The following is a 57,671-nucleotide window of genomic DNA, read 5'->3' on the forward strand; positions in this document are numbered from 1 at the left end:
TATTCTAAAGTTCTAAGGCTTTCCAAAACTTAGAACTAGGAATAATACTAAAACAATTTAGCTAATGTGATGACACACTTATCATATATCACTGCATAAAAGTTAAAATCCAAACTAGTAAGTTCAAGTGTACGCATCTAATTATATTGTTATAAGGAATTTTTCATATTAAAATTACAATAGTTACTACACAACTTTTTAAATTTTAGACATTAGAGTTCCTTAATAAACGGTTGGCTTTTATACACCATATATTCAATGCGGACTCCACCTAAAAAGTTGTGTCCCAATGTGCTTAGATTATGAAATTAGAATAAATAATGAGTTTAATTTGAAAAATACTTAAGAAGGGTGATTTATATTATGAAGAAAATGACATTAGAAAATGGAATGAAATTAATATATGAACATAGAGAAGGTGATTTATCATCTTTCTGCATTGCGTTTAATGGGGGAGCTTTAGAAGAAACAGGAAGATTTAAATTAGGTACAGCTCATGCAGTGGAACATATGATATCAAAGGGGACTAAATCTAGGAATGAAGAAGAAATAAATAAAATATGTAGTGAAATATTTGGATTTGAAAATGCTATGACTAATTTTTCATATGTAATTTATTATGGAACTTGTCTTTCTGAGGATTTTGAAAAAGGTTTAGAGGTTTATTCTGATATAATTTTAAACCCTACATTTCCTGAAAAAGGGTTTAAAGAGGAAATGAATATTATTTTAGAAGAACTTAAAGAATGGAAAGATGATATGTACCAGTATTGCGAAGATACATTGCTTTATAATTCTTTTTCAAGTAAAAGAATAAGGAATAGAATAATAGGAACGGAAGAAGATATAAAGGATATTACATTGGATGAAATAAAAAAATTTTATAATACTTATTATAATCCGAAAAATTGTGCTGTGGCTGTTTGTTCTTCTCTTGATTTTGAATATGTAATTAATATAGTAAATAATTTTTTTGGAAATTGGGGTAGAAGCTTTCATAAAATTATAGATGCAGGTAAGGAAAAAAATAAGGAAGGGTTATTTGTAGAAAAACTTACAGATATAGAAGGAGCTAAGATACAGTATCTTTTTTCTATAGATGAATTAAATGAAGAAGAATGCAGAGTTTTAAATTTGTTTAATTCAGCCTTTGGAGAAGGTACTAACAGTATAATATTTGATGAAATAAGAACTAAAAATGGATTGGCATATGATGTTAAGAGTTATATAAAAAATGAAAGAGGAGTAAAAAACTTTATTATAAGCATGGGAACTTCTGCAGAAAATGTGGATAAGGCTATAAATTTAATTAATGAAAAGATTAGAGAAATAAAAAATAAAAGAGGTTACTTTAATACAGAGAAAATAAAAGCTTTAAGTAAAAACATAAAATTAAAAAGACAGTTAAAACTAGAAAGAGCTATTCAATTATGTAAAGAATTAAGTACATATGAAATAATGTATGATGATGCAGAAAAACTTTATAAGGAAGTTGAAGGATTAGAGAATATTAATGAAGAAAAAATAATTGAAGTTATAAATAAAGTTCTAAATAACCCTAGTATTCAAGTGATAACTAGTAAATGAGAGATGTTTATAAAGTAATTTTTTAACAACATATGAGTTTTATGTTATAATAATTGTAAATATATTTGAATTTTAAGAAAATTTTCGGAAAGGCAGATGGTTTACTATGAATAAAGAAGTATTAAAAGATTTTTTAAAAGCTAATGTGTTTAAAGAATTAGATAATATTAAAACAGATCAGGAAAAGGAATTGGCTCAACCAGCAGTTCAAAAAAGTTCTTCATCTTCAATTCCTTTAATTGATTTGGTATCTATTCAAGATATAAATTTAGGGGAAACCAGTGTTTTCGAAGCATTGAAACATAGAAAAACAAGGAGAGTTTTTTCAAATCAGCCTCTATCTTTAGAAGAATTATCATTTTTGCTTTGGAGCGTACAAGGAGTTAAAAAAATAGTTAATAAAGGATATGCTACATTAAGAACTGTGCCTTCAGCTGGAGCTAGACATTCATTTGAAACTTACATAGCGGTTTCAAAAGTTGAAGGTTTAGAAAAAGGAATTTATAGATATTTACCTCTTGAACATAAATTATCCTTTTTGTTTTCTGTTGAAGATTTGCAAGGAAAATTAGATGAAGCTGTATTTAATCAAAGATTTGTAGGAAAAAGTGCAGTAACTTTTATTTGGACTACTATTCCATATAGAATGGAATGGAGATATGATATAGCTTCTCCTAAACTAATAGCCTTAGATGCAGGTCATGTTTGTGAAAACTTATATTTATCAGCAGAATGCATAAATTCAGGAGTATGTGCTGTAGCAGCTTATGATCAGGAGAAGATTGATGAGCTTATAAATGTAGATGGTAATGAAGAATTTACAATTTATTTAGCTGCTGTTGGTAAGGCAGAATAAAAATTTCACATTTTATCTTAAGCATATTGCTATACAGTATGCTTAAGGTATCTTCAAAAAAATAATAAGTCCAACTGCTAGTCTATTTTGTGTCATACAGCGTTGGCAGAACCCTTAGATAGGTTGACTATCTGTGGAACCTGCCTCCTTGCCTTACACAAAATATTCGCCGCATCTGGACTTATTATTTTCTTTCAGATGCCTTAAACATAAATTTTTTCTATTTCAGTAACTTTATATCCAACATTTGATATAGCAGATTTAATTATATCATCATCAATAGTTTTATTGCTTTCTAAAAATGCAATTTGAGTTTTTAAATCTATATCTACAGAAGTTACTTCTGAAATATTCATTAGAGCATGGTAAACACGATTTACGCAGTGCATACAACTCATTCCATCAATTGTTAATTTTTTTTTCATCTTAAGTCCTCTCTTTCAATTTTTATCACAATATACATTTTGTACATTTTAATGAATTTTATAACAAAATTAATGTTTAACTTAAAATATTGTGTGCAATTAAATCTAAAGGCATAATATAACAGTTACATATGCTTTTAACTTTCTGTTTTAGAATATATAATAATATAGTAAAGAAAGAGGTGGAACGTTTGAAAAAGAAATGGATGTTAAAAAGATGCAATGGAGATGCAAGAAATATAGCTAAAAATTTAGGGATAAGTGAAATTTTAGCATGCATTTTAATAAATAGAGGAGTAAAAACGGAGGATAAAATAAGGAAGTTTATGAATCCTTCATTGGAGTATTTATATGATCCTCTACTTATGAAGGATATGGATAAGGGAACAAGCATTATAAAGAATGCTATAGTGAAAAAAAATAAAATAGTAGTATATGGTGATTATGATGCAGATGGAATTATAAGTACATACATTTTATATTCTGCTCTTGTAGAATGTGGAGCTGAAGTAAAATATCACATACCAGATAGGATTACAGAAGGTTATGGTATAAATAGTGAAAGTATAAAAGTTCTTAAAGAAGAAGGATATGATACTATAATAACCTGTGACAATGGTATATCAGCCTTGGAACAAATAAAAATTGCTAAAGAACTTGATATGACAGTGGTAATAACAGATCACCATGATATACCATTTACAGAAGCAGCTGATGGAGAGAAAAATTTTGCTATACCTGAAGCAGATGCCATAATAAATCCAAAACAAGAAGACTGTAATTATCCTTTCAAATCATTGTGTGGTGCAGGGGTAGCATTTAAATTTGTACAAGTACTTTATAGCAAAATGGAAATAGACGAAAAAAAATCATATAAATTCATAGAATATGCAGCCATTGGAACTATATGTGATGTAGTAGATTTATTAGATGAAAACAGAATTATTGCTAAAAATGGTTTGGACATGTTAAACAAAACTGAGAATATTGGATTGAAAGCACTTATAAAGGAAACGGCTTTGGATGAAAAGAAAATAAATTCATATCATATAGGTTTTGTCATAGGACCATGCATAAATGCTACAGGAAGACTGGATAGTGCTACGTTGGCTTTGAAACTTCTTTTATGTAATGATGATGAAGAAGCTAAATGTTTTGCAAAAAAACTTCATGAATTAAACGTACAGAGACAAAACATGACTATGGATAGCGTAAATCAAATTATAGAGACTATAGAAAATTCAAATATGAAAAATGATAAAGTTTTAGTCATTTATAAAAAAGATGTTCATGAAAGCATAGCTGGCATTGTTGCAGGAAGATTGAAAGAAAAATATAATGTACCCTCTATTGTAATTACAAAAGGAGAAAAAACGCCTAAAGGTTCAGGGAGATCTATTGAAGAATACAATATGTTTCATGAGCTTACAAGATGCAAAGATATGTTAAAAAAGTTTGGAGGTCATCCTTTAGCAGCAGGATTGTCTATAGAAGAAGAAAATATAGATAAATTTAGGAAAGTTTTAAATGATAACTGTTGTCTCACAAAAGATGATATAACACCTAAAATAAGGATAGATAAACAATTAAGTCTAAATCAAGTTAACTTTGATTTAATAAATGAAATTCAAAAATTAGAACCATTTGGAAAGAGCAATTCTCATCCTTATTTTGCAGAAAAAAATATAAATGTATTTAGAGTATATTTTATTGGCAAGGAAAAAAATGTAGTGAAATTTTTCTGCAGAAATACAAATAACTTTGAAAAATTAGATGCTATTTGTTTTGATGGTGGAGATAAATTTAAACAAATTATAGAAGAAAGTTATGGTGAGAAAAGACTTAAAGAAATTTTGCAAAGTAATATAGCCAATTTGAAATTGGACTTTATATTTTCGCCAGAAATAAATGAATTTAATGGGAATAGGTCATTGCAATTAGTGGTAAAGGATTTTAGGTTATCCATGTAAAAATGTACTGCTATAAATACAATAAGGGGAACTTTGTGGTAGATAAAGAAATTAATTATGTTAAATGTATAATCTAATTTATCATAATTGTGAATTGGGGGAAGTTTATTAATGAATAACTCTATGAGTGATATATTCAGTGGCAGCAATTTAGCGGAAAAATTAGTAGAAACATTTCCGAATTTTTTATGTGCAGCGAATAAAGATGGGGATATAATTTATATTAATGATAAGGCAAAAAGTATCTTGCTTAAATATCAAATAAATGATTTTAAAAACTTTTTTGATGCTTCATGTAAATATGAACTTTCTACGGAAACTAATAAAGAAGTTGAAAAAAAAGATAATCCATTATATAGAGCTATAAATAATCAAGAAGATACAAAAAATAAAGTTTTAAAGTTTAAATGCAATTCTGAAATTAAATATGTTTCATTAACATGTTTTCCTTTAATAAAAAAAAGTAAAGTTGAAGGAGCAGTTTTAATATTTGCAAGTACATTAGATGATTATTTGTATAATGCAAAAATTAAAGATGAGAGAAAAAAGTTTTTGGAATTGTCAACAGAATTAAAGACTAAGTGCGACATTATAGAAATATTAAGAAATAGAGAAAAGCAGCATCTTATGCATTTAAAGGATGTTATAAACAATATTTCAGAAGGAATAATGGTTTTTGATACCAATGAAAAGTTAAGCTTGTGTAATAAGGCAGTTTTTAAAATACTAAATTTAAAAGTTATACAATTAGTAGATGAAAGTGCATTTTCAGAAAAGTATAAAGCAATTTACATTAATGATGAAGGTCAAACTACTGAAAAAACCATTTATGATTATATTAAAGTAAAAAAGACCATGAGAAATATGATATTTAAAATTGAGGATAGAGTTACTTTTGAAATTAAATATCTAGAATTAAATATATCACCTATATTAAATAAAAAGGATGAAATAATCTATACTATAATGACAATAAAAGATGTTACAGAATCAAGACTTCATCAAATAAATGCAGAAGAGCAAGCTGCTTTTATAAAAGATGTAGTAAATACTGTAGATGTTCCTATAGCTGTAGTAGATTATCCAGGTATAAGCTATAGGCTTATGAACAAAAAGTATGAACAAATACTTGGGTATAATAACTATATTATGTTTGATGAAAAGGCTTTAGATTGTGAAAAAGGAAGTTACAAATATGTTAAGGGAAATTTATATAAAATATTAAATAGTGTAGGAGAAAAAAACAAACCATATGCTATTAATCCTTATAAAATAGAAGATGATAAAGGTGAGGAAAGATTTTATAAGATAAAGTTTACCCCTTACAAAAATAAAAATAGCAATACTAGAATACATATTTATGGATCTGATATTACAGAAGAGGTAAATCATAATATTGAGCTTGAGAAAATAACAAAATTAAAGGATGAATTTTTTACGATAATTTCCCATGAATTAAGAACTCCGTTAACTATAATTTGTTCATCATTACAATTAGCTTATGATGTTTATGATAAAGAAATAACTCCCAATATGGACAAAACGCTTTCTAGAATTAATCAAAATTGCAGCAGATTGTTAAAACTTATTAACAACATATTAGATATATCAAAGGCAGAAGCAGGTTTCCTAAGTGTAAATAATACTAATTTTGAAGCAGTCTATGTAAGTGAGGTTATTATAAACTCTTCCAATTCCTATGCTGTAAGTAAAGGTATAGAACTTATCTTTGATACTAATCAAGAAGAAATTAATGTAAGGCTTGATAAGGATAAATATGAAAAGATTTTATTGAATCTTCTTTCAAATGCCATAAAATTTACGCCTGAAGGAAAAAAGATTATAGTAACGCTTAAAAGTGAGGAAGAATATTTTTATTTGAGTGTAAAGGATTTTGGTATAGGCATACCTGGTGACAAAATAAACTCTATATTTGATAGGTTTTCACAGTTAAATAGTTCATTGACTAGGAGGGCTGAAGGAACTGGTATTGGACTCGCTTTAGTAAAAAAAATAATAGAACTTATGGATGGAGAAATTGAAGTCATAAGTGAAGTAGGCAAAGGTACTGAGTTCATAGTGAAATTAAAAAAGGTTAGTGAAAAAGAAAATCATATAGGTAATTATGCTATTTTAACTGAAAATATAAATGATAGAATAAATGTGGAATTTTCAGACATAAACTAAAAGCTATAAGGTTGTGGACTAAACCATGCTAAAGTAGTATTATATAAATTGGAAATATGGATTTTATTATTTGAAATAAGTGTTGGGAGGAAAAAGGTTGAAAAAAATAATAATGACTGGTGGAGGTTCAGCGGGACATGTTACACCAAACCTTGCTTTAGTACCGAAACTAAAAGAACTAGGATATGAAATAAAATATATAGGAACTAAGGATGGTATAGAAAGAAAAATAATTGAACAAGAAAAGATTGATTATTATGCAATATCTAGCGGAAAACTTAGAAGATATTTTGATATAAAAAATTTTACAGATCCTTTTAAAGTACTAAAAGGAATATGTCAAGCAGTAGTAATAATGAAAAAAGAAAAACCTAATATAGTGTTTTCAAAGGGTGGGTTTGTAGCTGTACCAGTGGTTATAGCGGCTCATCTAAATAAAATTCCAGTTATTGCTCATGAGTCTGACATGACTCCAGGACTTGCAAACAGACTTTCAACTCCTTATTGTACTAAAGTATGTGTAACTTTCCCTGAATCCGTAAATAAGGTAAAGGATAACAAAGCGGTACTTACAGGGACACCTATAAGGGAAGAACTATTAAATGGAAGTAGAATATTAGGACGCAAAATTTGTGAATTTGGGCAAGAAAAGCCTGTGCTTTTAATAATAGGGGGAAGTCTTGGATCTAAATTCATTAATGATATTATAAGAAACAATATAGACAAATTTTTAGAAGACTATAATATTGTTCATATATGCGGAAAAGGAAACCTAGATAAAGGATTAGTGGAGAAAAAAGGTTATAAGCAATTTGAATACATAAATGAAGAGCTTCCGCATGTTATGAATGCAGCAGATATAGTTTTATCAAGAGCAGGTGCTAATGTAATATTTGAACTTCTAGCTTTAAAAAAACCTAATATACTAGTTCCACTTTCAAAGAAATCCAGCAGAGGAGATCAAATTTTAAATGCAGCTTCTTTTGAAAAGAGTGGATATAGTATTGTAATACAAGAAGAAGAATTGAATGAAAATGTTTTGATGGAAAATTTAAGAGAATTATGTAATAATAGAAATAAATATATAAATAATATGGAAAATAGCACAGTTAAAAATGGAACTGAAGCTATAATAAATACTATAAAAAAGTACACAAAATGAAAATGTTTAAAAATATTAAACAGTTACTTAAATTCAAAAAAACAGTTTGTCGAAAATTGTGTTAAGCCAATGGTTTCAAATGATAGGGAAATTAGTACAGTAAAATAAGAAGTATTTAACAGCAAAAAAAATTTTAATTAATACTTGAATAAAAGTACCTTTATATAGTAATATAAAATAAGAGATTGATAATGTGTTAAAAAGTTGTTTAAATGGTGTTTTACAACAAAATAAATTTGTTGTATAGTAAAAAAGTAGGCTTAATAAAAAAGTTTAAATACAATTAAAACAATAAATGTAACTTTTACAACTTATTAGGCATATATAAACTAGAAGAAATGACATAATATCATTTATTATGGCTATAATTAATATGCAGAAATTATCTGCATAATATTTTTATAGATTTTTAATATAAGAGAAAGAAGGGAAATTTTTTATGAGAAAAATGAAGACTATGGATGGAAACACAGCTGCAGCTCATATTTCATATGCATTTATTGATGTAGCAGCAATATTCCCTATAACACCATCATCACCAATGGCTGAACATGTTGATGAATGGGTAGCACAAGGAAGAAAAAATATTTTTGGACAATCTGTAAAGGTTATGGAAATGGAATCAGAAGGTGGCGCAGCAGGTGCTGTTCACGGTTCCTTACAAGCAGGTGCATTAACTTCTACATATACTGCATCACAAGGTCTTTTACTTATGATACCTAATATGTATAAAATAGCTGGAGAACTTCTACCAGGAGTATTCCATGTATCAGCAAGAGCACTTGCTACAAATTCACTTAACATATTTGGAGATCATCAAGACGTTATGGCTTGTAGACAAACTGGTTTTGCAATGCTTGCAGAAAGTTCAGTACAACAAGTTATGGATCTTTCAGCTGTTGCTCACTTAGCAGCAATAAAAGGAAGAGTTCCATTCTTAAACTTCTTTGATGGATTTAGAACTTCACATGAAGTACAAAAAATTGAAGTTTTAGAATATGATGAATTAAAAAATTTAGTTGATATGGATGCTGTAAATGCATTTAGAAGAAGAGCATTAAATCCAGATCACCCAGTAACTCGTGGTACTGCTCAAAATGCAGATATATACTTCCAAGAAAGAGAAGTTTCAAATAAATATTATGAAGCAATTCCTGAAATAGTTGAAGGCTACATGGCTGAAATGACTAAATTAACAGGAAGAGAATATCACTTATTCAATTATTATGGAGCTCCAGATGCTGATAGAATAATAATAGCTATGGGTTCAGTCTGTGATACAATTGAAGAAACAATAGATTACTTAACAGCTAAGGGAGAAAAAGTTGGTTTATTAACAGTTCATTTATATAGACCATTCTCATTAGATCACTTCTTTAAATATATACCAAAGACTGCAAAGAAAATAGCAGTTCTTGATAGAACTAAAGAACCAGGTTCAATAGGAGAACCTTTATTCTTAGATGTTAAGAATGCATTCTACGGAAAAGAAGAAGAACCAGTAATAGTTGGAGGAAGATATGGATTAGGTTCAAAAGATCCTGTACCAGCTCACATTCTTCCAATATTTGAAAACTTAAAATTAGAAAATCCAAAGAATGGATTTACAATTGGTATAGTTGATGATGTAACTAATACTTCATTACCAGTTGGAGAAGATATAGATACAACACCAGCATGAACTAAAGCTTGTAAGTTCTGGGGTCTTGGATCAGATGGTACTGTTGGAGCAAACAAGAGTGCTATAAAGATTATCGGAGACAAAACAGACATGTATGCTCAAGGATATTTCTTCTATGACTCAAAGAAATCAGGTGGAATAACAGTTTCACACTTAAGATTTGGTAAGACTCCAATCAAGTCACCATACTTAATAAATAAAGCTGATTTCGTAGCTTGTCATAATCAATCATATGTTTACAAATATAATGTATTAGAAGGATTGAAAAAAGGCGGTAAGTTCTTATTAAATACTATCTGGACACCAGAAGAAGTAGAAGAACATTTACCAGCTTCATATAAGAAATTCATAGCTGAAAATAATATTGAATTCTATACATTAAATGCTGTTAAAATAGCTCAAGAAATTGGTCTTGGCGGAAGAATCAACATGATAATGCAATCAGCATTCTTTAAGCTTTCTAACGTTATTCCAGTTGATGATGCTATTAAATACTTAAAAGATGCAGTTGTAACTTCTTATGGTAAGAAGGGACAAAAAGTTGTTGATATGAACAATGCTGCTATCGATAAGGGTGTTGAATCAATAGTTAAGATAGAAGTTCCAGCTTCATGGGCTAGTATCGTAGAAGAAGCTGCTGCAACTACTGAAATTCCAGAATTCATCAAAAAAATCGTTAATCCAATGAACAGACAAGAAGGAGACAAACTTCCTGTAAGTGCATTCGTAGGAATGGAAGATGGTACATTCCCACAAGGAACTGCTGCTTACGAAAAGAGAGGCGTAGCTATAAATGTTCCAGAATGGCAAATGGACAAGTGTATACAATGTAACCAATGTGCATTTGTATGTCCACATGCTGCAATAAGACCAATTCTTGCTAATGAAGCAGAAGTTGCTGCTGCACCAGCAGGATTTGAAGCTAAAGATGCATCAGGAGCTAAAGGACTTAAATTCCATATGGCAGTATCACCACTTGATTGTTTAGGTTGTGGAAACTGTGCTGACATCTGTCCAGCTAAGGAAAAAGCTCTTGTTATGAAGCCTCTTGATACTCAATTAGAGAAGTCTGCTGCATGGGATTATGCTTTAACAGTATCACATAAAGAAAACCCAGCTAAGAAATTCTCTGTAAAGGGAAGCCAATTTGAAAAACCATTACTTGAGTTCTCAGGTTCATGTGCAGGTTGTATGGAAACTTCATACGCTAAAGTTGTAACTCAATTATTTGGTGACAGAATGATGATAGCTAATGCTACTGGATGTTCATCAATCTGGGGAGCATCAGCACCAGCAACTCCATATACTACTAACCATAGAGGACATGGTCCATCATGGGCTAACTCATTATTTGAAGATAATGCTCAATTTGGTCTTGGAATGTTCCTTGGAGTTGAACAATTAAGAGATAAATTAGCTATGACTGTAAAAGAAGTACTAGGCGGAAATGCAAGTGCAAACTTAAAAGCAGCTCTTCAAGATTGGTTAGACAACATGAATGTTGGAGAAGGTTCAAGAGAAAGAGCTGATAAAGTAATAGCTGCAATCGAAGCTGAAAAGACTGACTGCGGTTTAGTAAAAGAAATATATGACAACAAAGATTTCTTAGTTAAGAGATCACATTGGATATTCGGTGGAGACGGATGGTCTTATGATATCGGATACGGCGGATTAGATCACGTTCTAGCATCAGGAGAAGATGTAAATGTATTTGTATTTGATACAGAAGTTTACTCAAATACAGGTGGACAATCATCAAAAGCTACTCCAACAGCTGCTATAGCTAAATTTGCAGCTAGTGGTAAGAAGACTAAGAAAAAAGATCTTGGTATGATGGCTATGAGCTATGGTTATGTATATGTAGCACAAGTTTCTATGGGTGCTGATAAGAACCAATTAGTAAAAGCTTTAGCTGAAGCAGAAGCATATCCAGGACCATCATTAGTAATTGGTTACTCACCATGTATCAACCATGGCTTAAAAGCTAGCATGGGTAAGAGCCAATTAGAATCTAAGAAAGCTGTTGATTGTGGATATTGGGCATTATACAGATACAATCCAGCATTAAAAGAAGAAGGAAAGAATCCATTTGTATTAGATTCAAAAGAACCAACTGGAGACTTCAGAGAATTCTTAATGGGCGAAGTAAGATATGCTTCACTTTCTAAACAATTCCCAGAAGCTGCAGAAGCATTATTTGAAAAAACTGAAAGAGATGCTAAGGAAAGACTTGCTGGATATAAAGAACTTGCAGCAAAATAATATAAGAAAAAAAAGAAGTGCTTAGGCACTTCTTTTTTTTCAGATTGTTCATAAACCCAGCATTTTTTAAAGTGCTGGGTTTAATTTTGTCTTAAATATTTATGCGGTAGCATATAAAAAAAGAATGTTATCCATAAATTGGTTAGTGCATTCTTTAAAAATTGCAAAAATAGGTGCGATAGCACCCTAGCTATCTTTTTCATATTCTGAACTGCTGCTGTTAACAAACATTGTTCAGAAACTTTTTTAATTCCACGCATGCGACAATAGCGCAGACCATGGAGATTTTTTGAATCTGCAAAGCTACGCTCGATAGTTTCTTTTCTTCTTTTATATAGCCAGTTTCCTTTATCAGTCTTAGTAAATTTGATTACTTCATCCTTGTAATCTTCCCATACATGGCGATAAACAACTTTTCTTTTACTTTTATCTGATAAGCAATTTTCTTTTTTATTGCATTGGCTGCAGTACTCGATTTTACATGCATATTCTCTATAGCCATCACGGTTAGTAGTTCTATATTCTAATGCTCTTAAATCTGGACAATAATATACATCTTGTTCTTTAACATATTGGAATCTAAATTTAGTAAATTTACCTTTTACATGAGGACTACGTCTATAGCCCATAACTGCTTTTAGTTCTCGTTCAAATATTTGTTTACAAATATTATTAGTAGAATAACCAGCATCGGCTCCAACATATTTAGTTTGCAAATTAAACTTTTTAATTTGAACATCTAGTCTTTCTATATAAGGATCTACATCATTTATGTTACCAGGCGTTACATAAACATCTGTTATTATGTTATACTTTCCATCTACAGTTCTATGATCTAAATAAAAAAATCCTTTTGGTTTTCCATCCCTATGCATATAGCCACTATCAGGGTCTGTAGTACTGGTCTTAATTTCTTTAGTTTTTTCTATTTTATCTTTTTTTTTAGAGGTTGTTTTCCATGAGCTACTCTATCCTTATTAATGTCTTCTTCTAACTCATTAAAATAGTCTTTGGTTGATTGTGTAATTTGTTCTTTTGTAAACTTGTTTTTATTAGCGTTAGCTTTCAAATGTGTAGAATCTGTATATAGAATTTTACCATCTACCAATTTTTTATTTATTGCTTGAAATACAATATTATCGAAGATTTCTTGGTATATATTTGTATCCTTAAATCTTGTTATTCTATTTTGGCTTATAGTAGAATGACTTGGGATTTTATCTGTTAATGAAAATCCTAAAAACCAGCGATAAGCTACATTTACTTCAATTTCTTTCACGAGCTGTCGCTCTGATCTTATTGCAAATAAGTAACCTATAAATAACATTTTGAATAAAACTACTGGCTGAATTGCTGGTCGTCCATTATCAGGACAATAGAAGTCCTTAGTTAAATCTCTTATAAATGAAAAATCTATATATTTATCAATTTTCCTTAAGATATGATCTTTGGGAACTAAATTTTCTATATATACTAACTCTAATTGTTGCTGTGCAGAATTATTTTCTTTAATCATAATAGTTAACTCCTTAAAAAATCTGATATTATACTAATTCTACACAAAATCTTAAAATCCTTTTTGAATTTAAAAAAAGCCCTATCGGGCTAAAAATTTAAAAGACTGCTGACAAAATATGTTTATCAACAGCCTGAAAAAAAAGAAGTGCTTAGGCACTTCTTTTTTTTATACACTGTCCTTTGTCAATTGTCCTCTGTCCTCTGAAAAAATATTTGTGTAATAAATGAAAAAAGTGCTTTTAAAATTCGGTAATTAAGGGTACAATTAGAACATAACATATTTAAGGAGGATTTTTATTTATGGATAAAGAAAATTTACATGACTGCGGTTGTGGCTGTAACGATGAAAGTTGTGGATGTGGAGAACATAGTCATGAACATGAACATGATTGTGGCTGCGGCTGCGGAGAACATGAAAGTATAATAGTTGATTTAGAAGATGAAAACGGAAATACAGTTCCATGTGAAGTAGTTGATGGATTTGAATATAAAAATAGTGAATATGCTATAGTACAACATCCAGATAATGGAGCAGTATATTTATTTAAAGTAGTAGGTGAAGGAGAAGAAGGAGAACTTGTAATTCCTGATGATAAGGAGTTTGAAGAAGTATCAGCTTACTATGAAGAAATGGTAAAAAGTGAAGAAAAAGAACAAGAATAGTTGAATTTAACTAGATATTTTAATGCAACTGAAGCTTGAAAATTTTCATGTATTAGTTAAAATTTTAAATTAGGTTAAATAAAAGGAAGCCGGTGCATTATTGCAACGGCTTTCTTTATTAAAGCGATTTTCGTAGTTTAAGCACAATGCGACATAATTTTTTGAGAGGACAATTGACAGAGGACAGAGGACAATGAAGGTGAGTTTTCCTCCTTACGTCAGAAAGCTAATTTATTTTTACGCTTGTTTTGCTAAAGCAAAACGTCGCTTGAGCAGGCAACTAAAATCTATGATTTTTAGATAATTTTGCTTGCATAGAAAACATTTCTTAAAAACAAAAAACGGGAGCTTTTTTAAAATTAAAGATTTTTCGCAGCGCAGCGGAGAAAAACCATCCTTCACTGTCCTCTGTCAATTGTCCTCTGTCCTCTGAAAAAAGTTGTGTCGCAATATTTTTATATTAAGTAGAAATTTTATATATAGAAAAATTAAGTTACTAACTAAGAAGGGTAGTGTTACTTTGGAGAGACTAGCAATTTTTGATGTGGATTATACTTTAACAAAGAGAGAAACTCTTATGGAGTTTTATTTATTTATGCTAAAAAAGGATCCTAAGCTTATAATACATCTTCCCAAAAGTTTTGTATCTGTATTGTCTTATGCATTTAAAGTGTTAGAGGCAGGAAAGGCAAAGGAAAATTTTATATCATTTATAGATGGAATAGAAGAAATTAAGATGAAAAGGTTAGTTGAAGAATTCTATAGAACTAGACTAAGTAAAATCTTCTATAAAGATGCCATAGACACCATTAAAAAGTTAAAAGCTGAAGGTTGTAAAATATATTTAATATCAGCATCAGCAGAGTTTTACTTGGATGAATTATACAATATAAAAGAAGTAGATATGGTAATAGGTACAAGGTTTACCTGTGAAAATGGCAAATATAGAAGAAAAATTGTGGGAGAAAATTGCAAGGGAGAAGAAAAAGTAAAAAGGTTAATGGAAGTTTTAAAGAAAGAAAATGTGGAAGTAGATTTTAAAAACTCATATATGTTTTCGGATTCATTATCAGATATGCCACTTTTCAATTTGGTAGGAAATCCGTTTCTTATTAATTATAAAAAAGGACATGATAAAATTAAAATATTAAACTGGAAGTAAGTGTGATATAATAATTGTTATAAAATAAAAATTATTTAATGGAGTGATTTTAATGAGTGAATGCTTTAGCAAATATTTTATATGTAATTCGGAAGTTAAAGAATCCGAAGAATTTGATGAGAATATATTGCATAAAGGCAAATCCTTATATGAAGTTATAAGAATAATAGATGGGAAACCTTTATTCTTAGATAAGCACTTGGAAAGAATGGATAATTCCTCTAGAGTATCTAAGTTAAATTTATGGTTTAGTAAAGGTGAAGTAAAAGAAAAAATACTTCAGTTAATAAAAGTAAATAAAGCTAGTTTAGGTAATATAAAATTCCTATTTAATTTTCAAGAAGAAAATAAAAAGATTTTCTTGTGTTATTTTGTGAAGTATCATTATCCTAATTTACAAGATTATGAAAATGGAGTACATACAATACTTTATCATGGTGAAAGAGAAAATCCTAATGCAAAGATTATAAATGCAGATTTTAGAGCTATAGTGGATAAGAAAATATCAGGTAGCAATGCATTTGAAGCAATACTAGTGGATAGAAATGGACATATAACAGAGGGAAGTAAATCTAATATATTTATGATTAAGGGAAAAAATGTTTTAACAGCACCTCTTGAAAATGTTTTACCAGGAGTTACTAGAAGCGTTATAATGAGCTTATGTGAAAAAAATGATATAGATGTGAAAGAAGAGAAGGTTAATTATAATGATTTAGAAAACTTAGATGCATTATTTATATCAGGAACTTCCCCTAAGGTTTTACCGGTAAGGTCTGTAGATAAAATTAACTTTAAATCTGCACAAAATGAAGTAGTTGCTAAGATAATGAAAGCTTATGATGAAGCTTCAAAAGAGGATATTTCAAACTTCATATAATTATATGTAAATTTATTACAATATGCAATGTACTGTGAATGAGCTTATACTTTTTAAGCTCATTTTATTAATATTTTATCATAAAGTAAGGAATAGGTATTTTATGCCACTATATGCACATGGTATAATAAGCTTATACATAGTGTTTGTTTATGAAAGAAAATTTAAATAATATAAACATTAGATAAAGTGAGAAAAAAATAAAACGATAATATTAAGAACCTTTTGAAATTTTAAAGAGTTTGGTTTATATCTAATATGGGGGGGAAGATCAATGAAAAAAGTATATGAGGAATCTTCTTTAGAGAAGTGCATAAAAAAAGCTTGTGATGAATTTTGTGTGAACACAGAACAATTAAAGTTTAAAGTTTTAGAGGAAAAGAAACATTTATTTAGAAAAAGGGTGACTGTAGAAATAGAGTTTCCTGATGATATAAAAATTGAATGTAGTAAGGAAGATAAGGAAGATAAAAAAACTGAGGATACTAATGAGAATTTAACTATAGATGAAAACGATGGTACTATAAAAATAGTAAATGGCCAAATAGTAGTTAAAAATCCTAAAGAAGATGGATCATCTGCTGCTATAGCAGTGAGTGATAATATAAAAGTGCTGGTAGATGGGGAACAAATTAAAGGAAAAAAAGAAGTTTTTGAAGAAAGTAAAATAGAAGTTTTTTTTGAAGAGAGTAAAGCTCAAAGGCAGTTAAAAATTACTTTATCTGATGATGCAATGGAAGCTTATGCAACGATTATATATAAACCTGAAAATATATATAAATTAAGCGATGTATCAGAAACTGCAATGGCCGTTTTAAAACCAGAAGTTATTAAGAAAAATTCTCCTCCTAGATATAACATTGAAGAACTTAAGCAAGAGTTGGCCAATAGTAATGTAGTATATGGTATAATAGAAGAAAATTTAAAATCCTGCGTAGAAAATCCTTGTAAGAACTTTGTAGTTGCTAGAGGTCAACAAGTAGAAAATGGGAAAAGTGATTTTGTAGAAATAAAATTTAGCACTGATGAAGATTTAAAAAAGTTAAAAGAAGATAAAGTTGGAAATATAGATTTTAAAAGTATAGGTTCTGTAACAGCAGTAGAAAAAGGAGATTTAATAGGGGAGATACATTCTGGAGATGAAGGCAAAGATGGTTGTGATGTTAATGGAAGAATTAAAAAACATAAACCAGGAAAAAAGTTAAAGATAAAGATAGGAGAAGGATGTACAAGTAGTGAAAATTTGATATTTTCAGCTATAGCAGGTAAACCATGTATAAAAAATAATGCTTTTTATGTTTATCCAATTCATGAAGTTAGAAGTGATGTAGATTTAAAAACAGGAAACATAAAATTTATGGGAGACATAATTATATATGGTAATGTAAAAGAGGGCATGGAAGTAGTATGTGGAAACTCATTGACTATAGAAAAAGATGTTGAAAGAGCTAATATAAGGTCAAATGGAGATATAAATGTCAAGGGAAATGTAATTGCTGCTGAAATATTTGCTGGAGGTGAAGATGTAGACAAGCTTAAAACTATAAAGGATCTAGAGAGCTTTAAAGAAACACTAAACAATTTAATAGGAGCAGTAGAAGAAATAAAAAAGTTTAATCTTTTAGGACCAGATAAGAAGGATGGAGAGATAATAAAGATTCTTATAGAAAATAAGTTTAAAACATTTTCAAGGCTGTGCATAAATGTTGTTGCAGATTTAAATAGACAATTGAATAGTTATGAAGAAGAAAATTTAGTAAAACTTATAAAAACAAAGTTAATAGGAATAGCTCCTATTAGTATAGAACATCATTCAATATTGTATAAGATAGTAGAAGCTGTAGAAGAAAAGCTAATAGGTTTCCAAAATGACTTATCCATACCTGTAAACGTAAAGTTATCTTACTGTCAGGATTCAAATGTGCAAAGTTCAGGTGATGTTGTTATATCTGGAAAGGGTGAATATATATCTAATATTACAGCAAATGGAAGTATATATTTTATGCAGGAGAGAAGTGTAGCTAGGGGCGGAAGTTTAAATGCTAAAAATGAAATTAAGTGTAGAATAGTTGGAAGTACAGCAGGTGTGGCTACAAAATTAAAAGTTGAAAAAGGTGGACACATATGGATTGATGAAGCTTATCAAAATACAGTGCTTTTAGTAGGAAATAGGGAGTATGTACTGGATACACCAAGTAGAGGCGTACATGCATATTTAGAAAATAGTGGTGACATAATTGTAGACAAGCTAAAACTGTAATTGAATGATTTAAGCACATATTTTGTAAAGTTTTAGACTATATTTAGCAAAGTGAGGAGGAATTGTAAAAAATGGACAGCAGAGAAGCTAAAATATTAATATTTAACATAAATGGAGAAGACTATGCTACAGATATTATGGAAGTTGAAAGAATTTTGGGATATGAGCAGCCAACCAAACTTCCTGATTCTCCAGCCTTTGTAGAAGGAGTAATAAATTATCAAGGCGATGTGTTGCCGGTAATTTCCTTAGCTAAAAGGTTTAATTTGACAAAAGAAGAAAAGAAAAATGATGCTAAAATAATAGTATCAAAACAAGAAGATAATAAATTTGGAGTGATAGTTGATGTAGTATCAGAAGTGAGAAACATAAATGAAAATGAAATAGAAACTCCACCTGAAATAGCAGTAGGAATTTCAAAGAGATATATAAAAGGCTTGGTGAAAATACAAGGAAGAATAATTATATTTCTAAACCTTGCAAGCATACTGACAGAAGATGAAAAAAAGCTTATTTAATTTATAAAATGAAAGGTGCATATATATGGAGATAAAAGAGATAAAAGTAGGAATTGCAGATTTAAATACAGCTTTTTCTCCTGACAGAATAATAACTGTGGGATTGGGTTCTTGTATAGGAATAGCTATGTATGATAATACAAAATCATTAGGTGGACTTGCTCATATAATGCTTCCCGATAGTACTCAGTTTAATAATGTAACAAATCCGCTGAAATTTGCTGATTTAGCAGTTCCTATATTAATAGAAAAACTGGAAAAGCTAGGAGCATCAAGAAGAAATCTTAAAGCTAAAATAGCTGGAGGAGCTTCTATGTTTAATTTTTCAGATAAAAGCATGATAATGGATATTGGAAATAGAAATGGTATAGCAGTAAAAAATGCTTTAAAAGAATACTCAATACCTATATTAGGAGAAGATATCGGGGGGAATAAAGGAAGAACCATGATACTGGATGCTGGAAGTGGAGATGTAAAAATAAAAACAGTAGGAATGGGAGTAAGGGAACTTTAATTTGATGGTGAAATATGCCATAGGCTTAAGTAAAAAGAGGTGGTAGTTTGAATAAGATTAAAGTTTTGGTTGTAGATGATTCTGCTCTTATGAGAAAATTTATATCAGATATGATAAATGAACAATATGACATGGAAACTATGGATATTGCAAGAAATGGAGAAGATTTACTAATTAAATTGTCAAAAGGCAGTATACCTGATGTTATAACTTTAGATGTTGAAATGCCTAAAATAGATGGAATTACTGCTTTAAAGGAATTAAAAAAGAAGAATATCAATGTGCCAGTAATAGTTTTAAGCAGTATTTCAAAAAGAGGGCCTGAGCTTACTATGGACTGTCTTGCAGCAGGAGCATTTGATTTTATACCAAAGCCTTCCGGACAAATATCTCTTGATATAGATAAAATTAAAAGTGAACTGATTGAAAAAATAAGATTGGCATTTAAAAAGGGGTTGCCAAAAAATAAAATGATTAATGAAAATATACAAGTGGAAAATAAAATTGAGACAAAAGTAGAATATAATAATAATTTTAGAAGCAGATCAGGTAAAATTGAAGCAGTAGTTATAGGAGCATCTACTGGAGGACCAAAGGCAATATATACAGTAATTACAGCTTTGCCTGAGAATTTGGGAGTTCCTGTATTTGTTGTACAGCATATGCCTGTGGGATTTACTAAGGCTTTTTCGGAAAGACTTGATTCGAATAGTAAAATCCATGTTGTAGAAGCATCAGAAGGCATGAATGTAAAAAAAGATACAGTATATGTAGCTCCAGGAGGATTTCATATGGAGGTAGGAGCAGATTATAAAGTACATTTAAATACTGAGCCTCCTATATGGGGAGTACGTCCAGCAGTAGATAAACTATTTATTTCTGCATCAAAAGTATACGGTTCTCAAATTGTAAGTGCAGTACTTACGGGAATGGGAAAAGACGGTGCTGATGGAACTATAGAAATAAAAAAAAGGGGGGGTATAACTATAGCTGAGGACAAGTCAACTTGTACTATATATGGTATGCCTAAAGCAGCTTATGAAACAGGTATGGTGGATATAGTATTACCAATAGATAATGTAGCACATGAAATAATAACATCAGTATCAGGAAATAGGAGGTAGATTTTATGGATATGGGCTATTTTGAAAAATGGGTGCTTAAAGAATTTAGTATAAACCTATCTGCCTATAAATCAAACCAGCTTCATAGAAGAATAAATAGTTTAATGTCAAGAGTAGGAGCAAGTTCCATAGAGCAGTATATAGAAATGCTAAAAAAAGATCCAGAACAAAAACAAAAGTTTCTAGACTTTATAACTATAAATGTTTCAGAGTTTTTTAGAAATCCTGAAATATTTGAAGAACTTAAGGACAAGCTTAAGAGTGAACTTTTAAAGAATAGCAGCTCTTTAAAAATATGGAGTGCAGCCTGTTCTATAGGTGCAGAACCTTATTCTATAGGAATGTATTTAGATGAAATTTCACCTACTGGTAGACACAAAATAATAGCAACAGATATAGATAATACCATAATTGAAAGAGCTAAAAGAGGCGAATATGTAATTTCAGAAATAAAAAATGTAAAAAAGGAATATTTGGATAAATATTTTACACAACAAGGCGATAAATATATCATGAGCCCTAAAATAAAAAATATGGTAACTTTTAAAAAGCATGATTTAATACTTGAAAACTATGATAGAGATTTTGATTTGATTGTATGCAGAAATGTGGTAATATATTTTAATCAGGATATAAAGGATAAAATATATAAGAAATTCAGTGAATCGTTAAAAAAAGGTGGACTACTATTTGTAGGAGCAACTGAAAGTATATATAATTATAGAGATTATGGATTTGAAAAGGCTTCTACATTTATATACAGAAAGCTGTAAGGAGGGGATAAAATGGACACTTCACAATATATGTCTATGTTTCTTGAAGAATCTATGGACAACTTACAAACATTAAATGAGTCACTACTTCAACTTGAACAGGAGCCAGAAAATATAGATAAACTAAATGAAATATTTAGAGTAGCTCATACAATAAAAGGTATGGCTGCTACTATGGGCTTTAATGAAATGGCAGAACTCACTCACAAAATGGAGGATGTGCTATCAGAATTTAGAGAAGGAAAGCTTAAGGTTACTCAAAAAGTTGTAACTGTGTTATTTAAATGTCTTGACACTTTGGAGCAAATGGTTAACAATATATCTGATGGAGTTGAAGATGAGGTTTCAATTGTTGATATAATGAATGAGCTTGAAACAATTAAAGAATTTGCAGATGAAAATCCACAGATGGAAGGTAAAGCTGAAGAGCCTGTAAAGGAAGAGAGTGCAGCAGGTAAAAAAGTTAATATAGAGCTAAATGAATATGATATTAATGTAGTAAAGCAAGCAGAGGATAAAGGATTTAAATGTTATCAGATAAAAATATTTCTAAGTGAGAATACACTTTTAAAATCTGCTAGAGCTTTCCTTGTATTTAAAAATCTTGAGGATTTTGGAGAAATAATAAAATCTGTACCAAGTACAGAAGATATAGAAAATGAAAATTTTGATTTCGAAATAGATCTAATACTTTTATCTACTAAAGAAAAAGATGATATAAGTAATAGTTTAATGAATATATCAGAGGTAGATAGGGTTAGCGTTACTGATGTAGATGTAAAACAGGAAAAAGCTAAGAGAATAGAGGAAAAATCTAAAGATGATGAGGTAAAGGCTAAAGCTCATGAGCAAAAACCTGCAATACAGCCAAAGCCAGCAGCAACAAATGCACCAGCAAAGAGTGCAAAAGCACCTCATAAAGAAGCAGCACATAAAAAGGCTCATCAATCTGTAAGAGTAGATCTTGAAAGATTGGATAAGTTTATGAATATGGTTTCAGAACTCGTTATTCATAGAACAAGATTAGAGCAAATAAGTAGTAATTATAAATTGAATGATTTAAATGAAACTTTAGAGCAGGTAGCTAGAACTACATCAGATCTTCAAGATTTAGTTATGAAGATCAGAATGCTTCCAGTGGATACTGTATTTAATAGATTCCCAAGAATGATAAGAGATCTTTCTGTAGAATTAGATAAGGAAATGGAACTTATCATACAAGGTTCAGAAACTGAATTAGATAGAACTGTAATAGATGAAATAGGAGAACCTTTAATTCATTTATTAAGAAACGCAGCAGATCATGGTGTTGAACCAAAGGAAGAGAGATTAGCTAAAGGTAAAAGTGAAGTTGGAAAAATAAAACTTATAGCTTATCAAGAAGGAACTAAAGCTGTAATAAAGGTAGAAGACGATGGGTCTGGAGTACCTGTAGATAAAGTAAAAGCTAAAGCAGAAAGATTAGGAATAAATACAGAAGGAATGTCTGATAATGATATAAGAAATTTAATATTTATGCAGGGCTTTAGTACTAATGAACAAGTTACGGATATCTCTGGTAGAGGAGTTGGTATGGATGTAGTAAAAACTAAGATATCGGCTCTTGGTGGTACCGTAGACTTAATAAGTGAAAAAGATAAAGGATCATCCTTTATAATAAGGCTTCCATTAACTCTTCAAATAATTCAAGCTTTACTTGTTAAGGTTGGAACTGAAACTATGGCTATATCATTAGGATATATAGATAGAGTTATAGATTATAGTGATGATTTAGTTAAAATGACTAATAATAAAGAAGTTATAATACACAATGGCAATGTAACACCTCTTGTAAGATTGAGTAATAGACTTAATTTAACTAAAGAGGATAGTGCTAAAAACTATATAGTAATAGTAAATGTTGGAGAAAAAACTGTAGGACTCATGGTAGATGGATTGTTTGGACAAAAGGAAATAGTTATAAAACCTCTTGGAAAAACACTTCAAGGACTAAAAGAATATATAGGAGCAACAATACTTGGAGACGGGTTAGTAACATTAATACTAGACGTTGCTGCTTTAGTGTAGGGAGGTAAAATAGTATATGAGCTATCAAGACATGACGCCATTACAGCTTGATGCACTAAGGGAAGTAGGAAATATAGGTACAGGGAATGCTGCTACAGCACTGTCACAACTTATAAATAGAAAAGTGGATATGACAGTTCCTGACATAAATATTGTACCTTTTGATGATATTTTTTCAAGTATAGGTGGAGACGAAATAGTTGTAGGAGTTATAGTGAGGGTTTTAGGTGAAGCACCGGGTAATATATTATTTGTATTTGAAAAAGATACTGCACTAAATTTGGTAGAAACTTTAACCGGTGAAAAAGAAGAATATTTAAGTGAAATGGGTAATTCTGTAATATGTGAAATAGGTAATATAATATCTAGTTCGTATATGAATGCTATATCAAGATTCACTGGACTAGCTATAATGCCTTCAGTTCCAGCAGTAAGTTATGATATGCTAGGAGCAATACTTTCTACAACATTTATAGAATCAGGACAGTTTGATGATTATGTACTTGATATAGAGACTATGTTTATCCAGGGAGAATCTGAAATAGAAATAAGTGGACACTTTTATTATGTACCAATGCCTGGTTCACTTGAGAAAATGTTAAGTGCATTAGGAGTTTAATAATAACAACAGGAGTAAATAGATTTGGAGGGAATAAAATGTCAAAAGTATTAATTGTTGATGATGCTGCTTTTATGAGAATGATGATAAAGGACATATTAGAAAAAAATGGGTTTGAAGTAATAGGAGAAGGAAATAACGGTCTAAAAGCTGTAGAATTGTATAAAAAGGAAAGACCAGATGTAGTAACTATGGATATAACTATGCCGGATATGGATGGAATAGAAGCTGTAAAAGCAATAAAGGCATTCGATCCATCAGCTAAAATAATAATGTGTTCAGCTATGGGACAGCAGACAATGGTTATGGATGCAATAAAAGCAGGAGCAAAGGATTTTATTGTAAAACCATTCCAACCAGATAGAGTACTAGAAGCTATTAAAAAAGTAATAGGATAGGAATGTAAATTTTAGTGACAGATGACAAATTAAGTTATCTGTCACTTATAGAATTGAGAATTGGAAATAAAAATTTAGCTAAAATTTATTTATGGCATATAAAGATATTATAAATTTAGACGAGAATTTATTGAGTGGTATTAAATTTTATATTAAAGTTTGCATTAATTCTCCATTCTAAATTTCCCATTCTCAATTGAGTTATGATGGAATTAAAATAAAGGGATGTTAAGAGTGCTGCAGTAAAAACAATATTTTGCGGCAATTAAAGTGGAGGTGTTAAATGATGCAGGTTGTTGTATTTAAATTAAATAACGAACAGTTTGCAGTAGAAACTGCAAAGGTTCAAAGCATAAATGATGCTATGGAAATTACAAAAGTTCCAAAGGCACCAGGACATATAAAAGGACTCATAAATTTAAGAGGTAATGTGATATCACTTTTAGATATAAATCTTTTATTAGATGTATCAAAATCTGAAGAGAAACAAAATAATATAATTATCTTAGAAATGGAAGATGAATTAGTAGGAATAACAGTTGATCAAGTGGATGAAGTTTTAGAAGTGGAAGAAGGAATAATAGAAAAAATAAACGATGGTAAAAAAGCTTATATCGAAGGAGTTATAAATTTTAAAGATAGAATTGTAACACTTATAGATATAGATAAACTTCTTTCAAATTAGAAATTCTTTAATAGGAAATGAGGGAAGAGAATGGCAGATGTATTATCGCAGAGCGAGATAGATGCTCTTTTAGCTGCCTTGTCTGCTGGAGAATTAACTCCAGATGAAGTACCAAAAGAAGAAGAAAAACAAAAGGTTAAGCCTTATGATTTTAGAAGTCCTCAAAAATTTTCAAAGGACCATATAAGGACACTTGAACTTATTCATGATAACTATGCTAGAATAATTTCAAATTATTTAACTGCGCAGGTAAGAAGTAATGTAAAAGTAAAGATAGAGTCTGTACAGCAAATAACTTATGAAGAGTTTATTCACTCTGTGCCAAATCCCACAATCCTTACTGTATTTAAAATGCCACCTTTAAGTGGATCTGTATTATTTGAAACAAATCCACAATTTTCTTTTGAAATAATAGATGTGCTTTTAGGTGGAAAAGGAACGGGCAAATATAAAGCAAGAGAATTTACAGACATTGATAAAAACATTATGATGGTCATAAATACAGGCCTTATATCTAATTTGAAATTAGCCTGGGATGATGTGCTTGAAGTTAATACTGAAATAGAAGGATTAGAAACTAATCCGGCATTAAATCAGACTTTAGCGCCAAATGAAGCAGTAGCCTTAATAACTTTTTCTGTAGAAATGGGCAAAAGCAGCACCTTTATTAACATATGTATACCTTATTTAAGTATAGAAAAAGTATTGGATAAGCTTGTAGTACAATATTGGTTCCAGGACACTAATGATGAAGCAATATTAGAGGAATCTAGAGTGAAATTAAGACAAAGATTGAATATAGTAAATATGAATCTTACTGCAGTGTTAGGTACTACAAATATTACTGTAGATGATTTCTTAAGATTAGGTGTAGGTGATGTGTTAACATTGAATGATAAAGCAAATACGCCTATTAAATTAATGGTGGAAGATAAGCCATATTGCTATGGAAAACCAGGAGTGTTGGGGAAAAATATGGGGGTTCAGATACTAGATATTATAGATAAGGATGTGGAAAATTATGAGTAATGGGTTTCTTTCACAAGAAGAAATAGATGCACTTTTAAATGGGGGAGGCGAAGACACACCACCTGAACCATCGGAAGAAACAAAAACTTCAGAGGAAACACCAGAGACATCAAATGAATCAGAATTACCTGCGTTAACTGATATAGAAAGAGACTTATTAGGGGAAATAGGTAATATATCTATGGGTTCTGCATCCACAGCGCTTTCTACAATAATTAATCAACAGGTAAATATAACTACCCCAATAGTTACTATAACTAGATTGAAGGATTTAAAAGATCAATTTGAAGTTCCAAATGTTGCATTGGAAGTTAAGTATGTAAGTGGTATAGTTGGAGAAAATCTTCTTGTTATGAAAATTACAGATGCAGCTGTAATTGCAAATCTCATGATGGGAGGAGATGGAAATGTAGAAGGAGATCCTAAGGAATTATCTGAAATAGAACTTAGTGCTGTATCAGAGGCTATGAACCAAATGATAGGTTCTGCAGCAACTTCTATGGCTACCATGTTTATGAGAGAAGTAAATATATCCCCACCTGTATCCACAATATGGAATGATTTGAAATCTCCTGTGGCTAAAGGTATATCAGAGGATGAGCCAATAATTAAAGTATCCTTCTCTTTAGCAATAGGTGATTTAGTAGATAGTACTATAATGCAAATATTGCCGATAGCTACAGCAAAAAAGATAGTATCAATAATGATGGGGCAGGAATCTCCTGAAGGAGAAGCACCAGCTCAGCCAGAGCCACAAGCAGCTCCACAACAGCAAGAACCAGTGCCACAGCCAGTGACACCTCAACAGCAAGTTCAACAAAGTCAACCACAAGCGCAATATCAGGCACCACCACAGCAAGTTATATATGAAAAACCTATAGAGGCACCAAGGGTTGAGGTTAAGCAAGCAGCATTCCAGCCTTTAGCTCCAGTAGGTTCAAGTGCAGAAATGCCTAAGAACATAGATTTAATATTAGATGTACCTTTAGATATATCTGTAGTACTGGGAAGAACGAAAAAGAATATAAAGGATATATTAAATTTAGGAACAGGATCTCTAATAGAATTAGATAAATTAGCAGAAGAACCAGTAGAAATACTTGTAAATGGAAAAAGAGTAGCTTATGGTGAAGTAGTTGTGGTAGATGAAAACTTTGGTGTAAGAATTACAAGCATTATAAGTAGTGAAGAAAGAATTAAATCTTTAAAATAAAAGAAGCAGCCTTAAAAAGGCTGTTTTTATTTTATTTTTAAATTTGAAATTTTAATAAAATTTACGTTCTTATTAAAGTAACTAAAAAAAGGGATTTTGAAGTAAAAATAAAGGTTTTTCTTTTATTATCAGGTATAAACATTGGATTTATATACCCGATAATACTATTAGCAATGCATAGAAGAGAAGTTGTTTCACTTGATAAATGTTAGGAGTGTATGATTATGAAAGTGAATGGAATTAATCCGAATAAAGTTATAAGTCTTTATTCAGAGCATAAAAAAAACATAGAAAAAAAAGATCAAGTTCAAAAGAATGATACTGTTCAGATATCCTCATTAGGTAAAAGTTTGAGCTCCTATTCATTAGATGATAAGTTCGTAAATTCAAAAGAAAAAATAGAGAGACTAACTAATGAAGTAAAAAATGGTACTTACAATATAGATTCAAGATTAGTTGCAGAAAAGATGATTGAAGAAATGAAAATGTAAAATGGAGGTATATGATGAACGCGTCTGAATTAAATTCAGTAATAAATGAAGAACATAAAGCACTTCAAACACTGCTATCTTGTTTAGATGAACAGTTTCAATATTTAACAAAGAGGGAAGTTTTTGCACTGGATGCTGTAAGAGGTAAGATAGAACAAAGCAGTAAGGTGTTGGCTTCCCTTGAAATGAAAAGAAGAAGTTTAACTAATGGTAAGGACATGAGTGAAATAGTTTTGCAGCTTAGGGATGAAGAGCTTGAAAAAAGTTATAGGAATATAAAAAAGCTTTTAGATGCTGTAGTCTTACAAAAAGATACAAATGATGTTTTAATCAAGCAGCAGCTTGGTTTTACAACTCAAATGCTTAATTTTTTAAATCCTAATAAAGCACCTAAAACTTATAATTCATATGGAAAAAGAAGATAGGGAGGAAACGTAATGTCTGGTTTATTTGGAACTTTAAATATATCAAAAAGTGGAATGTTTGCTCAACAAAGGTGTATAGATGTAACATCTCACAATATAGCTAATGCTAATACAGATGGATATTCAAGACAAAGGGCGGAATTGCAAACTACAAAACCTTTTCCAATGCCTAGTGTAAATAATGCAGTAGGCCCAGGACAGTTAGGAACTGGTGTTGAAGTAACTACAATAGATAGAATAAGAGACAGTTTTCTCGACTATCAAATAAGAGTAGAAAAAGGCGTTGATGGTCAGTATAAAGGAAGAGATAAGTTTCTAAGTCAACTAGAAAATATAATGAATGAGCCTACAGATACGGGTATATCTAAGGATATAGGAAACTTTTTTGATGCATGGAATACCTTGGGAACAAATGCCAAGGAATCCAATTCAAGATCTATAGTTGCACAAAATACATTAACCCTTACTACTGACTTGAATCATACTTATAATGAATTGGAAAAATTAAAGGAAAATACTCAAACTGTTATTAAAGATGATGTTTTTGATATAAATAGTAAATTAAAACAAATAGATCAATTAAATCGAGAAATAATACAGGTTAGGGTAGCAGGAAATAATCCAAATGATTTAATGGACAGAAGGGATTTGCTTTTAGATCAATTAAGTGAAAAATTTGGAATAACTGTTGATAGAAAACAATTTGAAGGAAATGATGTAACAACATCTGATGATGCAAAATCAAAAGATGTAGGAGATGATGGAAGACCACCTTTAGCTGCGGATGGTACTACTAATCTTAATCTTGTGCAGGCCAATTTTCCAGATCAAGCATGTAGATTTTCTTATGTAGATAGTATACAGCCAGCGGATGGTCAAAAGGTTGGTGATGCAGGAAAGTATACTGTAGTTTATTATAAAAATGGAGATAAAACTGATAGTTCTAATGCAGTAACTATAACTGTAGATATACAAGATAGTACAGATAAAAATGGAGTTACAACTACTGCAGCAGATAAATATAAACAGTTAAATCAATGTAGAGTTTTATGGGCAGATAATAATGGAGTAGCTCTTAGTGTAGATACATCTTCTAAATCTCAAGGAGTAGTATCAGGTAACCTTTCAGCAGGAAGTTCAATAAAATTTGAAAATTTAAAAATGTTTCAGCCTCCCTCTGGAGAGCTTAAAGGATATATGTCTGTTCAAAAGGATATAGATACTTATGAAGGACAATTAAATAAATTTGCAAAAGCATTGGCTTTTGCAGTTAATGGTATAGAAAGTCAGGAAAAGAATGCAGTTGTAGATGTTACTGATAGTAAAGGAAATATTATTGAGGTAAACAATTTTTTTGTAAATGCAGATGCGCAAAAAAAAGGAGTATACACTGGTACGGATCTAAGTAAGATAGAAGATGCAGAAGCTGATATTACAGCAGGAAATATTACTATAAATCAAGCTATAATAGATGATCCTATGAAGATAAAGACTGCAGCTAAATATGATGGAAATAATAAACCTTTAACAGGTGAAAGTGATGGAAACAGAGCAGTGGCAGTGGAAACTTTAAGAGATAGCCTTATGACTATTCAGAATATAGATCCAGATAATTCTACCAAAACTAAAAAATCAGATTTCCTTGATGGCATATTTGAAGTGAATTCAAAACTAGGAGTAAATGCAATAATCAATAAAACTAGTGGAATGACTTTAGACAGCTATTTTAAAGATACAGTTGATAGACTTGGAATTCAAGAGCAGGAAGCAAAGAAGACTGTAACAAATCAAGCAAGTCTTCTAGCAGGCTTTACACAGTCTAGGGACTCCGTATCAGGAGTATCATTGGATGAGGAAATGGCAAATTTAGTTCAATTTCAACACTGCTATCAAGCTAATGCAAAGCTTATATCTACTGTAGATCAGCTTCTAGATGTGGTAATAAATGGACTTAAGAAGTAAAAAAACGAGGTGATATTTAATGAGAGTTACTAATAAAATGCTTGCAAATAATTATTTAACAGATATGAGTGCTAATCTAAATAATCTACAAAGAATTCAGAGGCAAATGTCAACAGGAAAGAATTTTACAAAGCCTTCAGATGATCCTTTTAATGTAGCTAGATCTATGCAAATGCACACAGCGATAGATGCAAATACACAATATAATAAAAATATAACCAATACTATAAATTGGTTAGATACCACAGATACTGCATTAAATCAACTTGGAAATGTATTTCAAAGCATAAGAGAAAAACTTGTAGCATCAGGAAATGCAGCTTATGGCTCTGATGAAAGGACTAAAATAAAGGATGAAATAAATCAGAGAATAGGCCAAATAGCTCAAATATTAAATACTACTTTTGCCGGTGAGTATGTTTTTGGTGGTACAAAAGGAGCATCTAAACCAGTTGATGCGAGCATGGATTCTTCAATTGGTCCAGTAGATAGTACTCTTGGTGGTGGAGTAGGAACTGTAGGTGGTAAATTTTATGGATCAGGTAATGCTAAGTTTAAAATAGAAATAGCAGAAGTTAACTCTTCAGGAAAGGCTACCAAAATAAATGTATCAAAAAGTACTGATAATGGTGCTACTTTTAAAGCAATTTCTTCATCCTCAATTCCGATTAATAAAGATGGAGCTTTTGACATAGGGAATGATTTAACTTTTACTATAGCAGATGCATCAAGCAACAAAGCAGCGGTTATAGATGCTACAACAAAACAGAAAACTTCAGATGGAAGTATCTACACTTTTGATTGCACTTCCTCTGGAAATGCGCAACTTATTTATTGCAAAGAGGATAAAACAGAATTAATTACAGATCCTAATAAAGCAACTACTGAAGATGTTTTACAGTTCGATATGATATCTAACAAGAGGCAAACAGAAATATCTCAAGGCGTTTTAGTTGAGTATAATGTTTCAGCTTCGGATGTAATAAAGTACGGTGATGGGGATAGTGATGATTTGAGAAGTTTGCTTTCTAGAATTATAAATAACTTAGATGGAAAAGATAATGATGGAAATAGTAATGAAAGCATAGCTACTAAAGCTTTAACTAATGATGATTTAGCAGATTTAGATAAAGCAATTAAACAGACTTTAAAAATCCGTTCTGAAGTAGGTGCAAAACAAAATAGAATGGATAGTGCTAAAGAACAAAATGTTCAAGGAAATGCTGATATGACTGATATACTTTCAAAAACAGAAGATATAGATGTAACTGAAAAGGTTATGGAATTTGCTACAATGCAAACTGTTTATTTAGCATCATTACAAACTAGTGCAAAGGTATTACAGCCAACACTTATGGACTATATGAGGTAAAGTTAGGAGTTAAGGATAAGAGGGTGTTAAAATGGAACTATCAACAAAATACCATGGAATAAGGAAATATGATCAAAATGATGTTATTATATTTAAAAAAGGAATTCCAGGCTTTGAACATTTGAAAAAATTTATTCTTTTCTCAGTAGAAGAAAATGAAGTGTTCAGCATACTTCATTCTATAGATGATGAAGCTGTAGGATTTGTGGTGATTTCTCCTTTCTTTTATATTAAAGATTATGAATTTGATTTAGAAGATGAAAAATTAAAAGAATTAGAAATTGAAAAAGAAGAAGATGTTTTAGTTTTAAATACAGTAACTTTGAGTACCAATATTTCAGATATAACAATAAATTTAAAAGCACCTATAGTAATAAATGTAAAAAATAAAACAGGAGAGCAAATAATATTGGATAATCCTAATTATGTTATCAAGCATTTATTATTTAAAAAATAATTTATATTTTGAAAGGCATAATATATTTAAGAATTACCTTGAGAAATTTTAAAACTCCTGGGGAGATGATGAAATGTTAGTTATAAGCAGAAAAAAAGGAGAATCTATTTTGCTTGGAAAAGATATAGAAATTACTGTTGTAAAAATAGATGATAGTTCAGTGAAACTTTCTATATCAGCACCTAAAAATATAACAATTTTAAGAAAAGAATTATATAAAGAAGTAGAACATGAAAATATAAATGCAGCAGCTGCAGATATAAGTATACTTAAAAAGTTAAAAATCAAATAATTATATTAATATTGAAAAGGAGTGTTTGAACATGGAGGTTAAAGGATTAAGTCAAGGAGGACAGGGTGTTTTTGCATCTAACGCTTCAGTACAAAGTTTAAATGTTAGTAACAAAGCTCAAAATAGCATTGATTTGAATTTAAAAGTTTCTCAAGATAATAAAACATTAAAAGCGATGAAGGTAAAGAAAAAAAAATAAGTGAAGTAGAAATAAAACAAGCAGTAGATAAAATGAATAAATTACTTGAAGGAAAACAGACACATGTAGAATATGCACCAGTAGGTAGGGCAAAACACATGGGAATAAAAATAGTTGATAACGAAACACAAGAGGTAATTCAGGAATTACCTCCTACAAAAATTGTGGAAATGATAGATAAACTTTGTGAATTGGCAGGAATAATGGTAGATCAAAGGGTTTAAATAAACCAATAATTAATAATTTTTAATTATTAAAGGAGGTGCTTCTATGGAATTTAGATTAAATAAAATAGAACCTGAAGTACGTCAAAGGGTTAAAGAAACTACTAGCGCTGGTAAAGTTCATACTAAAAGCGGTATATCTATAAACAAGGATAATGAAAATAAAAATAATAAGAACGGAAATAGTTTTGCTTCTGAACTTGAAAAGGAAAAAGAAAAGAAAAAAAAAGAAAAGAAATTTTTATCTGTTGATGCAGTAAAAGTTCAAGAAGTAGAAGTGCCAGCATATAAAGAACAGCAAGAAAGCAAATCTCAGGAAGAAATATCAGGACATATTTTAGATGTGAGAAAATAATTATTAGAGAATTAGTTTTTTTATTTAATGTTAATTCTCAAGCTTTTATTAAATAATATAGATTTACTTACGATAATACGAATATAGAAATATATTTTAGTACAATTCACATTGTTACGTAAAAGGAGTGTTTAAAGTATGTACGCACAAAATGCATATAAAACATATAAAACTAACAGTATAAATTATGCATCAAGAGAGCAATTACTACTTATGTTGGTAGATGGAGCTGTAAAATTTTCAAAAATAGGAAGACAGGCAATTATAGATAAAGATGTGAAAAAGGCACATGAAAATATAGTAAAAACTCAGAACATATTTTTTGAATTAATGGCAACATTAGATATAAATGCAGGTGGAGACTGGGCAAAAAGTTTAATGAATGTATATGATTTTATAGCAAGAAGACTTATAGATGCTAATATGAAAAAAGATTTGGCCATAATGGACGAGCTTATTCCTTTAATAGAAAATATAAAGGATACCTGGGAACAGGCTTATAAACTATCCAAGGGTGGAAAGTAAATTTAAATTATCAATAAATAGTTTCAAGAAATAAGATATAAAATATAAAAATGTTATTTATATTCTAAAAATAGGGAGGTATAAATATGAGTGATGTAAGTACTGCTTATTCCGGCACAACTGGAGCAGGTGGAGGAAGTAGATTAAGAATAACAGGTATGGCTTCAGGTCTTGATGTAGATGCTACGGTAAAAAAAATGTTGACACCTGAGCAGACAGCAATAGATAAGGCTAATCAAACTCAACAGATAAATCAATGGAGAAATGATGCTTATTTAGACATTATAAAAGACTTAAAGGATTTGCAAAATACTTATTTTAGTTCAACAAGTGCGGATAGTTTGACAAGAGCGTCTAACTATTCATCATTTGACATTAGTAGCTCTACACCTGCTGTAGCTACAGCTACAGCAAACTCTGGAGCAGTAGAGGGAACTTATATTGTTAAGGTTAACCAATTGGCAAAGGCAGCTAGTGTGAGAGGGCAAACCTTAAATAGTCAAGTGAAAATTAATGATATTGCTGGATGGGGGGGGGGGCAGGTAAATCCATAACACTTGATGCAAGTGCAAATCCTATAGATATGTCAGGATTTTCAGGAACAACAGCTGCAAGTTTAGCTAGTTATATTAATGGCAAGATAACTGCAGACTCTAGCTTGAGTGGTAAGTTGTCAGCATCAGTTGTTTCAGATAGCACTGGGGATTATATTAAATTTAATTCTTTAACAAGTACTAATGTTAAAATTACTGGTACTACTATAAATGACCTTTCAGCATTAAGTGGAAATACTATAATATCAACAACATCATCAACGAAGTTGACAGATTTAGGTTCAAATTTAAATACAAGTTTAACTCTAAATCTTAATTATAATGGAACTAACAAAACTGTTACTTTAGATAATACAAAAGGAGATAAAACTATAGCAGACTTAGCTGCAGCTATAAGTCAGAAAACTGGAGGGGACGTTACAGCTTCATTAGATGAGGTTACAGGAGCGTTTAAACTACAGACTAAAGCTACAGGAAGTTCTACATCTATTAGTGTTATAACAAATTACTCAAACTCAGGAAGTTCAGATACAACTCCAGCGTTATCTTCAGCATTAAAGTTAACATTAGGTTCAAGTGATCAGGGTAAAGATGCAAATGTAACAATAACTGCACCTGGAGGAACAGCAACAACTGTAACAGAAAGCTCCAATAATTTTACTATGAATAATATTAATTACAGATTAACTAGTGATGATCCTGCTAATAATACAACTAATTTAACAGTAACTGCCAATGTAGATAAAGTTTTTGATAGAATAGTGGCATTTAAAGATAAATATAATGCTTTGGTAAATAAAATATATACAAAGCTTACAGAAAAGAAGAGTTCGGACTATCCACCACTTACAGATGCACAAAAAAGTGCAATGAAAGATTCAGATATACAGACATGGAATGATAAGGCTAAGGTAGGAATACTCAGAAATGATGATAGACTTCAAAACTTACTTTCCGATTTAAGAGGTGTATTTTATACACCTGTAAACGGATCAGCTATGAATTTTGGTAGTAAAAATTTAGGGTTGGATTTATCGGATGACGTCACAAAACCTGGACAGTTAGAATTTAGATTAGACAATGGTGAGCAAAATTTCAAGGATGCATTACGAAATAATGGAGCAGATGTAATGAGTTTATTCTTAAAATCTCCAACAAGCACTGCTAAAATAGGAGATAAGAATTATTATGATACAACTTACAAAGAAGAAGGCATAATGAATAGAATACAAGATGCTTTAACAAATAACGTAGGGCTTCCAGGCATTGGATTTAGTACGGATACTAAAGGAATATTGACAAAATATGCTAATTTACAAGATGATTTTAGCATGTTAGGTTCAGCAGGAACTGGAACTTTAAAGGATCAAATATATCAGCAAACTAATGTTATAAAAACTCTTACTGATAAATTTAAGGATAAACAGGAAGCATATTATCAGAAATTCTCAAAACTTGAAACGGCTATGGAAACATTGAATTCCCAACAATCTCAACTTTCTTCACTTTTAGGCCAATAGAATGGAGAATAGCATATGGAAAATGAACTGGAAAAGGGTTTAAGAGAATATAGAGAGTGTACTATAGAACTTATAGAATGCCTTGAGAAAGAAGATTATGATTCGTTAGAGTATTTTTTTAATAAAAGACAGCAAATTTTAGATGAACTTAGTAATTCAAATTATACTAAAGAAGAGTTTTATAGAGTTTCACAAGAATTAGAGTTGTTAGTTTATCATAAAAAACTAAATGATTTGATGATTGAGAAAAGAGATAAAGTAAAACAACAGATTAATAGATTAGCAAAAAACAAAAATGCAAGTAATATGTATAATAGAAGAGGATATGGCGCTAAGATATTTAGTAAGAAAATATAAAAAAATAAAAAAACAGTAAAGTAATATTAAAAAGTAACGATAAAACTAATACAAATATTAAAACAAAAAGAAATAAAAAAACACTAAAGTAGACAAAAATAACTACGATAATTAAAGTAGAAGACAAAAAATAAGACAAGCTAAAGATCAATTAATCTAGTTAGTAGGCTCAAAGGGCTTAACTATAAATAAAAAACAGTGTACAAGGAAGTGCACTTTAAAAATCAAGGAGGAATTTATTATGATAATTAATCACAACATGAACGCAATGAACGCTCATAGAAACATGGCAATGAACACAAATGCAGCAGGAAAATCAATGGAAAAATTAAGCTCAGGTTTAAGAATAAACAGAGCAGGAGATGATGCTGCAGGACTAGCAATCTCTGAAAAAATGAGAGGACAGATCAGAGGTTTTGACCAAGCTTCAAGAAATGGACAAGATTCTATATCACTTATCCAAACAGCTGAAGGTGCTTTAAATGAAACTCACAGCATCCTTCAAAGAATGAGAGAACTTGCAGTTCAATCAGCAAATGATACAAATACTTCAACAGATAGAACATCTATCCAGGATGAAATCAAACAATTAACTCAAGAAGTAAACAGAATAGCTAATACTACTGAATTTAATACTAAGAAGTTATTAAACGGAGATTTAAAAGGTGTATCTGATTTCCAAAAAGCTGTTCAAAAATCAGATGTAACATTTGCTAATGGTAATGTTAAGCTTAGTAATACATCAACTAATCTTAGTGTATTCGCAAAAACAGATGTTATTAGAATTAACTTTGTAAAAACTGTATCAACAGGTGCTACATTCTCAGCAAATACTGCTGGTGGTATATCAATTACTACTGTATTAGGTAACATTGATGCATCTAAAGTTACGTTTACTGCTAATGGTGACTTAGTAATTTCTGATGGTACAAATACAATTAAACTTAATATGACTAGTGGAAAAGACATAAGAAGTGGAGATACTATAACAATTTCTGTTAAAGCATTTGAGGCTGCAGAGACTGATTCTTCAAAACAAGCTAGAGCACAAATAGGAGCTAATGCAGGTCAGGAATTAGGAATAGGCATAGGTGATATGTCATCTAAAGCTTTAGGCCTTCAAAAAACAGATGGAACAGCATTAGATGTTACTTCACAAGCTAAAGCTTCAGGCGCAGTTACACTTATAAATAACGCAATTGAGAGAGTTTCAACTGAAAGATCAAAACTTGGTGCTTTCCAAAATAGATTGGAGCACACAATAAACAACTTGAATACTTCAAGTGAAAACTTACAAGCTTCAGAATCAAGAGTTAGAGATGTAGATATGGCTAATGAAATGACAACTTACTCTAAGAATAACATCTTAACTCAGGCTGCACAAGCTATGCTTGCACAAGCTAAATCACAACCAGAGCAAGTATTACAATTGTTAAGATAGTATAAGTTAGTTAAGTTTAGTACAAACTAAGGGCTGATCAGGAAATGATCAGCCTATTTGTTTATTAAGATACTTTAAAATGAGGTGAAAATTTGAATAAGGATATATTGCAAAAAAATATTTCTTCTATTTCAAAATATAACTATAGTGTTATTGATTTATATAATATTGATTTTTCAGATATTAATAATATATCAGAAGAAAAAGGTAACTCTAAATTTTCTATAATTTATTTTGAAAATAATTCAAAAAAGTATTTATTGCATAGTAAATATGACCCTATGAAAGAAGTGGAAAGATTAACTAAAAATATTGATTTTACTAAAGACAGCATAATAATAGTTTTTGGTATAGGTCTTGGTTATCATTTGCTAAAACTTAAAGAAAATATATCAAAAGATACTAGAGTTTTTGTTGTAGAATATAATACAGATGTATTAAAGTATACATTAGGTAATATAGAGTTAGCAAGTATTTTTGATACTCCGCAATTTTTCTTAATATTTGGTGATGAATTACAAATTAAAAGACAAATTCTATGTCAAGTCAGTTCGAACTTTTACAATATGGCAGGAAATATTCAATATGTAACCTTACCTAATTATTACATATATAATGATAAGAATACGGATGTAATGAAAGAAATACGAAGAAGATTAAGCACTTATATTGTTTCTTTTGGTAACTCTTTAGATGATATGCTTGATGGATTTAGAAATAATTATAAAAATATTGATGCTTTTATGAGAACAAATAGTATTAATGAATTAAAAGATAAATATAAAAATAAACCAGCTATAATTGTATCCTCTGGACCTTCACTTCAAAAAAATATAAAATATTTAAAAGAAGCAGAGGGTAAAGCTTTTATTATATCTTGTGATGCAAGTTTAAGAGCATGTGAATTAAATGATGTTAAACCTGATGCAGTTGCAAGTATTGAAAGGCTTAAAGAAACATATGAGTTTTATTATAAAGATAAGAATATAGATAATGATATTGTTCTTCTGGGACCTACTGTATTATGGCCACAAATTTTTGAAGAGTATAAAGGAAAAACTATCATTATGTCTAAAAATAGAGAAGGAGAAGAAGGTTGGTGGGCTAGCCATTTTGATAATATTGAACACGTAGATCAAGGACAGTCTTGTGCAACAGTTGCATTTGCAGTTGCAAAAGAAGCAGGATGTAACCCTATTATATTAATAGGACAAGATTTAGCTTATACAGATGGAAAGATTCATAGTGATATTACTCATACTGAATATCAAGGAGAAAATGATGAAAAGAATATGGGTATTGATACGGTGTATATGAAAGATTATAATGGAAATTCTATTAGGTCTAATTGGATATATCAAATGTTTAAAAATTGGTTTGAATACCAAATAATAATATCGCCACACATCGAAGTAATAGATGCTACAGAAGGCGGAGCATATATAGATAGTAGTAAGGTAATGACATTGAGAAATGCAATTAAAAAATATTGTAATAGTACTTTTGAGAATAAGATTGGAGATTATTTAAAGGATGTTAACATTACAAAGCTTGAAAAAATAAATAAGTATGATACTTTAATCCAAAGTATAAAGAGTGAGATTAAAGATTTAGAAAGCATTAAAAAAATTTCATCCAAGCATTACAAAAAATTAATGGATATTGCAAAAAATTATAATTTCGAAAAATGTACAGATAAAATGTTAGAGAAAATAGTTTTAAATATGCAATCAGGTGATAGTGTTATTCAAAAAGTACTAAATTCAAAAAGTGCAACAAAATTGTATTTTAAACAAATAATTGTGCAGACAATTATTAATGTAAAAAAAATAGGAAACACTTTAAGTAAAGAAAATGTGAAAAGAAATTATGAATTACAATTAAATCTTATGTATATGATAAAAGAAAGTTCACAAGTAATTATTGAAGAGTATAATAAAGCGTTAGAATATATTGTTTCAAAGAAGAAACATTTAAAGGGAGAAATTTATGAGAATTAAAGTTTTTAATGATATCATTGAAATTAAAAATGAACAATCTCAGATAGAAGAGGCTTTTGAAAAAATAAATAAAAAAATTAATGAAATGGGATTGTGTTTGAGTGGAATAAAAGTAAATGGAATAGATATTGAAAATGATTATAATAAGTATATTACAGATAATTTGAATATTATCGATATAATAGAAATTGTTTTAAAAACGCCTAAAGAAATTATTGATGATTATTTGAAATCAACTGTAATCTATTTAGAAAGAATGTTGCCTAAATTGGAATTATTGGTAGATGATATATATTTAGGATTTAGTAAAGATCTGTGGGGAAAATTTGCAGATTTTTTTGAGGGATTAGAGTCGATAACAAGAATATTAGAAATGTTGTGTGACAATAAAAAATTGTATCATGGTATAGATAACTGCATTATAATAAAAAAAAAGCTTTCTGAAGAAATTAAAAATTTATCAGAAGCATTTAAAATTGAAGATAGAGTTTATATAAGTGATTTAATAATTTATGAAATCAAAGTTACGTTAGAAAGTTTATATAAAGAAATAAATATTATATTAAATAAATGTAATTATATTATATAAGTATAGAACAACGATAAATTTTACAAATTGTATATGAAATTGTTGTTCTATTTTTTAAAATGGGATTAATTAATTAATTAATTATGAAGGTGGTAAAAGAGCTATGGACAATTTAAAAGAAATGTATAAAAACGGAAGTAACATTATGGAATATTTTCGAAGAATAAGCAATACTACTTCAAATAATTATGAATCAATTTTATATTCTTATGATTTACAGTCAGGAAGTTATAGGGATAATTATTATAACTCTATTTTACACAACATGCATAAAGATGGTAAAAAAGTATCTATAGAAGCAAAAAAGTTTCAACAAGAATATGGTAGTGCAATAGCTGATGTTTTTAATCAATTAAAATATTCTAATGTTTTAGAAGTTGGTGTTGGAGAAGCGACTACTTTATGTGATGTAGTAAAAAATTTGAATAATCAAGAAATAAATGTTAAAGGAATTGATATATCATTTTCAAGGATAGGATATGGTAATATTTTTATAAAAGAACAGGAAATAAAAAATATTTCACTTGGCATGGCTGATATGTTTAAACTGCCATTTGCGGATAATGCTTTTGATATTGTTTTTACATCACATTGTATAGAGCCTAATACTGATAGAGCAGAAGAAGCTGTAAATGAATTATATAGGGTAGCTAATAAATGGTTGATTCTTATTGAACCAGCATATGATTTAGGTAATGAAGAAACAAAGAAACATATGATTGAGCATGCTTATTGTACAAATTTGATTGATGTTATTTATAAATCTAAACTAAATGTAGTAGAACATAAATTATTTGGAATAGGAACATATAATAATCAAGCTGCTATTACAATAATTAAAAAAAACAATGAAAATGTATCATCAAATGCAAATTGGTCTTGTCCTATTTGCAAAAAGGAATTAATAAAAAGTGATGGAAATTATTTCTGTGAAGATTGTTCTACAATATTCCCTATTATAAAGAACATACCTTGTTTAACTACAGATTCAGCTATTTTGGGAAGCAAATATTTAGAATTATAATTTTTAATTTATAAAGAGGTTATATTAAAAGTGATAAATAAAAAAACTTAGAATGATTTTTTCTAAGTTTTTATTTATTTTATACGATAAAACAAGTATATTAATAATTTCTATAAGGAGAGTAAGTTTATGAATATTGTATGTATAATGCAAGCGAGAACAGGATCAACAAGGTTACCTGGTAAAGTATTAAGAAAAATATGTGGTAAGACTGTTTTAGAACATGATATAAATAGATTAAAAAAGTCTAATACTATAAATATAATAGTAGTTGCTACTACAACATTAGATCAAGATGATATTATAGTTGAAATTGCCAGGGAAGCCTCAGTTACATGTTTTAGAGGATCTCAAGATGATGTATTATCTAGATATTATTATGCTGCTAAGGAAAATAAAGCAGATGTTGTCATAAGAGTTACATCAGATTGTCCTTTAATAGATCCACAAATAATTGATTCTATGGTTAGAAAATTTATTGAATTAAGAAATAAGGAAAATATAGATTATTTAAGTAACAAAATAAAAATGACTTATCCTAGAGGATTAGATGTAGAAATTTTTACATTTGAAGCATTAGAAAGATGTTTTAATGAAGGATGCAAACCTTATGAAAGAGAACATGTTACACCATACATATATTTAAATCCTGATAAGTTTAGTTTTGTAAATTATGAAAATAATAATGACTATTCTAGATATAGATGGACATTGGATACAGAAGAAGATCTAAAACTTATTGAAATAATATATAATAATTTGTATAATGAAAAAAGTTTTTTTTATTTTGAGGATATATTAAAATTTGTATTAGATAATCCGGAAATTTCCAAGATTAATGAGGATGTAAGGCAAAAGGAACTTGGTGAATAGGAGGAAAACAATTTAATTATGAGTTATTGTAAAAAAATTTTGATTACTGGATCTAATGGAATGTTAGGTAAAGATTTAACTTCACTTTTCTCGAAAAATGATAACTTTGAAGTATTTGGTATAAATAGGAGTAATGATATAAATTTGAAAGATGACCATTATTTTGTATGCGATATCACTGATTTTGAAGAACTTAATAATATTCTAAAATACATAAATCCAGAAATAATAATTCATTGTGCAGCTAATGTAAATGTAGATGGATGTGAAAAAGATAAAAATTATGCATATAAATTAAATTCTGAGTCTACAAAAATTTTGTCCAGTTATAAATCAGAAAAAACAAAATTTATATATATATCTACAGATTCTATTTTTAATGGTGAAACAGGTAATTATAAGGAAGATGATAAAGCTAATCCTTTGAACTACTATGCCTTTAGCAAATTTGAAGGAGAAAATTTTGCTTTACTACAAAATAAGAATGCTATTATAATAAGAACTAACATATATGGTTTTCATAAACCTTATGGTAGTTCACTTGTAGAATGGGCATTAAAGAATTTAAAAAGCGAAAATAAAATTTCAGGATTTAATGATGTATATTTTAATCCAATATATACAGGCCAACTTGGGAAAATAGTAATGAAGCTGATTCAAATAGATTATAAAGGCATAATACATACAGGTTGTGAAAATTTTATTAATAAATATGAATTTTTAATAAGAATTGCACAAAAGTTTGGCTTAAATAATGAACTTATAGATGAAAGTTCTGTAGATAGCATAAATTTTAGCGCTAGAAGACCTAAAAATACAACTTTAAATATAACTAAGCTTAAAGGTTTAATTGATTTCACTATTACGCTTGAAGATGGATTAAATCAATTGTATATGGATTATATTAATCTAAAGGAGTGATGACATATGAATAAAATTAGGATAGGGAATAGATTTATAGGAGAAGGAGAAAAACCTTATTTTATAGCAGATATAGCTTCCAATCATGATGGTGATATAAAAAGGGCCTTTAAACTTATAGAGTTAGCAAAGGAATCAGGTGCAGATGCTGCTAAGTTTCAGAATTTTAAAGCTGAAAAAATAGTAAGTAGAAATGAATTTGAATCCATCGGAAAACAATTATCTCACCAATCTTCATGGAAAAAGTCCGTTTATGAAGTTTATAAGGATGCAAGCGTACCTAAGGATTGGACAGGAAAACTTAAAGAGAAGTGTGATGAAGTTGGAATTGAATATATGACAAGTCCTTATGATTTTGAATCAGTAGATTTAGTTAATCCTTATGTTAACGCTTTTAAAATAGGTTCAGGAGACATAACATGGACGGAAGTACTTGCATATATAGCAAGTAAAAGTAAACCTGTTATACTTGCTACAGGTGCTTCTAGTATGAAAGATGTTGAAAGAGCTATGAAAGTTATCCAAAGTATAAATAAAAATATAGTTATTATGCAATGTAATACCAATTATACAGCAAGTAGTGAAAACTATAAGTATGTAAACCTAAATGTATTAAAAAAATATAAAGAGATGTTTCCAAATGCAGTTTTAGGTTTATCAGATCATACTCATGGATATGTTACGGTACTTGGATCTATAGCTTTAGGTGCATGTGTTATAGAAAAACATTTTACAGATGATAATAATAGAACAGGGCCTGACCATAAATTTTCAATGAATCCAGAAGTATGGAGAGATATGGTAGATAGAGCTATGGAATTATGGTATTCTCTTGGAGATGGAATAAAAAAAATAGAAGAAAATGAAAAAGAAACAGTTATGGTTCAGCGAAGATCTCTATATTTTACAGCAGATATGAAGTTAGGTAGAGTTTTGAAAAAAGAAGACTTTTTTCCGGTAAGACCAATTAAAGAAGATGGGATACCACCTTATGAAATAGAAAAAATAGTAGGTAAAACATTAGTAAAAGATGTAAAGAAGGATAACTATATAAAATGGGAGGATATAAAGTAAAATGATAAAAGGTGAAAAAGTTTATCTTGCTGCTTTAGAAAAAGAAGATCTGCCACAATTGATGAAATGGAGAAATAGAGAAGATTTTAGAAAATATTTTAGAGAATATAGGGAAATAAATTCTAATATGCAAGAAAAGTGGTTTGAAGGTAAAGTATTGAATGACCCCACAACTTTAATGTTTTCAATAAAAAGAATTTCAGATGATGAATTACTTGGGTGCTGTGGATTTTGCTACATAAATTGGGTAAATAGATTTGCAGATTTATCACTTTATATAGGTTGGAATAATACTTATATTGATAATGAAGGTTATGCTGAAGAAAGTTGCAAATTACTTTTTGATTACGGTTTTAATGAAATTGGATTAAATAAGATATGGACAGAAATCTATGAATTTGATAATAAAAAGATGGAGCTATATAGTAAGTTTTTGTTTAAAAAAGATGGTGAATTAAGACAAAATTATTTTCATGATGGTAAATGGTGGAACTCATATATATTATCTTTACTACAAGAGGAATTTGATAAATAGAGTGTAGTAAATTATAAATTGAACTAAAAATGAACGTAGTTAATAATTATAATATAAAGAGAGAAAGAAGATGTGTAATATGGAATAGTAAAGAATTGGTAATCTTGAAATTAAGAATTAAAGTGTATAAAAATGGATACATGAATATTTTGACACAAAGCAATGTTTTGAAGTTCAAATTGATTATGGTAAAAAATAGATATAGAAGGTTAAAAAAAAGAGTACTTCTGATTTTGGACTAGAGATAAAATATGTTAAAGATACACGAAGTAATATATTTAAAAATAAACTAGAATAATTTAGCAGATGTCCAATCTGCAATTCAAAAACTCAGGATACTAAAAAAGTCTTAAATATTTATAATGCAACATATTATAAATCTAGAAACTGTCATCAATGTTTTGTATCTAATAGACCAACAAAAAAGTTTAGAAGAATTCTATTCTGAAAGCAAAGAATACCAATTAGAGTATGCTTTTAAAGATACATTAAAAGCAAGAGTGAATCAAGTAGCATTCCCGAAGGATGATTATGTAATAAATATAAAAAAGTTTATGGCAAAAGTCCTAGTTCAATATTAGATATCATGATTATCAAAAAAGTTAAAGATTACATAGAAAAAATTAAAGGATGATGATAAAATGGGTTACTATACAGGAAAAAAAATTCTTATTATAGGTGGAACAGGAACTATTGGAAGAGGTCTTGTAAATGAGTTAATAAAACAGAAATCAGAAGTTATAAGAATTTTTAGCAGAGATGAATATAAACAATTTCTTATGGAAAAAGAAATTGATGATAATAAATTATTTAGGTTTTTAATTGGTGATGTTAGAAATTATGAAAGAGTGGAGAGAGCTATGGCTGGAATTGACGTAGTATTTAATTTAGCAGCTATGAAGCATGTGCCCTCCTGTGAATATAATCCGACAGAAGCTATTAAAACTAATGTGGAAGGTATGGAAAATGTGATAAAAGCAGCTATCTATAACAATGTAGATTCAGTTGTTTTTACAAGTTCAGATAAAGCTATAAATCCAACAAATACTTATGGAGCTACAAAGCTTTTAGCAGAAAAATTAGTCCAAGGAGCTAATTTTAATAAAGGAAATGTAAAGACAAGGTTTGTTGCTGTTAGATTTGGAAATGTAATGGGATCACGTGGTTCTGTAATTCCACTTTTTAAGAAACAAATAAAAGAATCTAATTGCATTACTCTCACAGATCCTGAGATGACACGATTTATGATGAGTTTAAGCCAAGCAGTACAGCTTATTATGACAGCAGGGGAGAAGGCTTATGGTGGAGAAGCTTTTGTGTTAAAGATGCCTGTTATAAAACTTAAAGATTTAGCAGAAGTAGTTATAGAAGAAAGCTGTAAAAGTTTAAATGTAAGCTTTAAAAATATAGATATAAAAACTATAGGACTTAGGCCAGGTGAGAGAAAGTTTGAAGAGCTTATGACTGTGGAAGAATCAGAGTTTGCTTATGATATAGGAGATATGTATGCAGTAATGCCTTCCATATATGCAGAAAATGTTAAAAACTTTTACAAAGAATTTAGAAAAGCAGAGGTAGGAAGCTATAATTCTTCAGATGCTGTTGCTATAACTAAGGAAGAGGTTAGAAAAATACTTAAGGATGAAGGATTAGTTTAGCTTGTAGGGAAGTGATGAGTATATATGAAAATAGCAATTCGAGCAGATGGTGGCTCCAGCATAGGTATGGGACATATAATGAGAACTTTAGTTTTAGCAAATGAGTTAAAAGGGTATAAGAATAATGAAGTTTTCTATATATGCAGAATAGAAGAAAAATATTTTGAAAGCATTTCAAAAAAGTTAGAAATGGGTACAAATAGTAAATATATAAAGGGTATAGAAAAAGTATTAAATGAGGGATTTAAAGTTAAATTTGTAAGAGAAAATAATTTGATTCAAGATTTAAGAAACATTAATGCAGATATTTTGATTACAGATAGTTATGATGTAAATGAAGAATATTTTAATATTTTAAAATCTAGTTTTTCTAAAACATCTTATATTGATGATATGAATTTATATTATTTTAATGTGGATTTTTTGATAAATCAGAATTCAGATGCAGAAGATTTTAATTACAGGGTAAATAAAGATACTAAGCTGCTTTTGGGAACAAGATATTTATTACTTAGGGAAGAATTTATAAATGTTCCTAAGAAGTATATAAAGGAAAAGGTTTCTGATATAATGATTACTGTAGGTGGAGCAGATCCTTATAGGATAACAGAAAAATTAGTGTCTTATGTGAGAGCTTTACAATATAATTTTCATATAATAATAGGACCTTCTTTTGAAAGTGCTGATTTTACAGAGAGATTTAATGGATCCAATATAAATTTCTATTATAATGCGGATATGTCCAAAATAATGCAAAAATGTGATGTGGCAATATCAGCTTGTGGAAGTACTTTATATGAATTATCTGCTTGTGGTGTTCCAACTATAGGAATAATCATAGCTGACAATCAGGAAGGAATTGCTAAAAAACTTGATAGAATGGGTATCATAAAAAATTTAGGTTGGTATGATAAGATAAATCAGGGTATGCTTGTAAATAGTATAAATGCTTTGGCAGATAATTATGAAACAAGAAGAATTATTAGTGAAAAGGAAAGAAATTTAGTAGATGGTAAAGGTGCTGAAAGAATCGCAAAAATTTTGATTGAGAATAGTTAAAACTTTATTATATATGGGAAAAGGAGTAGAAAATATGAACATATTAGTAACTGGAGGAGCCGGTTTTATAGGACGTTGGGTAGTAAAAAGATTATTGGAAGATGGGCATCAAATAGTGGCATTAGATAATTTGTCTAATGGAAGAATTGAAAATATAGAAGAATTTCAAGGAAACAAGAATTTTAAATTTATAAAAGGCGATATAAAAGATGAAGCTGTATTGGATGAAATTTTTAGAGAAAAGTTTGATATAGTTTATCATTTAGCAGCATCCATAAATGTTCAGGATAGTATCGATGATCCAAGAACTACTTTTTATAATGATACAATAGGTACTTTTAATATACTTGAAAAAGCTAAAATTCAGATGTTTGGAAAAAATGGAAGGATGGACGGAGATGGATGGGTTTTAGATTCAGAAGAGGATACATATCCATGTAAAGTTGTATTTATGAGCACTTGTATGGTTTATGATGTAGCTGCAGAAGCTGGAATAGATGAAAAACATCCAGTAAAGCCTGTATCACCTTATGGAGGTAGTAAAATAGCAGCAGAAAATATGGTACTTTCATATTACAATGCATATAAGCTTCCAACTGTAGTTATAAGACCTTTTAACACATATGGACCTTTCCAGAAAACAGGTGGAGAAGGTGGAGTTGTAGCTATATTTATAAATAATTCAATACATGGCAGAGATATTAATATATACGGTTCTGGTGAGCAGACAAGGGATCTTCTCTATGTTAAAGATTGTGCAAGATTTGTAGTTATGTCTGGATATTCACAAAATGTGAATGGCAATATAATAAATGCTGGAACTGGAAGAGATGTTACAATAAATGAATTGGCTGAAATTATTACAAAGGATAGAGTTAAAGTAAATCATGTAAAGCACATTCATCCACAGAGTGAAATTATGAAGCTTAAATGTAATTATAATAAAGCGAAGCAACTTATAAACTGGGAACCTGAATATACACTGGAGCAAGGTATAGAAGAGACTGAACAGTGGATAAAGGGTACCAAGCTGTTAAAATAAGTTTCAAGGTAGTGAATTAGGCATGGAACAAACTTAATATTTTATGTTAAGCAATGATAAAAGATTTCACGAAGATTGAGATACATGTAATGATTAAATTAAAAAGAGTTGATATAATGTCATATGAAAAAGAAAAATATTTTCAACAACTTCAAGAAAAATTGGAATGGGTAAAATATAGATTAAAGATGCTTGATATTATAGAAAGAAAGCTGTATGAGATGAAAGAAATTGCTGAAAATGCCTCAAATGATATAGGTATAAACGAAAGAATAGAGTTAAATAAAAAAGTAAAATATCTTGAATCTCAAGTCAATGCATTGGATGAAGAAAGTAGATATGAATAGGTAAGTGGTAGTGACTAAAAGATCTTTGTATGTAAATTTCAGAAACTGCAGAACTAAGGTTCTGCAGTTTATTTGTGTTTAAATAAAAGTGAATATGGTAAAATATATAGCATAAGGGGTGTGAGTTTTATGGAAAAGGAATTTAATGTTACAGGAACTTGTATACCAGAAATGCACTATATGGTTGATACATTGAATAAAATAGATAAAATAATTAAATTAGTTGAAAAAGGAAAATATTTTGTAATAAATAAGCCAAGACAGTATGGAAAGACTACAACTTTATTTTTACTAAATAGAAAACTTGAAAATTATGAAAATTATTTACCTATAAAAATAAGCTTTGAAGGTATAGGAGATGCTATTTTTGAAAGAGAAAATAGTTTTTCAAAAGTTTTTTTGCAAATAATGGGAAGAAATCTTTTCTTGAATGATGAAAAATTAGCAGTATTTTTAGAAGAGCAAGAAAGCAAAGTTGAAAATTTAAATAATTTATCAAATGTTATAACTAAATTAGTTATAAAGGCAAATAAGAAGATAGTTTTAATGATAGATGAAGTAGATAAGAGTAGTAATAATCAATTATTTTTAAGTTTTTTAGGAATGCTTAGAAATAAGTATTTACTTAGAAATGAAGGAATGGATATTACTTTTCACAGTGTAATATTGGCAGGAGTACACGATGTAAGAAGTTTAAAATTAAAGGTAAGACCTGATGAGGAACATAAGTATAACAGCCCCTGGAATATAGCTTCAGATTTTGATGTAGATATGAGTTTCTCAAAAGATGAAATAGGAACTATGCTGGATGATTACATAGGGAATAAGAAAGTAAAGCTAGATAAGGTATATTTTTCAGAAATGCTTTATTTTTACACTTCAGGGTATCCTTTCCTCGTAAGTAAATTATGTAAGATAATAGATGAAAAAATTATGCCAGAAGATGACTTGCAGTGGAAAAAAGAATATATGGATGAAGGCGTAAAAAAGATTTTACGAGATAATAATACAAATTTCGAAAGCTTGATAAAAAACATAGAAAACAACAGTAAGTTAAAAGAAATGGTGAAGAGTTTAATAATAGATGGAAATAGAATTAATTATAATGTGAATAATCCAATTATAAACATAGGAATGCTTTATGGTATATTTAAAAATGAAAATAATAACTTAAAAATAAATAACAGAATATATGAGCAAATAATATATGACTATATGAGTTCTCTAATAGAAACATCCACTAATAGTTTAAGCTTTTACAATGAAAAATCAAAATTTATAATGGCAGATGGAAGTTTAGACATAAGGAAAATACTTATAAAGTTTCAAGAATTTATGAAACATGAGTATTCAGAAAAAAGAGAAGCCTTTCTGGAGAATGATGGAAGATTACTCTTTTTAGCTTTTATAAGTCCTATAATAAATGGAACAGGATTTGCTTTTAAAGAAGTACAGGGGGGAGAAGAAAAAAGGTTTGATATAGTCATAACTTATAATAAAAAAATTTATATACTAGAACTTAAAATATGGAGAGGCGAAGAATATCATAAAAAAGGATTGCTTCAACTAGGAGAATATTTAAATCAATATGGATTAGATAAAGGATACCTTTTAATATTTGATTTTAGGAAAACTAATGGAGAAACAGGAAAAGTAGAGGAAGTTAAATTAAAAGATACAGGGAAAAGTGTAGTAGAGGTTTATTGCTAAATAGATTAATTTTGTAATGCACAAATAAAAATATACAGAAAAACTCTTCAATTTATTATTTAATCAACGATATTTGTAATAAGCGTGTAGGCATAATTTCTTTTATATATGCCTAAATTAAAATAAAGAGTAAGTAGTAGGAGGTATTTTTATGGATATAGCAGCCTTATCAATAGCAATGAGCCAATCAAATGTTATAGACCAAGCAAGCATTTCATTAATGAAAATGGCAATGAATACAGGTAAAGAAAATGCTCAGAATATGATAGATATGCTTGAAAAGTCAGCCAATCCCAATTTAGGACAAAATTTAGATATAAGAGTATAGTAGTTAGGTTAATTTTGAGATATACAGAGTTATTTTAATTAAATAGAAGCAATAAGAGGTAATAGTGCTCTTATTAGCTTCTGTTTTTTTAGGTACTGGTTTAATGTCAATTGATTGTGCGGAGATTGTTGTAAAAATACTATTAAGGAGTAGAATAAAAGAATGGAAACTGGTAAAAAAAATATTTTAAGCTTATGTATGATAGTTAAAAATGAGGAAAAGAGTTTAAAAAACTGCCTTTCTAAAGTAGTATCATTTGTAGATGAAATAATTATTGTAGACACAGGATCTACAGATAATACAAAGAAAATTGCATCAGAATTTACAGATAATATATATGATTTTCAGTGGTGTAATGATTTTTCAAAGGCTAGAAATTATTCTATATCAAAAGCATCTGGTGAATGGATATTGATTTTAGATGCAGATGAAGTTGTTACTGATTTTTTTAGATATTCTATAGATGAATTTATTAATAATACTTTAAATGAGAATAAGGTTGGAAGAATAAAGAGGATAAACATAATGGAAGATTCCTTTGAAAGTAAGAAATATACAGAATGGGTTAATAGGCTTTTTAATAAAAATAATTTTTATTACGAAGGGATAATACATGAACAGATAATTTCTAAAGATGGACAGAATTATGAAACAGAACAGTTAGATATAACAGCAGATCATATAGGTTATACAAAAGAAGTTTTAAATAGAACTAACAAAATTAAAAGGAATATTGATATGTTAAAGTCTGCTGTAAGTTTAAATCCTGAAGATCCGTACCTTTATTATCAATTGGGAAAATCCTATTATATGTTAAAAGATTATAAAACTGCTGATTTATATTTTGAAAAAGCATTAACCTTTGAATTAAATTATTATTTAGAATATGTATCAGATCTTGTAGAAACCTATGGCTATTCTCTGATTAATTCTAGAAGATATTCTGATGCTTTAATTATTGAGAATGCTTCAGAAATTTATACAAATAATCCAGATTTCCAATTTGTTATGGGATTAGTATATATGAATAATGCTATGTTTGAAAAAGCTGTGCAAAGCTTTTTAAAATGTACAAAATTTCCATGTGGAAAAGTGGAAGGAGTTACTAGCTTTTCTGCTTACTATAATATAGGTGTTATATATGATGTACTTGGCGTTAAAGACAAGGCTTTACAATACTACAGAATGTGTGGAAAATACGAACCAGCTTTAAAAAGAATTAAAGCACAATTAAATTAGAGCAATTGAATTTATTTAGTTTAAATAGACAGTAGTTTAGCTTTTTAACAACTATCTACTGTCTATACTGATTTATTTTATGTTTTTTAAAGCTTCACTTTCTTTGAAATTTTCACCATTAGTTATTCCTTTATAAGCATCAGTGTTCACTACGCTATTAGGGTTACTTGATAAGCTATTTTTCTTATATATATCGTCTTTTAATTTGTCCCTGACTTCATTTAAACTATCTGTAATATCACTAAGCATCTTAAGATATACAAGTACCATTTTCATGTGTGATTTTTTTCTAGCTTCTTCTAATTTTTTTTCGTACTTTTCATATTCTTCTTTTAATAATTCATAGTATTTATTATCTTTATTAATGGATCCTTGATTTTCATCAGATTGAAATTCAAAGGCAAAACCTTTGTGATATGCATCTATGTTTTTTAAAACAGTGCTATATACACTTTCACTTGTAGAAGTAGATGCTTTGCCTGAATTAATAAAATCATTAGCTATTTTATATGCATCATTTATAGCATTTGCTGCATCTGTTGTAGACCAATTACCAGGAACAGGTTTATAAGTACCATCATCAAAATTCTCTTGCCTGTGATTTTTAAAATTAGGTAAGTTTTTTAAAAAGTTATCTACTTCTTTTATATCATTATAGTTCATTTCTTTAATAGTTATTCCTGATTTTACATTAGAAAGTTTATTTTCAATATTAGCTTGTAAGTTATCAAGGTTATTATCTTTAAAAGCCTGATTTACTACAGATAAAGCAGTATTAGCTAATGATATTACGTTATTTTTAAAGCTTTCTGCATCAAAATTTTTGCTGGCAACATCTGATTTATCATAAGGCCATTCATTATAGGAATAGTTAAAAAATTTTTCAAAATCCAAAGATAGATTTTTAGCAGCATCGTTAACAGCATCATAATAGGCTTTATCTAATGATTTTAATTTTTTATCAATTTCATTATCATTAGATTCTTGTGAAATTTTTTTTCGCATTTGTGCATATTTTAAAGTATAATTTTCAATAAATGAAGGGTCTACACTATCTTTAGATATAAATGTATCTGTAGTATTTTCAGAATGTTTTATATCAGATGAACTACTTATAGAATTATTTGAGTTTTTTATTTCTGTCATATAAGCATATTGTATTTTTGCATCATCAGATATTTCGCAGTTATCAGATTTTGCAAGAATATCAGTGTCTGTTGTTGATTTTTCAATTGTATTTGAAGTAGAGTTCATATCATTAATGTAATAATTATTATTAGTTCTCATGGAAAATTTACTTATTTCATTTTCTAATATAATTGAATTCATAATTACCTCCGTTAAAGAAAAATATTTCTCATCATGAAATATATTACTTAAATGTTATATCGTTCATAGTTTTAATATCTTAATAAGGATATGAATTTATATGTTGAATTTTCAAAAATGAAATGTTAAACTTGTGATATATATCAGATGTAAGGTGGTGTAATATGGAGAACGAATTATTAAAAGCATTAGGTAATTTACTTGACGAAAAATTAAAATATATAAATGACGATATTAAAGAAATGAAAACTGATATTAGCGGAATGAAGAATGATATTAATGGAGTAAAAAGCGATATTGGTGGAATGAAAAGTGATATTGAACTCATAAAAATACAGCAGAAAGAACATGGTGCTATCCTCAGAATACTTGAGGATAAGGCTAATATTAATAAGGCTGAGCATGATAAGTTAAGTAATGATATGATCAAACTTTCAGGAAAAGTTGAAGATATGAGAAAAGATTTAGTTATAGTTGAGAAAGTAACAGCTAGGAATATGGAAAATATAGCAAGCTTAAAAATTATAAAATAAATAAGCAAGTTTTGGAAACTATAAGATTAGCATTTTATAGTTTCTTTTTGATTAAATAAAAAGAAATTATGGTAAAATATATATAATAAGAGCTTAGGAGTAATAACTCAACTTTTGCACATAAAATTTTTAAATTGTGAAGGTTGAGTTATTAAGTCATTAATATAGAAATTAGGTGATTTTAATGAATTTAAATAAAGATTATGCAGATAAAATAAATGATTTTCTTATTAAAAATGTAAATCCTTATTTAATATATTTATTTGGTTCAAGTGTAAATGGAAGCTTTAGAGAAGATAGTGATATAGATATTGCTTTTATAAGTGATAAAAAAATTACTGAATATGAAGTTTTTATGCTAGCACAAGAATTAGCAGATATTCTAAAAAAGGATGTAGATTTGATTAATTTAAAAGAAGCATCTACAGTATTTAAGGCACAAGTAGTAGGAAAAGGAAAGACAATATATTGTTCAGATGATACAAGAAGAATGTATTTTGAAATGTATGTGTTTAAAGATTATGCTTTATTAAATGAGGAAAGAGAGATAATTTTAAATAGTATAAAGCAGAGGGGGCATATATATGAGTAAAGATGTTATACTGAATAAAATATCAGTTATAGAAAGATGCATAAAGAGGATAAATGAAGAGTATGAAAATAAATTTGAGAACTTAAAAAATTATACAAAACAGGATTCTATAATTTTAAATATACAAAGAGCTTGTGAAGCTTCTATAGATTTAGCAATGCACATTGTTTCTGAGAAAAAACTTGGAATTCCTCAAAACAGTAGGGATGCTTTCGAAGTGCTTTATAGTAACAACATTATAGATGAAAAACTTATGAAAAATTTAAAGGCTATGGTAGGATTTAGAAACATAGCCGTTCATGATTATCAAGCTGTAAATTTAGAAATAGTGAAACAAATAATTGAAAAACATTTGTTGGATTTAAAGGAGTTTGTTCAACTTATGCTTTATGTATAGATGAAATTTATATGCAAATTGTGTATAATATAATTAATAGTACAAATTAGTAAGAGGTTTGTTTGTAAGTATTTTGAAGAAATGTACTGTAAATTTCAAATAAGATTAGAATTTTAGACGAGCTAGCGTATTATTCAATTGATTATAATTTAAACTTAGGAGTGAATTAAATGAAATTACAACCTATTAATAAACTTAATGGTGATGAAATATTAGGAAAAAATATATTTACAAATGATGGTAGAATATTGCTTAAAGCAGGTTCGAAATTAAATGGTAGTTATGTAAGAAAAATGTTAGAAATGGGAATTTTCTATGTATATGTTGAGGATGAAAGATTGTCAGATGTTAATGTAGAAGATGAAAAAATAAGCCGTTTAAAACAAACAACTCTAGAAAATATGTCCAGGATAATGAAAAATACATCTATGGTATCAGATAAAAGAGTGATGAATGAATATATAAAAGTTGTAGAAGATCTTATAAGTTATATACAAAGAGATGCAGATGTAAATCAGAGTTTGTATGATATTCAAACTTACAGCAATGTTACTTATGTACACAGTATAGATGTATGTATTATGTCTACTTTTATAGGTACTGCCATGAAGCTGGATTCAAATTCTATTAAAGAATTAGGCGTTGCAGCTATTCTTCATGATATTGGAAAAATTGCACTACCTAAAAATATAGTAAATAAGGAAGGAAATTTTACAGAAGAAGAATTAAAACAATTTAAGGAACATCCTTATTTGGGAGCAACTATTTTAAAAAAGAATTTGAGAATATCAGATACCATAGTAAAGGCTGTTCAACAGCATCATGAGAGAATGGATGGTAAAGGATATCCTTATGGAATGGAAGGAAACTCTATATCAAAATTTGCACGTATAATTACTATAAGTGATGTTTACGATACTATAACTAATAGTAGGGAGTATAAAAAATCATTTACGCCTAATGATGCTTATGAATTGATATTAGCAGGCAGTGGCACTATTTTTGATAAAGATATAGTGAAAATATTTAAAAAATCATTTTCAGTATACCCACTTGGATGCTGTGTAAAATTGTCTGATGGTGTGGAAGGGTATGTAGTAAGACAAAATGAAAATTTCCCAGACAGGCCTGTGATTAGAGTTATTTATAATAGTGAAACTAAGAAAGATGTAGAACCTTACGAAATAGATTTAGTAAAAAGTATAAGTTTAGTAATAACTAGTATTGTATAAACTTCAATTCGTAAAATAAAAAATGCGAAGCATTTTTTAGAGGACAGAGGACAATGAAGGCGAGTTTTCATCCACTGTCCTCTGAAAAAGTTTAATTAGTTACTAATTTTTTCTACACAGCCTTATCTTTTTTACTTTCTAAAAATCTAATTGTATCTGCTTGAACCATGGTGAAATATTTTTTTTCATTATTATTATCAGTATAGTTTCCAGTGGTTATTTTTCCGCTTAAACCTACCAATTTTCCTTTAGTAAGATATGAATACATTTTATCAGGATGATCGCTCCAGTAGGCTATATCAATGAAATCTGCATTGTTTTCTTTATCCTTTGCAAAGCTTCTGTTCACAGCTAATGTGAATTTTACAGCACCTCTTGAGCTATTTTGTAATTTTATGAGTTTAGAATCTCTAGTGAGTCTTCCTATAAGCATTACTTTATTCAATTTTTAAACCTCCCTATTGTTTTTGTTGTAAATAATTATGTCCATTTGTGGAAAAGTTAATCATAAGGATCAATGTTATAAGAATGTATTTTATATAAATTTTATAGGATATATGTAAAAATATTGTTTGATTTACATTTATGTGTATGACTTGTTGAAAATAAATAAATTTTTTATTAAATAAGTTATATTTATTTGACATATTTAATTGACATAGAGGTAGATTAGTTGATAAAATAAAATTAATAAAATTTACTATTATATACTAAGTTAAGAATATAAAGGTGGTAATGCAATTTGGATAATGAAGGAAAAATGTATATAGATAGACAACTTCTAGAAAAAGTAAGAAATGGTTTAAGTACTATAAAAATGACCAGTAAAGAGAAGAGTATAAAAAAAGAGGCAGAAAGATTATTTAATCTTTTAGAAGAAGAGTTAAGTATAAATAGTCTATCTCTTGAAGAGAGAATATTGAAGAAAATGAAAGAAACAAAAACTACTGATCCAGACATGAATGCCAATCTATATATTTTACACAGAAAACTGGTAAATGGCCAGATAAGTGAAAAGCAAGCTTTGGAAATGTTTGAAGTCTATGTTAAAATAGAACCGTATGAGACCAAGATGTTTTAAATAAAAAGTTTAAATCTAGGATAAAATGCTGTGCATATTCCTAGATTTTTTTGATGGATTTTGTAACATGTGGTATAATTATCCTTTAAATAATGATTAAGGATAATTAAACATTGTTCGATAATAATATAAACAAAGTATGTTTTTTACTATGAATTTATATTTTACATTTGGAGGAAAAAAAGTGATTAGGAGAAGGAAGAATATAGCCATTTTAATATTAACATTTGTTTTAGGCACTGCATTTCCATATACAGTACAAGCGTCATTTCCTAGTATAAAAAGATTGGGAGGGAACGATAGATATGATACTTGCATTAAGGTAGCACAAGATGGATGGTCATCTTCCTACTATGCGGTAATTGCTTGTGGAGAAAATTA

At 29.1% G+C, this 57,671-nt stretch carries 58 protein-coding genes and 1 pseudogene (1 of these 59 cut by a window edge); 55 read left to right on the plus strand and 4 right to left on the minus strand.

All coding sequences use genetic code 11. From position 1 onward, the window contains the following. The first annotated feature begins 363 nt into the window (after positions 1–363). Together Ccar_RS24880 and Ccar_RS24885 are read left to right on the plus strand one after the other, a co-directional pair. Positions 364–1,587 (plus strand): M16 family metallopeptidase, encoded by a 1,224-nt coding sequence (locus tag Ccar_RS24880; RefSeq protein WP_007063289.1) that lies wholly within the window; start codon positions 364–366, stop codon positions 1,585–1,587. Between the two features lie 106 nt (positions 1,588–1,693). Continuing rightward, on the plus strand, positions 1,694–2,443 hold the full coding sequence (locus tag Ccar_RS24885) for a SagB/ThcOx family dehydrogenase (protein ID WP_007063288.1): 750 nt from the start codon (positions 1,694–1,696) through the stop codon (positions 2,441–2,443). A gap of 203 nt (positions 2,444–2,646) precedes the next feature. Here the strand turns inward: Ccar_RS24885 and Ccar_RS24890 are convergent, their stop codons facing one another. Beyond that, positions 2,647–2,868, minus strand: coding sequence for a heavy-metal-associated domain-containing protein (locus Ccar_RS24890; protein WP_007063287.1), 222 nt, complete (start codon positions 2,866–2,868; stop codon positions 2,647–2,649). Positions 2,869–3,059: 191 nt separating this feature from the next. Between Ccar_RS24890 and recJ the strand changes: the two genes are divergently transcribed. The 4 genes and pseudogenes from recJ (at position 3,060) to nifJ (ending at position 12,130) form a co-directional block, all read left to right on the plus strand. Further along, the gene (gene recJ, locus Ccar_RS24895) at positions 3,060–4,838 is read left to right on the plus strand and encodes a single-stranded-DNA-specific exonuclease RecJ (RefSeq protein ID WP_007063286.1); all 1,779 of its coding nucleotides are present in this window, start codon (positions 3,060–3,062) and stop codon (positions 4,836–4,838) included. A gap of 111 nt (positions 4,839–4,949) precedes the next feature. Then, complete coding sequence (locus Ccar_RS24900; protein ID WP_007065043.1) at positions 4,950–7,025, plus strand: PAS domain-containing sensor histidine kinase; 2,076 nt, start codon at positions 4,950–4,952, stop codon at positions 7,023–7,025. A 112-nt stretch (positions 7,026–7,137) separates the two neighbouring features. After that, on the plus strand, positions 7,138–8,187 hold the full coding sequence (locus Ccar_RS24905; protein WP_179945267.1) for an undecaprenyldiphospho-muramoylpentapeptide beta-N-acetylglucosaminyltransferase: 1,050 nt from the start codon (positions 7,138–7,140) through the stop codon (positions 8,185–8,187). A 439-nt stretch (positions 8,188–8,626) separates the two neighbouring features. Then, positions 8,627–12,130: pseudogene (nifJ, locus tag Ccar_RS24910) on the plus strand (pyruvate:ferredoxin (flavodoxin) oxidoreductase). Positions 12,131–12,210: 80 nt separating this feature from the next. Here nifJ and Ccar_RS24915 read toward each other — a convergent pair. Next, positions 12,211–13,646 (minus strand): IS1182 family transposase gene (locus Ccar_RS24915; RefSeq protein ID WP_242852182.1). Its coding sequence is split into 2 segments (ribosomal slippage): positions 12,211–13,070 and positions 13,070–13,646, totalling 1,437 coding nucleotides; the frame shifts between segments, so codons are not numbered across the junction. A 302-nt stretch (positions 13,647–13,948) separates the two neighbouring features. On the opposite strand from Ccar_RS24915, the gene Ccar_RS24920 reads away from it, so the two are divergent. The 43 genes from Ccar_RS24920 (at position 13,949) to Ccar_RS25120 (ending at position 52,126) form a co-directional block, all read left to right on the plus strand. Then, positions 13,949–14,311: a DUF1292 domain-containing protein gene (locus tag Ccar_RS24920; RefSeq protein WP_007059616.1), complete on the plus strand. Its 363-nt coding sequence runs from the start codon at positions 13,949–13,951 to the stop codon at positions 14,309–14,311. 520 nt (positions 14,312–14,831) lie between these two features. After that, positions 14,832–15,473 (plus strand): HAD-IB family hydrolase, encoded by a 642-nt coding sequence (locus tag Ccar_RS24925; protein ID WP_007059615.1) that lies wholly within the window; start codon positions 14,832–14,834, stop codon positions 15,471–15,473. Between the two features lie 52 nt (positions 15,474–15,525). Further along, a complete protein-coding gene (locus Ccar_RS24930; RefSeq protein WP_007059614.1) occupies positions 15,526–16,353 on the plus strand; it encodes an aminotransferase class IV in 828 nt (275 codons plus the stop codon). A 274-nt stretch (positions 16,354–16,627) separates the two neighbouring features. Further along, the gene (locus Ccar_RS24935) at positions 16,628–18,613 is read left to right on the plus strand and encodes a flagellar assembly protein A (protein ID WP_007064797.1); all 1,986 of its coding nucleotides are present in this window, start codon (positions 16,628–16,630) and stop codon (positions 18,611–18,613) included. 71 nt (positions 18,614–18,684) lie between these two features. After that, positions 18,685–19,131: a chemotaxis protein CheW gene (locus Ccar_RS24940; RefSeq protein ID WP_007059611.1), complete on the plus strand. Its 447-nt coding sequence runs from the start codon at positions 18,685–18,687 to the stop codon at positions 19,129–19,131. Positions 19,132–19,156: 25 nt separating this feature from the next. Then, positions 19,157–19,645, plus strand: a complete 489-nt coding sequence (locus Ccar_RS24945; RefSeq protein WP_048030474.1) for a chemotaxis protein CheD — start codon at positions 19,157–19,159, stop codon at positions 19,643–19,645. A 47-nt stretch (positions 19,646–19,692) separates the two neighbouring features. Continuing rightward, the gene (locus Ccar_RS24950) at positions 19,693–20,769 is read left to right on the plus strand and encodes a protein-glutamate methylesterase/protein-glutamine glutaminase (protein ID WP_007059609.1); all 1,077 of its coding nucleotides are present in this window, start codon (positions 19,693–19,695) and stop codon (positions 20,767–20,769) included. A 5-nt stretch (positions 20,770–20,774) separates the two neighbouring features. Next, positions 20,775–21,542 carry a CheR family methyltransferase gene (locus Ccar_RS24955; RefSeq protein WP_007059608.1) on the plus strand — a complete coding sequence of 256 codons (768 nt, stop codon included), beginning with the start codon at positions 20,775–20,777 and terminating at the stop codon, positions 21,540–21,542. A 12-nt stretch (positions 21,543–21,554) separates the two neighbouring features. Continuing rightward, on the plus strand, positions 21,555–23,609 hold the full coding sequence (locus Ccar_RS24960; protein ID WP_007059607.1) for a chemotaxis protein CheA: 2,055 nt from the start codon (positions 21,555–21,557) through the stop codon (positions 23,607–23,609). Positions 23,610–23,625: 16 nt separating this feature from the next. After that, positions 23,626–24,228 carry a chemotaxis protein CheC gene (locus Ccar_RS24965; RefSeq protein WP_007059606.1) on the plus strand — a complete coding sequence of 201 codons (603 nt, stop codon included), beginning with the start codon at positions 23,626–23,628 and terminating at the stop codon, positions 24,226–24,228. Positions 24,229–24,266: 38 nt separating this feature from the next. Further along, positions 24,267–24,626 carry a response regulator gene (locus tag Ccar_RS24970; protein WP_007059605.1) on the plus strand — a complete coding sequence of 120 codons (360 nt, stop codon included), beginning with the start codon at positions 24,267–24,269 and terminating at the stop codon, positions 24,624–24,626. 286 nt (positions 24,627–24,912) lie between these two features. Then, positions 24,913–25,311, plus strand: coding sequence for a chemotaxis protein CheW (locus Ccar_RS24975; RefSeq protein ID WP_034826194.1), 399 nt, complete (start codon positions 24,913–24,915; stop codon positions 25,309–25,311). A 30-nt stretch (positions 25,312–25,341) separates the two neighbouring features. Continuing rightward, positions 25,342–26,340 (plus strand): flagellar motor switch protein FliM, encoded by a 999-nt coding sequence (gene fliM / locus Ccar_RS24980; RefSeq protein WP_007059603.1) that lies wholly within the window; start codon positions 25,342–25,344, stop codon positions 26,338–26,340. After that, entirely contained in the window at positions 26,333–27,553 is a 1,221-nt protein-coding gene (fliY, locus tag Ccar_RS24985) for a flagellar motor switch phosphatase FliY (RefSeq protein ID WP_007059602.1), read from the plus strand. The genes fliM and fliY overlap by 8 nt, the downstream gene beginning before the upstream one ends. 224 nt (positions 27,554–27,777) lie before the next feature. Beyond that, on the plus strand, positions 27,778–28,044 hold the full coding sequence (flgM, locus tag Ccar_RS24990) for a flagellar biosynthesis anti-sigma factor FlgM (protein ID WP_007059601.1): 267 nt from the start codon (positions 27,778–27,780) through the stop codon (positions 28,042–28,044). Between the two features lie 14 nt (positions 28,045–28,058). Continuing rightward, positions 28,059–28,469: a flagellar protein FlgN gene (locus Ccar_RS24995; protein WP_007059600.1), complete on the plus strand. Its 411-nt coding sequence runs from the start codon at positions 28,059–28,061 to the stop codon at positions 28,467–28,469. Positions 28,470–28,481: 12 nt separating this feature from the next. Next, entirely contained in the window at positions 28,482–30,431 is a 1,950-nt protein-coding gene (flgK, locus tag Ccar_RS25000) for a flagellar hook-associated protein FlgK (RefSeq protein ID WP_007059599.1), read from the plus strand. Between the two features lie 19 nt (positions 30,432–30,450). Further along, complete coding sequence (gene flgL / locus Ccar_RS25005; protein WP_007059598.1) at positions 30,451–31,803, plus strand: flagellar hook-associated protein FlgL; 1,353 nt, start codon at positions 30,451–30,453, stop codon at positions 31,801–31,803. A gap of 31 nt (positions 31,804–31,834) precedes the next feature. Continuing rightward, entirely contained in the window at positions 31,835–32,260 is a 426-nt protein-coding gene (gene fliW, locus Ccar_RS25010; RefSeq protein WP_007059597.1) for a flagellar assembly protein FliW, read from the plus strand. Between the two features lie 73 nt (positions 32,261–32,333). Then, entirely contained in the window at positions 32,334–32,552 is a 219-nt protein-coding gene (csrA, locus tag Ccar_RS25015; RefSeq protein ID WP_007059596.1) for a carbon storage regulator CsrA, read from the plus strand. A 31-nt stretch (positions 32,553–32,583) separates the two neighbouring features. Next, positions 32,584–32,751 (plus strand): hypothetical protein, encoded by a 168-nt coding sequence (locus tag Ccar_RS27185; protein WP_007059595.1) that lies wholly within the window; start codon positions 32,584–32,586, stop codon positions 32,749–32,751. A 32-nt stretch (positions 32,752–32,783) separates the two neighbouring features. Next, entirely contained in the window at positions 32,784–32,975 is a 192-nt protein-coding gene (locus Ccar_RS25020; RefSeq protein WP_007059594.1) for a flagellar protein FlaG, read from the plus strand. A 46-nt stretch (positions 32,976–33,021) separates the two neighbouring features. After that, the gene (locus tag Ccar_RS25025; protein ID WP_007059593.1) at positions 33,022–33,330 is read left to right on the plus strand and encodes a hypothetical protein; all 309 of its coding nucleotides are present in this window, start codon (positions 33,022–33,024) and stop codon (positions 33,328–33,330) included. A 138-nt stretch (positions 33,331–33,468) separates the two neighbouring features. Further along, positions 33,469–33,855: a flagellar export chaperone FliS gene (gene fliS / locus Ccar_RS25030; protein ID WP_007059592.1), complete on the plus strand. Its 387-nt coding sequence runs from the start codon at positions 33,469–33,471 to the stop codon at positions 33,853–33,855. An 86-nt stretch (positions 33,856–33,941) separates the two neighbouring features. Then, the gene (locus tag Ccar_RS25035; protein WP_007059591.1) at positions 33,942–34,409 is read left to right on the plus strand and encodes a flagellar cap protein FliD N-terminal domain-containing protein; all 468 of its coding nucleotides are present in this window, start codon (positions 33,942–33,944) and stop codon (positions 34,407–34,409) included. Further along, positions 34,382–35,929, plus strand: a complete 1,548-nt coding sequence (gene fliD / locus Ccar_RS25040) for a flagellar filament capping protein FliD (protein WP_007059590.1) — start codon at positions 34,382–34,384, stop codon at positions 35,927–35,929. Before Ccar_RS25035 ends, fliD begins: the two co-directional genes overlap by 28 nt. Positions 35,930–35,944: 15 nt before the next feature. Further along, a complete protein-coding gene (gene fliT / locus Ccar_RS25045) occupies positions 35,945–36,286 on the plus strand; it encodes a flagellar protein FliT (protein WP_007064792.1) in 342 nt (113 codons plus the stop codon). Between the two features lie 241 nt (positions 36,287–36,527). After that, positions 36,528–37,727, plus strand: a complete 1,200-nt coding sequence (locus tag Ccar_RS25050) for a flagellin N-terminal helical domain-containing protein (RefSeq protein ID WP_007059588.1) — start codon at positions 36,528–36,530, stop codon at positions 37,725–37,727. Positions 37,728–37,819: 92 nt separating this feature from the next. After that, complete coding sequence (locus Ccar_RS25055; RefSeq protein WP_007059587.1) at positions 37,820–39,727, plus strand: motility associated factor glycosyltransferase family protein; 1,908 nt, start codon at positions 37,820–37,822, stop codon at positions 39,725–39,727. Beyond that, on the plus strand, positions 39,717–40,316 hold the full coding sequence (locus Ccar_RS25060; RefSeq protein WP_007064791.1) for a hypothetical protein: 600 nt from the start codon (positions 39,717–39,719) through the stop codon (positions 40,314–40,316). Before Ccar_RS25055 ends, Ccar_RS25060 begins: the two co-directional genes overlap by 11 nt. Positions 40,317–40,419: 103 nt before the next feature. Continuing rightward, entirely contained in the window at positions 40,420–41,340 is a 921-nt protein-coding gene (locus Ccar_RS25065) for a class I SAM-dependent methyltransferase (protein WP_007059585.1), read from the plus strand. Between the two features lie 129 nt (positions 41,341–41,469). Beyond that, complete coding sequence (locus Ccar_RS25070; protein WP_007059584.1) at positions 41,470–42,213, plus strand: cytidylyltransferase domain-containing protein; 744 nt, start codon at positions 41,470–41,472, stop codon at positions 42,211–42,213. Positions 42,214–42,231: 18 nt separating this feature from the next. After that, positions 42,232–43,134 (plus strand): dTDP-4-dehydrorhamnose reductase family protein, encoded by a 903-nt coding sequence (locus tag Ccar_RS25075; protein WP_007059583.1) that lies wholly within the window; start codon positions 42,232–42,234, stop codon positions 43,132–43,134. A 6-nt stretch (positions 43,135–43,140) separates the two neighbouring features. Continuing rightward, entirely contained in the window at positions 43,141–44,208 is a 1,068-nt protein-coding gene (locus tag Ccar_RS25080; protein WP_007059582.1) for an N-acetylneuraminate synthase family protein, read from the plus strand. Position 44,209: 1 nt separating this feature from the next. Continuing rightward, positions 44,210–44,743 carry a GNAT family N-acetyltransferase gene (locus Ccar_RS25085; protein WP_007059581.1) on the plus strand — a complete coding sequence of 178 codons (534 nt, stop codon included), beginning with the start codon at positions 44,210–44,212 and terminating at the stop codon, positions 44,741–44,743. Between the two features lie 362 nt (positions 44,744–45,105). Beyond that, positions 45,106–45,324, plus strand: coding sequence for a hypothetical protein (locus Ccar_RS25090; protein WP_007059580.1), 219 nt, complete (start codon positions 45,106–45,108; stop codon positions 45,322–45,324). Positions 45,325–45,384: 60 nt separating this feature from the next. Beyond that, a complete protein-coding gene (locus tag Ccar_RS25095) occupies positions 45,385–46,401 on the plus strand; it encodes an SDR family NAD(P)-dependent oxidoreductase (RefSeq protein WP_007059579.1) in 1,017 nt (338 codons plus the stop codon). A gap of 24 nt (positions 46,402–46,425) precedes the next feature. After that, entirely contained in the window at positions 46,426–47,460 is a 1,035-nt protein-coding gene (gene pseG, locus Ccar_RS25100; protein WP_007059578.1) for a UDP-2,4-diacetamido-2,4,6-trideoxy-beta-L-altropyranose hydrolase, read from the plus strand. 34 nt (positions 47,461–47,494) lie between these two features. Then, complete coding sequence (locus tag Ccar_RS25105; RefSeq protein WP_007059577.1) at positions 47,495–48,502, plus strand: dTDP-glucose 4,6-dehydratase; 1,008 nt, start codon at positions 47,495–47,497, stop codon at positions 48,500–48,502. A gap of 89 nt (positions 48,503–48,591) precedes the next feature. After that, positions 48,592–48,849 (plus strand): hypothetical protein, encoded by a 258-nt coding sequence (locus tag Ccar_RS25110; protein WP_007059576.1) that lies wholly within the window; start codon positions 48,592–48,594, stop codon positions 48,847–48,849. 129 nt (positions 48,850–48,978) lie between these two features. Beyond that, positions 48,979–50,559 (plus strand): P-loop NTPase family protein, encoded by a 1,581-nt coding sequence (locus Ccar_RS25115; protein WP_007059575.1) that lies wholly within the window; start codon positions 48,979–48,981, stop codon positions 50,557–50,559. Positions 50,560–50,710: 151 nt separating this feature from the next. Continuing rightward, positions 50,711–50,887: a YjfB family protein gene (locus tag Ccar_RS26595; RefSeq protein WP_007059574.1), complete on the plus strand. Its 177-nt coding sequence runs from the start codon at positions 50,711–50,713 to the stop codon at positions 50,885–50,887. A gap of 162 nt (positions 50,888–51,049) precedes the next feature. Further along, positions 51,050–52,126 carry a glycosyltransferase gene (locus Ccar_RS25120; protein WP_007059572.1) on the plus strand — a complete coding sequence of 359 codons (1,077 nt, stop codon included), beginning with the start codon at positions 51,050–51,052 and terminating at the stop codon, positions 52,124–52,126. A gap of 72 nt (positions 52,127–52,198) precedes the next feature. Here Ccar_RS25120 and Ccar_RS25125 read toward each other — a convergent pair whose 3' ends face one another. Then, positions 52,199–53,455, minus strand: coding sequence for a hypothetical protein (locus Ccar_RS25125; RefSeq protein ID WP_007059571.1), 1,257 nt, complete (start codon positions 53,453–53,455; stop codon positions 52,199–52,201). Between the two features lie 164 nt (positions 53,456–53,619). On the opposite strand from Ccar_RS25125, the gene Ccar_RS25130 reads away from it, so the two are divergent. From Ccar_RS25130 to Ccar_RS25145, 4 genes are all read left to right on the plus strand, one after another. Beyond that, on the plus strand, positions 53,620–53,988 hold the full coding sequence (locus Ccar_RS25130; protein ID WP_007059570.1) for a hypothetical protein: 369 nt from the start codon (positions 53,620–53,622) through the stop codon (positions 53,986–53,988). Between the two features lie 184 nt (positions 53,989–54,172). Then, on the plus strand, positions 54,173–54,580 hold the full coding sequence (mntA, locus tag Ccar_RS25135; RefSeq protein ID WP_007064786.1) for a type VII toxin-antitoxin system MntA family adenylyltransferase antitoxin: 408 nt from the start codon (positions 54,173–54,175) through the stop codon (positions 54,578–54,580). Next, positions 54,573–54,977, plus strand: coding sequence for a type VII toxin-antitoxin system HepT family RNase toxin (gene hepT, locus Ccar_RS25140; protein WP_007059568.1), 405 nt, complete (start codon positions 54,573–54,575; stop codon positions 54,975–54,977). Before mntA ends, hepT begins: the two co-directional genes overlap by 8 nt. A 170-nt stretch (positions 54,978–55,147) precedes the next feature. Further along, positions 55,148–56,209 (plus strand): HD-GYP domain-containing protein, encoded by a 1,062-nt coding sequence (locus Ccar_RS25145; protein ID WP_007059567.1) that lies wholly within the window; start codon positions 55,148–55,150, stop codon positions 56,207–56,209. Positions 56,210–56,321: 112 nt separating this feature from the next. Here Ccar_RS25145 and Ccar_RS25150 read toward each other — a convergent pair whose 3' ends face one another. Beyond that, entirely contained in the window at positions 56,322–56,654 is a 333-nt protein-coding gene (locus tag Ccar_RS25150; protein WP_007064785.1) for a single-stranded DNA-binding protein, read from the minus strand. A 297-nt stretch (positions 56,655–56,951) separates the two neighbouring features. On the opposite strand from Ccar_RS25150, the gene Ccar_RS25155 reads away from it, so the two are divergent. Both Ccar_RS25155 and Ccar_RS25160 read left to right on the plus strand, forming a co-directional pair. Then, positions 56,952–57,290, plus strand: a complete 339-nt coding sequence (locus Ccar_RS25155; RefSeq protein ID WP_007059565.1) for a hypothetical protein — start codon at positions 56,952–56,954, stop codon at positions 57,288–57,290. 184 nt (positions 57,291–57,474) lie between these two features. Then, positions 57,475–57,671 carry the start of a cell wall-binding repeat-containing protein gene (locus Ccar_RS25160; protein ID WP_007059564.1) on the plus strand. The gene runs 2,542 nt beyond the window's last position, so the window shows 197 of its 2,739 coding nt (coding positions 1–197); the start codon lies at positions 57,475–57,477; its stop codon lies off the right edge, out of view.

Source organism: Clostridium carboxidivorans P7 (genome assembly GCF_001038625.1).
GTDB classification, from domain to species: Bacteria; Bacillota; Clostridia; order Clostridiales; family Clostridiaceae; genus Clostridium_AM; species Clostridium_AM carboxidivorans.

Bases quoted from the DNA above. Each gene is read 5' to 3' on its own strand.
- Ccar_RS25050 (WP_007059588.1), top strand. From the start codon at position 36,528: ATGATAATTAATCACAACATGAACGCAATGAACGCTCATAGAAACATG.
- Ccar_RS24890 (WP_007063287.1), bottom strand. From the start codon at position 2,868: ATGAAAAAAAAATTAACAATTGATGGAATGAGTTGTATGCACTGCGTA.
- Ccar_RS25025 (WP_007059593.1), top strand. From the start codon at position 33,022: ATGGAATTTAGATTAAATAAAATAGAACCTGAAGTACGTCAAAGGGTT.
- Ccar_RS27185 (WP_007059595.1), top strand. From the start codon at position 32,584: ATGGAGGTTAAAGGATTAAGTCAAGGAGGACAGGGTGTTTTTGCATCT.
- Ccar_RS25065 (WP_007059585.1), top strand. From the start codon at position 40,420: ATGGACAATTTAAAAGAAATGTATAAAAACGGAAGTAACATTATGGAA.
- Ccar_RS25020 (WP_007059594.1), top strand. From the start codon at position 32,784: ATGAATAAATTACTTGAAGGAAAACAGACACATGTAGAATATGCACCA.
- Ccar_RS24920 (WP_007059616.1), top strand. From the start codon at position 13,949: ATGGATAAAGAAAATTTACATGACTGCGGTTGTGGCTGTAACGATGAA.
- pseG (WP_007059578.1), top strand. From the start codon at position 46,426: ATGAAAATAGCAATTCGAGCAGATGGTGGCTCCAGCATAGGTATGGGA.
- Ccar_RS25060 (WP_007064791.1), top strand. From the start codon at position 39,717: ATGAGAATTAAAGTTTTTAATGATATCATTGAAATTAAAAATGAACAA.
- Ccar_RS24940 (WP_007059611.1), top strand. From the start codon at position 18,685: ATGGACAGCAGAGAAGCTAAAATATTAATATTTAACATAAATGGAGAA.
- flgK (WP_007059599.1), top strand. From the start codon at position 28,482: ATGTCTGGTTTATTTGGAACTTTAAATATATCAAAAAGTGGAATGTTT.
- flgL (WP_007059598.1), top strand. From the start codon at position 30,451: ATGAGAGTTACTAATAAAATGCTTGCAAATAATTATTTAACAGATATG.
- csrA (WP_007059596.1), top strand. From the start codon at position 32,334: ATGTTAGTTATAAGCAGAAAAAAAGGAGAATCTATTTTGCTTGGAAAA.
- Ccar_RS24995 (WP_007059600.1), top strand. From the start codon at position 28,059: ATGAACGCGTCTGAATTAAATTCAGTAATAAATGAAGAACATAAAGCA.
- Ccar_RS25120 (WP_007059572.1), top strand. From the start codon at position 51,050: ATGGAAACTGGTAAAAAAAATATTTTAAGCTTATGTATGATAGTTAAA.
- Ccar_RS24975 (WP_034826194.1), top strand. From the start codon at position 24,913: ATGCAGGTTGTTGTATTTAAATTAAATAACGAACAGTTTGCAGTAGAA.
- Ccar_RS25035 (WP_007059591.1), top strand. From the start codon at position 33,942: ATGAGTGATGTAAGTACTGCTTATTCCGGCACAACTGGAGCAGGTGGA.
- Ccar_RS25110 (WP_007059576.1), top strand. From the start codon at position 48,592: ATGATTAAATTAAAAAGAGTTGATATAATGTCATATGAAAAAGAAAAA.
- mntA (WP_007064786.1), top strand. From the start codon at position 54,173: ATGAATTTAAATAAAGATTATGCAGATAAAATAAATGATTTTCTTATT.
- Ccar_RS24955 (WP_007059608.1), top strand. From the start codon at position 20,775: ATGGATATGGGCTATTTTGAAAAATGGGTGCTTAAAGAATTTAGTATA.
- Ccar_RS25080 (WP_007059582.1), top strand. From the start codon at position 43,141: ATGAATAAAATTAGGATAGGGAATAGATTTATAGGAGAAGGAGAAAAA.
- Ccar_RS25125 (WP_007059571.1), bottom strand. From the start codon at position 53,455: ATGAATTCAATTATATTAGAAAATGAAATAAGTAAATTTTCCATGAGA.
- Ccar_RS25085 (WP_007059581.1), top strand. From the start codon at position 44,210: ATGATAAAAGGTGAAAAAGTTTATCTTGCTGCTTTAGAAAAAGAAGAT.
- Ccar_RS25090 (WP_007059580.1), top strand. From the start codon at position 45,106: ATGCAACATATTATAAATCTAGAAACTGTCATCAATGTTTTGTATCTA.
- Ccar_RS24960 (WP_007059607.1), top strand. From the start codon at position 21,555: ATGGACACTTCACAATATATGTCTATGTTTCTTGAAGAATCTATGGAC.
- fliW (WP_007059597.1), top strand. From the start codon at position 31,835: ATGGAACTATCAACAAAATACCATGGAATAAGGAAATATGATCAAAAT.
- Ccar_RS24900 (WP_007065043.1), top strand. From the start codon at position 4,950: ATGAATAACTCTATGAGTGATATATTCAGTGGCAGCAATTTAGCGGAA.
- Ccar_RS25070 (WP_007059584.1), top strand. From the start codon at position 41,470: ATGAATATTGTATGTATAATGCAAGCGAGAACAGGATCAACAAGGTTA.
- fliY (WP_007059602.1), top strand. From the start codon at position 26,333: ATGAGTAATGGGTTTCTTTCACAAGAAGAAATAGATGCACTTTTAAAT.
- Ccar_RS25145 (WP_007059567.1), top strand. From the start codon at position 55,148: ATGAAATTACAACCTATTAATAAACTTAATGGTGATGAAATATTAGGA.
- Ccar_RS24935 (WP_007064797.1), top strand. From the start codon at position 16,628: ATGAAAAAAGTATATGAGGAATCTTCTTTAGAGAAGTGCATAAAAAAA.
- Ccar_RS25075 (WP_007059583.1), top strand. From the start codon at position 42,232: ATGAGTTATTGTAAAAAAATTTTGATTACTGGATCTAATGGAATGTTA.
- fliS (WP_007059592.1), top strand. From the start codon at position 33,469: ATGTACGCACAAAATGCATATAAAACATATAAAACTAACAGTATAAAT.
- hepT (WP_007059568.1), top strand. From the start codon at position 54,573: ATGAGTAAAGATGTTATACTGAATAAAATATCAGTTATAGAAAGATGC.
- fliM (WP_007059603.1), top strand. From the start codon at position 25,342: ATGGCAGATGTATTATCGCAGAGCGAGATAGATGCTCTTTTAGCTGCC.
- Ccar_RS24880 (WP_007063289.1), top strand. From the start codon at position 364: ATGAAGAAAATGACATTAGAAAATGGAATGAAATTAATATATGAACAT.
- Ccar_RS24970 (WP_007059605.1), top strand. From the start codon at position 24,267: ATGTCAAAAGTATTAATTGTTGATGATGCTGCTTTTATGAGAATGATG.
- Ccar_RS24905 (WP_179945267.1), top strand. From the start codon at position 7,138: ATGACTGGTGGAGGTTCAGCGGGACATGTTACACCAAACCTTGCTTTA.
- Ccar_RS25095 (WP_007059579.1), top strand. From the start codon at position 45,385: ATGGGTTACTATACAGGAAAAAAAATTCTTATTATAGGTGGAACAGGA.
- fliT (WP_007064792.1), top strand. From the start codon at position 35,945: ATGGAAAATGAACTGGAAAAGGGTTTAAGAGAATATAGAGAGTGTACT.
- Ccar_RS24930 (WP_007059614.1), top strand. From the start codon at position 15,526: ATGAGTGAATGCTTTAGCAAATATTTTATATGTAATTCGGAAGTTAAA.
- Ccar_RS25130 (WP_007059570.1), top strand. From the start codon at position 53,620: ATGGAGAACGAATTATTAAAAGCATTAGGTAATTTACTTGACGAAAAA.
- Ccar_RS24965 (WP_007059606.1), top strand. From the start codon at position 23,626: ATGAGCTATCAAGACATGACGCCATTACAGCTTGATGCACTAAGGGAA.
- Ccar_RS25105 (WP_007059577.1), top strand. From the start codon at position 47,495: ATGAACATATTAGTAACTGGAGGAGCCGGTTTTATAGGACGTTGGGTA.
- Ccar_RS25115 (WP_007059575.1), top strand. From the start codon at position 48,979: ATGGAAAAGGAATTTAATGTTACAGGAACTTGTATACCAGAAATGCAC.
- flgM (WP_007059601.1), top strand. From the start codon at position 27,778: ATGAAAGTGAATGGAATTAATCCGAATAAAGTTATAAGTCTTTATTCA.
- Ccar_RS24945 (WP_048030474.1), top strand. From the start codon at position 19,157: ATGGAGATAAAAGAGATAAAAGTAGGAATTGCAGATTTAAATACAGCT.
- Ccar_RS26595 (WP_007059574.1), top strand. From the start codon at position 50,711: ATGGATATAGCAGCCTTATCAATAGCAATGAGCCAATCAAATGTTATA.
- fliD (WP_007059590.1), top strand. From the start codon at position 34,382: ATGGGGGGGGGGGCAGGTAAATCCATAACACTTGATGCAAGTGCAAAT.
- Ccar_RS24885 (WP_007063288.1), top strand. From the start codon at position 1,694: ATGAATAAAGAAGTATTAAAAGATTTTTTAAAAGCTAATGTGTTTAAA.